Source organism: Azospirillum sp. (assembly GCF_035628975.1).
Lineage (GTDB): Bacteria > Pseudomonadota > Alphaproteobacteria > Azospirillales > Azospirillaceae > Azospirillum.
This window is the reverse complement of record NZ_DASPIS010000005.1, coordinates 1-51,861: the sequence shown is the minus strand read 5'-3', so window position 1 is coordinate 51,861 and position 51,861 is coordinate 1. Positions and strand designations below refer to the sequence as shown.

The 51,861-nt window shown below is 69.1% G+C and carries 50 protein-coding genes; 28 read left to right on the top strand and 22 right to left on the bottom strand.

All coding sequences use genetic code 11. The annotated features are described in order from the left end of the window. From VD964_RS01170 to VD964_RS01155, 4 genes are all read left to right on the top strand, one after another. On the top strand, nucleotides 1–1,316 hold a 1,316-nt coding region (locus tag VD964_RS01170), incomplete at its 5' end, for a DUF4384 domain-containing protein (RefSeq protein ID WP_324864685.1). 8 nt (nucleotides 1,317–1,324) lie between these two features. Then, on the top strand, nucleotides 1,325–2,956 hold the full coding sequence (locus VD964_RS01165) for an alpha/beta fold hydrolase (protein WP_324864683.1): 1,632 nt from the start codon (nucleotides 1,325–1,327) through the stop codon (nucleotides 2,954–2,956). Further along, nucleotides 2,953–3,804, top strand: a complete 852-nt coding sequence (locus VD964_RS01160) for an alpha/beta hydrolase (RefSeq protein ID WP_324864681.1) — start codon at nucleotides 2,953–2,955, stop codon at nucleotides 3,802–3,804. The genes VD964_RS01165 and VD964_RS01160 overlap by 4 nt, the downstream gene beginning before the upstream one ends. Before the next feature lie 128 nt (nucleotides 3,805–3,932). Further along, nucleotides 3,933–4,325, top strand: coding sequence for a hypothetical protein (locus tag VD964_RS01155; protein WP_014249743.1), 393 nt, complete (start codon nucleotides 3,933–3,935; stop codon nucleotides 4,323–4,325). A gap of 24 nt (nucleotides 4,326–4,349) precedes the next feature. Here VD964_RS01155 and VD964_RS01150 read toward each other — a convergent pair whose 3' ends face one another. Further along, complete coding sequence (locus tag VD964_RS01150) at nucleotides 4,350–5,300, bottom strand: LysR family transcriptional regulator (RefSeq protein ID WP_324864678.1); 951 nt, start codon at nucleotides 5,298–5,300, stop codon at nucleotides 4,350–4,352. Nucleotides 5,301–5,442: 142 nt separating this feature from the next. Between VD964_RS01150 and wrbA the strand changes: the two genes are divergently transcribed. From wrbA to VD964_RS01135, 3 genes are read left to right on the top strand one after another with little or no spacing between them, the layout of a single operon-like run. Beyond that, nucleotides 5,443–6,045, top strand: a complete 603-nt coding sequence (gene wrbA, locus VD964_RS01145; RefSeq protein WP_324864676.1) for an NAD(P)H:quinone oxidoreductase — start codon at nucleotides 5,443–5,445, stop codon at nucleotides 6,043–6,045. 33 nt (nucleotides 6,046–6,078) lie between these two features. Then, nucleotides 6,079–7,044: a glutathione S-transferase family protein gene (locus VD964_RS01140; protein WP_324864674.1), complete on the top strand. Its 966-nt coding sequence runs from the start codon at nucleotides 6,079–6,081 to the stop codon at nucleotides 7,042–7,044. A 60-nt stretch (nucleotides 7,045–7,104) separates the two neighbouring features. Beyond that, nucleotides 7,105–7,464 (top strand): hypothetical protein, encoded by a 360-nt coding sequence (locus VD964_RS01135; protein ID WP_324864672.1) that lies wholly within the window; start codon nucleotides 7,105–7,107, stop codon nucleotides 7,462–7,464. A 9-nt stretch (nucleotides 7,465–7,473) separates the two neighbouring features. On the opposite strand, the gene VD964_RS01130 is transcribed toward VD964_RS01135, so the two are convergent. Beyond that, nucleotides 7,474–7,848 carry a hypothetical protein gene (locus tag VD964_RS01130; RefSeq protein WP_149226757.1) on the bottom strand — a complete coding sequence of 125 codons (375 nt, stop codon included), beginning with the start codon at nucleotides 7,846–7,848 and terminating at the stop codon, nucleotides 7,474–7,476. 300 nt (nucleotides 7,849–8,148) lie between these two features. On the opposite strand from VD964_RS01130, the gene VD964_RS01125 reads away from it, so the two are divergent. Next, nucleotides 8,149–10,134, top strand: coding sequence for a PP2C family protein-serine/threonine phosphatase (locus tag VD964_RS01125; RefSeq protein WP_324864669.1), 1,986 nt, complete (start codon nucleotides 8,149–8,151; stop codon nucleotides 10,132–10,134). Between the two features lie 162 nt (nucleotides 10,135–10,296). On the opposite strand, the gene VD964_RS01120 is transcribed toward VD964_RS01125, so the two are convergent. Further along, the gene (locus VD964_RS01120; RefSeq protein ID WP_324864667.1) at nucleotides 10,297–11,418 is read right to left on the bottom strand and encodes a DNA topoisomerase IB; all 1,122 of its coding nucleotides are present in this window, start codon (nucleotides 11,416–11,418) and stop codon (nucleotides 10,297–10,299) included. 116 nt (nucleotides 11,419–11,534) lie between these two features. Here VD964_RS01120 and VD964_RS01115 point away from each other — a divergent pair, with 116 nt between their 5' ends. Then, nucleotides 11,535–11,879: a hypothetical protein gene (locus VD964_RS01115; protein ID WP_324864664.1), complete on the top strand. Its 345-nt coding sequence runs from the start codon at nucleotides 11,535–11,537 to the stop codon at nucleotides 11,877–11,879. Nucleotide 11,880: 1 nt separating this feature from the next. Here the strand turns inward: VD964_RS01115 and hemF are convergent, their stop codons facing one another. Further along, nucleotides 11,881–12,768: an oxygen-dependent coproporphyrinogen oxidase gene (gene hemF / locus VD964_RS01110; protein WP_324864662.1), complete on the bottom strand. Its 888-nt coding sequence runs from the start codon at nucleotides 12,766–12,768 to the stop codon at nucleotides 11,881–11,883. A gap of 118 nt (nucleotides 12,769–12,886) precedes the next feature. Further along, entirely contained in the window at nucleotides 12,887–13,345 is a 459-nt protein-coding gene (locus VD964_RS01105; protein WP_324864689.1) for a tRNA (cytidine(34)-2'-O)-methyltransferase, read from the bottom strand. Nucleotides 13,346–13,616: 271 nt separating this feature from the next. Between VD964_RS01105 and petA the strand changes: the two genes are divergently transcribed. The 4 genes from petA (at nucleotide 13,617) to VD964_RS01085 (ending at nucleotide 16,907) form a co-directional block, all read left to right on the top strand. Then, the gene (petA, locus tag VD964_RS01100; protein ID WP_014249761.1) at nucleotides 13,617–14,186 is read left to right on the top strand and encodes a ubiquinol-cytochrome c reductase iron-sulfur subunit; all 570 of its coding nucleotides are present in this window, start codon (nucleotides 13,617–13,619) and stop codon (nucleotides 14,184–14,186) included. 28 nt (nucleotides 14,187–14,214) lie between these two features. Further along, nucleotides 14,215–15,483 carry a cytochrome b gene (locus VD964_RS01095; RefSeq protein WP_149226745.1) on the top strand — a complete coding sequence of 423 codons (1,269 nt, stop codon included), beginning with the start codon at nucleotides 14,215–14,217 and terminating at the stop codon, nucleotides 15,481–15,483. Further along, on the top strand, nucleotides 15,483–16,244 hold the full coding sequence (locus VD964_RS01090) for a cytochrome c1 (RefSeq protein ID WP_149226743.1): 762 nt from the start codon (nucleotides 15,483–15,485) through the stop codon (nucleotides 16,242–16,244). Before VD964_RS01095 ends, VD964_RS01090 begins: the two co-directional genes overlap by 1 nt. Nucleotides 16,245–16,355: 111 nt before the next feature. Beyond that, nucleotides 16,356–16,907, top strand: coding sequence for a DUF924 family protein (locus VD964_RS01085; RefSeq protein ID WP_324864657.1), 552 nt, complete (start codon nucleotides 16,356–16,358; stop codon nucleotides 16,905–16,907). A 3-nt stretch (nucleotides 16,908–16,910) separates the two neighbouring features. On the opposite strand, the gene VD964_RS01080 is transcribed toward VD964_RS01085, so the two are convergent. Beyond that, on the bottom strand, nucleotides 16,911–17,795 hold the full coding sequence (locus tag VD964_RS01080; protein ID WP_324864655.1) for a response regulator: 885 nt from the start codon (nucleotides 17,793–17,795) through the stop codon (nucleotides 16,911–16,913). Between the two features lie 134 nt (nucleotides 17,796–17,929). Next, nucleotides 17,930–19,390 (bottom strand): helix-turn-helix domain-containing protein, encoded by a 1,461-nt coding sequence (locus VD964_RS01075; protein WP_324864653.1) that lies wholly within the window; start codon nucleotides 19,388–19,390, stop codon nucleotides 17,930–17,932. 232 nt (nucleotides 19,391–19,622) lie between these two features. Between VD964_RS01075 and VD964_RS01070 the strand changes: the two genes are divergently transcribed. The 13 genes from VD964_RS01070 (at nucleotide 19,623) to xdhC (ending at nucleotide 35,937) form a co-directional block, all read left to right on the top strand. Then, entirely contained in the window at nucleotides 19,623–21,155 is a 1,533-nt protein-coding gene (locus tag VD964_RS01070; protein WP_324864651.1) for an acyl-CoA carboxylase subunit beta, read from the top strand. An 11-nt stretch (nucleotides 21,156–21,166) separates the two neighbouring features. Further along, nucleotides 21,167–23,167, top strand: a complete 2,001-nt coding sequence (locus VD964_RS01065; RefSeq protein ID WP_324864649.1) for an acetyl/propionyl/methylcrotonyl-CoA carboxylase subunit alpha — start codon at nucleotides 21,167–21,169, stop codon at nucleotides 23,165–23,167. A 146-nt stretch (nucleotides 23,168–23,313) separates the two neighbouring features. Continuing rightward, a complete protein-coding gene (gene scpA / locus VD964_RS01060; protein WP_324864646.1) occupies nucleotides 23,314–25,467 on the top strand; it encodes a methylmalonyl-CoA mutase in 2,154 nt (717 codons plus the stop codon). Nucleotides 25,468–25,586: 119 nt separating this feature from the next. Beyond that, nucleotides 25,587–25,778, top strand: coding sequence for a type II toxin-antitoxin system CcdA family antitoxin (locus tag VD964_RS01055; RefSeq protein ID WP_324864644.1), 192 nt, complete (start codon nucleotides 25,587–25,589; stop codon nucleotides 25,776–25,778). Next, entirely contained in the window at nucleotides 25,775–26,095 is a 321-nt protein-coding gene (locus VD964_RS01050) for a CcdB family protein (RefSeq protein ID WP_324864642.1), read from the top strand. Before VD964_RS01055 ends, VD964_RS01050 begins: the two co-directional genes overlap by 4 nt. Then, the gene (locus VD964_RS01045; protein ID WP_324864640.1) at nucleotides 26,092–26,784 is read left to right on the top strand and encodes a DUF2161 domain-containing phosphodiesterase; all 693 of its coding nucleotides are present in this window, start codon (nucleotides 26,092–26,094) and stop codon (nucleotides 26,782–26,784) included. Before VD964_RS01050 ends, VD964_RS01045 begins: the two co-directional genes overlap by 4 nt. A gap of 65 nt (nucleotides 26,785–26,849) precedes the next feature. Beyond that, nucleotides 26,850–27,476, top strand: coding sequence for a MarC family protein (locus VD964_RS01040; RefSeq protein ID WP_324864638.1), 627 nt, complete (start codon nucleotides 26,850–26,852; stop codon nucleotides 27,474–27,476). 180 nt (nucleotides 27,477–27,656) lie between these two features. After that, nucleotides 27,657–29,054 carry a cytochrome ubiquinol oxidase subunit I gene (locus tag VD964_RS01035; protein ID WP_324864636.1) on the top strand — a complete coding sequence of 466 codons (1,398 nt, stop codon included), beginning with the start codon at nucleotides 27,657–27,659 and terminating at the stop codon, nucleotides 29,052–29,054. A gap of 5 nt (nucleotides 29,055–29,059) precedes the next feature. Beyond that, on the top strand, nucleotides 29,060–30,079 hold the full coding sequence (gene cydB / locus VD964_RS01030) for a cytochrome d ubiquinol oxidase subunit II (RefSeq protein ID WP_324864634.1): 1,020 nt from the start codon (nucleotides 29,060–29,062) through the stop codon (nucleotides 30,077–30,079). 62 nt (nucleotides 30,080–30,141) lie between these two features. Continuing rightward, complete coding sequence (locus VD964_RS01025) at nucleotides 30,142–30,801, top strand: hypothetical protein (RefSeq protein ID WP_324864632.1); 660 nt, start codon at nucleotides 30,142–30,144, stop codon at nucleotides 30,799–30,801. A gap of 312 nt (nucleotides 30,802–31,113) precedes the next feature. Next, nucleotides 31,114–32,586 (top strand): xanthine dehydrogenase small subunit, encoded by a 1,473-nt coding sequence (gene xdhA, locus VD964_RS01020; RefSeq protein WP_324864630.1) that lies wholly within the window; start codon nucleotides 31,114–31,116, stop codon nucleotides 32,584–32,586. After that, nucleotides 32,579–35,083 carry a xanthine dehydrogenase molybdopterin binding subunit gene (gene xdhB, locus VD964_RS01015; RefSeq protein ID WP_324864628.1) on the top strand — a complete coding sequence of 835 codons (2,505 nt, stop codon included), beginning with the start codon at nucleotides 32,579–32,581 and terminating at the stop codon, nucleotides 35,081–35,083. The genes xdhA and xdhB overlap by 8 nt, the downstream gene beginning before the upstream one ends. Continuing rightward, a complete protein-coding gene (xdhC, locus tag VD964_RS01010; RefSeq protein ID WP_324864626.1) occupies nucleotides 35,080–35,937 on the top strand; it encodes a xanthine dehydrogenase accessory protein XdhC in 858 nt (285 codons plus the stop codon). Before xdhB ends, xdhC begins: the two co-directional genes overlap by 4 nt. A 150-nt stretch (nucleotides 35,938–36,087) precedes the next feature. On the opposite strand, the gene VD964_RS01005 is transcribed toward xdhC, so the two are convergent. The 14 genes from VD964_RS01005 to VD964_RS00940 form a co-directional block, all read right to left on the bottom strand. Next, nucleotides 36,088–36,927: a FoF1 ATP synthase subunit gamma gene (locus VD964_RS01005; protein ID WP_324864624.1), complete on the bottom strand. Its 840-nt coding sequence runs from the start codon at nucleotides 36,925–36,927 to the stop codon at nucleotides 36,088–36,090. Next, nucleotides 36,924–38,453, bottom strand: coding sequence for a F0F1 ATP synthase subunit alpha (locus VD964_RS01000; protein WP_324864622.1), 1,530 nt, complete (start codon nucleotides 38,451–38,453; stop codon nucleotides 36,924–36,926). The genes VD964_RS01005 and VD964_RS01000 overlap by 4 nt, the downstream gene beginning before the upstream one ends. Then, nucleotides 38,416–39,189, bottom strand: a complete 774-nt coding sequence (locus tag VD964_RS00995) for a F0F1 ATP synthase subunit delta (RefSeq protein WP_324864620.1) — start codon at nucleotides 39,187–39,189, stop codon at nucleotides 38,416–38,418. The genes VD964_RS01000 and VD964_RS00995 overlap by 38 nt, the downstream gene beginning before the upstream one ends. Nucleotides 39,190–39,212: 23 nt before the next feature. Beyond that, entirely contained in the window at nucleotides 39,213–39,452 is a 240-nt protein-coding gene (locus tag VD964_RS00990) for a F0F1 ATP synthase subunit C (RefSeq protein ID WP_014249776.1), read from the bottom strand. A gap of 5 nt (nucleotides 39,453–39,457) precedes the next feature. Continuing rightward, complete coding sequence (locus tag VD964_RS00985; protein WP_324864616.1) at nucleotides 39,458–40,132, bottom strand: F0F1 ATP synthase subunit A; 675 nt, start codon at nucleotides 40,130–40,132, stop codon at nucleotides 39,458–39,460. Next, nucleotides 40,129–40,416: an ATP synthase subunit I gene (locus VD964_RS00980; RefSeq protein ID WP_324864614.1), complete on the bottom strand. Its 288-nt coding sequence runs from the start codon at nucleotides 40,414–40,416 to the stop codon at nucleotides 40,129–40,131. Before VD964_RS00980 ends, VD964_RS00985 begins: the two co-directional genes overlap by 4 nt. 4 nt (nucleotides 40,417–40,420) lie before the next feature. Next, complete coding sequence (locus tag VD964_RS00975; RefSeq protein WP_324864612.1) at nucleotides 40,421–40,699, bottom strand: AtpZ/AtpI family protein; 279 nt, start codon at nucleotides 40,697–40,699, stop codon at nucleotides 40,421–40,423. Further along, a complete protein-coding gene (locus VD964_RS00970; protein ID WP_324864610.1) occupies nucleotides 40,696–41,145 on the bottom strand; it encodes a F0F1 ATP synthase subunit epsilon in 450 nt (149 codons plus the stop codon). The genes VD964_RS00975 and VD964_RS00970 overlap by 4 nt, the downstream gene beginning before the upstream one ends. Nucleotides 41,146–41,297: 152 nt before the next feature. Then, nucleotides 41,298–42,770 (bottom strand): F0F1 ATP synthase subunit beta, encoded by a 1,473-nt coding sequence (gene atpD, locus VD964_RS00965; RefSeq protein ID WP_324864608.1) that lies wholly within the window; start codon nucleotides 42,768–42,770, stop codon nucleotides 41,298–41,300. 263 nt (nucleotides 42,771–43,033) lie between these two features. Continuing rightward, nucleotides 43,034–43,909 carry an OmpA/MotB family protein gene (locus tag VD964_RS00960; protein WP_324864606.1) on the bottom strand — a complete coding sequence of 292 codons (876 nt, stop codon included), beginning with the start codon at nucleotides 43,907–43,909 and terminating at the stop codon, nucleotides 43,034–43,036. Beyond that, nucleotides 43,896–44,735, bottom strand: coding sequence for a motility protein A (locus VD964_RS00955; RefSeq protein WP_324864604.1), 840 nt, complete (start codon nucleotides 44,733–44,735; stop codon nucleotides 43,896–43,898). Before VD964_RS00955 ends, VD964_RS00960 begins: the two co-directional genes overlap by 14 nt. A gap of 216 nt (nucleotides 44,736–44,951) precedes the next feature. Beyond that, nucleotides 44,952–46,175: a hypothetical protein gene (locus VD964_RS00950; RefSeq protein WP_324864602.1), complete on the bottom strand. Its 1,224-nt coding sequence runs from the start codon at nucleotides 46,173–46,175 to the stop codon at nucleotides 44,952–44,954. A gap of 99 nt (nucleotides 46,176–46,274) precedes the next feature. Beyond that, the gene (locus tag VD964_RS00945) at nucleotides 46,275–47,771 is read right to left on the bottom strand and encodes an aldehyde dehydrogenase family protein (RefSeq protein WP_324864600.1); all 1,497 of its coding nucleotides are present in this window, start codon (nucleotides 47,769–47,771) and stop codon (nucleotides 46,275–46,277) included. Nucleotides 47,772–47,939: 168 nt separating this feature from the next. Continuing rightward, entirely contained in the window at nucleotides 47,940–49,598 is a 1,659-nt protein-coding gene (locus tag VD964_RS00940) for a thiamine pyrophosphate-binding protein (protein ID WP_324864598.1), read from the bottom strand. 127 nt (nucleotides 49,599–49,725) lie between these two features. Between VD964_RS00940 and gcvA the strand changes: the two genes are divergently transcribed. Further along, a complete protein-coding gene (gcvA, locus tag VD964_RS00935; protein ID WP_324864596.1) occupies nucleotides 49,726–50,625 on the top strand; it encodes a transcriptional regulator GcvA in 900 nt (299 codons plus the stop codon). A gap of 53 nt (nucleotides 50,626–50,678) precedes the next feature. Next, on the top strand, nucleotides 50,679–51,596 hold the full coding sequence (locus VD964_RS00930) for a glycosyltransferase family A protein (RefSeq protein WP_324864594.1): 918 nt from the start codon (nucleotides 50,679–50,681) through the stop codon (nucleotides 51,594–51,596). 96 nt (nucleotides 51,597–51,692) lie between these two features. Here VD964_RS00930 and VD964_RS00925 read toward each other — a convergent pair whose 3' ends face one another. Then, nucleotides 51,693–51,854, bottom strand: a complete 162-nt coding sequence (locus VD964_RS00925; protein WP_324864687.1) for a LuxR C-terminal-related transcriptional regulator — start codon at nucleotides 51,852–51,854, stop codon at nucleotides 51,693–51,695. Between the last annotated feature and the right edge of the window lie 7 nt (nucleotides 51,855–51,861).

Here is a 51,861-nt window from a genome sequence, read left to right as displayed (position 1 = left end):
TGCTGGAGCCGGACCCGCAGAACCGCGCCAAATCGATGACGGAACTGGTCGGCGCGCTGACCCGCCGCCCGGCGGAGATCACGCCCTTCGACGCCACCCCCTTCCCGGCCGCGACCCCGGCGAAGGAGGAGCCGAAGCCGGCGGTGGCCGAGAGGCAGGCGAAGACCACTCAGACGGCGGCCGAGCCGACGAAGAAGGCTCCGGTCGCGCTGATCGCCGGTGGCGTCGGCGGGCTGGTGGCGGCCGGCGTCGCCGGTTTCCTGTTGTTCGGCCAGTCGCAGCCGCCCGCCCAAACGGCGACTCCGGCGCCCGCTCAGGCGCCGGTGAAGGAGGCGTCGGCTCCTGCGGCTCCTACTACGCAGCCCGCCGCGCCACCGGTCCCGACGCCGCCCGCGCCGCCCGCCATGACGACGGCTCCGCTCGGCGCGCCCGCTTCCCCAACGCCTGTGGCGCCCGTGAAGGCCGAAACGCCGGCCCCCGGTCCGGTCAAGCCCGCGGTCGCTCAGGTGCCCGCCGCTCCGCCGCCGCTGCCGGTCACCCCGGCCGTCCAGACCGTCACGCCGCCGGCCCCGACGCCCGCACCGGCCCAGGTCGTGCCGGCCGCCGTTCCGGCCGCTCCGCCGGTGCCGCCGATCACGCCGGCCGAGGCGCGCAAGAGGGTGGAGGCCGCGGCGGCGGGGTTCACCTGCGCCGGCGTCAGGGCGGTTGAGACGGGCAAGGGCCTGCGCATCGCCGGCTATGTCGGCAGCGACGCCGATGCCGGCGCGCTGAAGGCGGCGATCACCGGACTTCCCGGCGGTGTCGACATCGACGCGCGCGTCGCCGTGCGCCCCTGGCCGCTGTGCGAGGCGCTGGGTGCCGCCGGCCTGCCGGCGCGGGCCGAGGCGCAGGGCTCGGACGCGCTGGGGCTGGGATTCAACCGGCCTTCGATGGTCTACCGCCAGGGCGAGAAGCTGGAGGTCACGGTGACCGCCGGCATGTCGGGCTACCTGACGGTCGACTACATCGACATGGAAGGCAACGCGATCCACATGGTGCCGATGCGCCTGCGCCGCGACGACCGCGTCGATGCCGGCCGGCCCGTCACGCTGGGGATCGCCAAGTCGCCCAGCGACCGCGTCTACACCATCGCCCCGCCCTATGGCCCGGCGATGATCCTGGCGCTGGTGACGCGCGAACCGCTGTTCCCCGCGGAGCGTGAGGAGGTGGAGCCTGCCGGCGCCTATCTGGCGACCCTGCGCACGGCCATCGCCAAGGCCGAGGCGAAGGGCAACGTCGTCGTCCAGTCCGCCTTCTTCACCACCGTGGCCGAGTAGATCGACCGATGGACAGCGGCGGTCGGCGTCTCGCCGTCATCGGCGGCGCATTGGCGCTCTGTGCGCTGGCGGGCGGGTTTCTGGGGGTGGGGATCGATTGGCTGAGCGGGCCGTCGTTCAACGGACCTCCGCCGATCGTGATCGCGGAGCCGCCGCCGCCGATTTCCGTCGCAAGCACCGTTCCGGACGCAGTTCCGGGGCCTGCCGTGCGTCCGGCACTCGCGGACGTGTCATGCCCGCCGAATTTGCCGGCCGGGCCGACGCCGCGCTGCCACAGCCTGCGGGTGCCGTCGGATTGGCAGCGGCCGGACAGCCTGCCGCTCGACCTGTTCGTGATGGTGCTGCCGGCGCTGAACGGCGCGCCCGCCGCCGATCCGGCGGTGGTGCTGGCCGGTGGGCCAGGGCAGGGCGGCGGCGACGATCCGCGCGGCACCGCGGCGATGCTGGCGCCGATGCGCGCCAGCCGCGACATCATTCTGGTGGATCAGCGCGGCACCGGCCGGTCGGCTCCGTCCTTGCGCTGCCCCGCGCTGGACCCGCTGCGCTATTGGTTCGGCGGCGTGACGGCGGAGGACGCCGTGGCCTGCCTCGATCCTCTGCGCCGCGCCGGCTACCGGCTGGAGGATTTCGACAGCGGGCAGAGTGCCGCCGACCTGCGGGCGCTGCGCGGCGCGCTGGGGGTGGAGCGCTGGAACGTCGTCGCGACCTCCTATGGCGGGGTGCTGGCGCAGGCGCTGCTGCGCGTCGATGGGGCGGCGGTGCGCAGCCTCGTGCTGAACTCCCCGGCGGCGGTGGATGCGACCTGGCTCGACCTCGATCGCTTGACCGCCATCCGGCAGGCGCACCGCCGGATGGTGGAGGATTGCGCCGCCCAGCCCGATTGCGCCCGCGCCTTCCCGCAACTGGGGCAGGCGGTGGAGCGGCTGTCGGCGGCGCTGGAGCGGCAGCCGTTGGAGATTCGTCTGCGCCATCCCGGCACCGGGCGGGAAAGCGACCTGCGCCTCGGCTGGCCGATGCTGGCGACTGTGCTGGCCCTGCGGCTGGGCAGCGCGGACGGGATGGTGGTGATGCCGGCCCTGCTCGACCGTCTCGACCGCGCCGTTGCGCGGGGCGGTGGCGCGAACCGGCTGGAGGATGCGGCGGCACTGTCGCTGGTCGTGCCGCCGGCCATCTGGGGCGTGCTGGACAACCTCGCCTATGGGCTGAACCTGACGGTGGGATGCCGGGAGAACCGTCCGCGCATCGATGCCGCCGCCGCCCGGCGCGCCGCGGCGGACCTTCGGCCCCATGTGGTCGCCGCGGCGGTGGAGACCGATTACGACGCCGCCTGTCCGGCGCTGACCCTGCCGCCTGTCGATGCATCCTTCTACCGGCCGGTCGAGTCGGACGTGCCGGCGCTGATCCTGACCGGCGCCTACGACACCTTCACCGCACCGGCGCGCGCAGAGGCGATGGGGCGCAGCCTGCACCGGGCGACGCTGATGTCCTTCCGCGGCATCGGCCATGACGTGCTGGGCGTCAGCCCCTGCGGCCGGGCCGCCGCCGCCCGTTTCGTCGAGACGCTGTCCACCGGCGATGCCGGGGCCTGCGTCGAACGGCTGCTGCCGCCGACCTTCGCCACCCGGCTGCCCGAGCGGTGACGCCGGCCGCCTCCCTCTTGCGCGCCTTCCTCGCCGCCGCGCTGCTGTTGCCGGCCGGCTGCGCCGCGGTGCCGCGGGAGCGGGTGGCGGCGGTGGACGAAGCCGCCGGGGCCGCCGGCCTGCTGCCGCGGCGCTTCTCGGCAACGCCCTTCACCGTGGCCGGCTGGCTGCGATCCGGCGAGGCGGGGCCGCTGGTGGTCTATATCGAGGGCGACGGCCATGCCTGGAATAGCCCGACCGAACCGTCGCGCGACCCCACGCCCTTCAACCCGGTGGCTCTGTCGCTGGCACTGACCGACCCGGCGCCGCGGCTGCTCTATCTCGGCCGGCCCTGCCAATATGGCGGGGTGGCGACCGATGCCGCCTGTTCCACCCGCATCTGGACCTCCCACCGCTTTGCCCCTGAGGTGATCGGCGCCCTCGGCCGTGCCCTGGACGAGGCGAAGCGGCAGAGCGGGGCGGATCGGCTGGTGCTGGTCGGCTATTCCGGCGGCGGGGTGGCGGCGGCGCTGCTGGCGGCACGGCGGAGCGACGTGGCGGCGCTGGTGACGGTGGTGGCGCCGCTCGACCTCGCGGCCTGGGCGGCGGCGAAACGGCTGACGCCGCTGACCGGCTCGCTCGACCCGGCGCGGGAAACCGGACGGCTGGCCGTGGTGCCGCAATGGCACATCGCCGGCGACAACGACCGGGTGGTGCCGCCGGATGTCGTGCGCGGCTTCGGGACCCTTGTCGGCGCGCCGGTGCGGGTGGTGCCGGGGATGGAGCATGACGGCGATTGGGCGGCGCTGTGGCCGTCGCTGCGGGCCGCGTTCCCGGTGTCGCTGGGATCGGGACAAGCCGGGTCTTAACGATTTCACCGCCGGCCCCTGCGGGCGTCCATTGCCAGACGCCGGCGCAAACACTATGATTTCAAAGGTGCAACCCGGGTGTCCTCAGGGGCGAGACCCGTACCGCTTGAGACGATCGGAAGACCCGTATGGACGCTCACGACCTTTCCCTGGACGACAACGGCACCATCCAGGCCATCGGCATCCTCGCCGACGTGCTGGACGGGGTGGAGGGGCCGGGCGGTCTCGACACGGTGCTGGTGTCCAAGGCTCTGCGTCAGGTGATCGCCACCAAGTCGCAGCCGGCTTTCGAATTCGCCTCCCGCGCCTTCAACACGCTGGACCCGTCGGTGCGCCGTCAGGTGGCGGAAAGCGCGGACGAGGCGGCGCACCATGCGGTGGAACTGCGCGGCCGGGTCGGCGGCTTCCTGTCGACCGCCGCGAAGAAGCCGGTTCCCCAGGGTCCGGTGGTCGGCCAGCAGCCGAACTTCATCACCGCGCTGAACCTGCGCTCCCGCCGCCGGCCGAACTCGCCATCATAAGGGCGCCGTCTTTAGAAGGCTGCTTCAGCCGGCCTCCTGCGGCCTCATCTCCTGCGGCAGCGTGTCGAGAAGCGCGCAGTCCCAATAGGGGCGCGGGCCGAAGCGCTGGACCAGGAAATCGACGAACACCCGCACCTTCGGCGACAGGTGGCGGTTCTGCGGATAGACCGCGTTGACCGACAGTTCCGTCGGGATGTGCCGGTGCAGCACGCTGACCAGCTCGCCTCGCGTCAGCGCCTGTCCGCACAGGAAGGTCGGCGACATGATGAAGCCGACGCCGGACATTGCCGCCTCGCGCAGGAGGTCGCCGTTGTTGCTGCGGATCGGGCCCGAGACCCGGACGTTGCGCGTCTCGCCGTCCACCGTGAACTGCCAGACGTCGGGTGTCGGCACGTTGGTGTAGATCAGGCAGCTGTGCCGGGCGAGATCGTCCGGCGCTTCCGGCACCCCGTGCTTTTGCAGATAGCCAGGGCTGGCGCACAGCGCGATGCGGGCCGGGGCCAGCCGCCGGGCGATCAGCGAGCTGTCGCGCAGCCGGCCGATGCGGACCGCCAGATCGTACCCCTCATCGACCAGATCGACCGTGCGGTCGTTCAGGTCCATGTCGATCTCGATCGCTGGATAGCGCTCCAGGAATTCCGCCACCGCCGGGGCCAGATGCATGATGCCGAAGCTGACCGGCGCGTTCAGCCGCAGCCGGCCGCGCGGGGCGGCATGCAGGTCGGCGACCGCCTGCTCCGCCTCCTCCAGGTCGGCGAGGATGCGGGTGCAGCGCTCGTAATAGGCCTGGCCCACCTCGGTCAGGCTGAGCTTGCGGGTGGTGCGGTTCAGCAGCCGCGCGCCGAGCCTGTTCTCCAACTCGCCGATGCGGCGGGAGACCACCGACTTCGACAGGTTGAGCCGGTCGGCGGCGGCGGTGAAGCTCTTGGTGTCCACCACCTTGATGAAGGCGAGCATGTCGTCGAGGCGATCCATGGCATTGTTGTACACCCGGAAACAATGAGGTGCCAAGATCCGGCATTACCGGAAGCGCCGCCGCGCCCTATTTCTGGTGTCACCGCCGGGCCGGCACCGGTCGCGGCGGCTCAATTCACCAACCGGACAGGGAGTGGCGACGATGGCGAAGGTTCTGGTCCTCTATTACAGCAGCTGGGGCCATGTGTCGGAGATGGCGCAGGCGGTGGCCGAGGGCGCCCGCTCCGTCACCGGGACCGAGGTGGCGGTGAAGCGCGTGCCCGAACTGGTGCCGGAGGCCGTCCGCCAGTCCGCCCACTACAAGGACGAGAGCGACGTTCCCGTCGCCACGGTGGACGAGCTTGCCCAGTATGACGCCATCGTCATCGGCACGCCGACCCGCTACGGCAACATGGCCTCGCAGATGAAGAACTTCCTCGACCAGACCGGCGGCCTGTGGGCCAAGGGCGCGCTGGTCGGCAAGGTCGGCGCGGCCTTCACCTCCACCGCCACCCAGCATGGCGGGCAGGAGAGCACCATCCTCAGCACCCACACCGTGCTTCTGCACCTGGGCATGGTGATCGTCGGCCTGCCTTACTCCTTCCAGGGCCAGATGGGCGTTTCGGAAGTGATGGGCAACTCGCCCTATGGCGCCAGCACCATCGCCGGCGGCGACGGTTCGCGCCGGCCGAGCGCGGTCGAGCTGGACGGTGCCCGCTATCAGGGCCGCCATGTCGCCGAGATCGCGGCGAAGCTGCACGGTTGACGACAGGTAGACACTGAAAAGGGGGAGGGAGCCGTGGGCCTGCTGATCGACGGACAATGGCAAGACCAGTGGTACGACACCAAGAAGACCGGCGGTGCGTTCGTCCGGACGGAGGCGCAGTTCCGCGACCGGGTGTCGGCCGACGGCTCCACCCCCTATGCGGCGGAGGCCGGGCGCTATCACCTGATGGTGTCGCTGGCCTGCCCCTGGGCGCACCGCACGCTGATCTTCCGCAAGCTGAAGCGGCTGGACGATGTGATCGGCGTCAGCGTGGTCGATCCGCTGATGCTGTCGGAAGGCTGGACCTTCGCGGAGCCGGAACCGGTGACCGGCGCCCGCCGCCTCTACGAGGTGTATTTGCAGGCCAAGCCCGGCTACAGCGGCCGGGTGACCGTTCCGGTCCTGTGGGACAGGAAGACCGGCAGCGTCGTCAACAACGAGTCGGCGGAGATCATCCGCATGCTCAACCGCGAGTTCGACGCCTTCACCGACGTGCGCACCGATTTCTGCCCGCCGGACCTGGTGGAGGAGATCGACCGCGTCAACGCCTTCGTCTATGACGCCGTCAACAACGGCGTCTACAAGGCCGGCTTCGCGACCTCGCAGGACAAGTACGAGGCCGCTTTCGACACCCTCTTCGCGGCGCTGGACGGCATCGACGCCAAGCTGGCGACCCGGCGCTGGCTGGTCGGCAACCGGCTGACCGAGGCCGATTGGCGCCTGTTCACCACGCTGGTGCGCTTCGATGCGGTCTATGTCGGGCATTTCAAGTGCAACAAGCGGCAGATCGCCGACTATCCCCACCTGTCGGGCTATCTGCGCGACCTCTATCAGGTGGCGGGCGTGGCGGAGACGGTGAATTTCGCCCACATCAAGCAGCATTATTACGGCAGCCACGCCACCATCAACCCCACCGGCATCGTGCCGAAAGGGCCGGAACTGGATCTCGACGCCCCGCATGGACGAGGCGATTTGGGACCGGAGCCACTGGAGGCGTGACGGATCGGCTCCCCGGCGGTTGTCAGAAGGAAACGACAACCGCATGAGGGAGTTCGTCCGATGCGTACAGTTATTCTTACGGCTGCTGCCGTCCTGGCCCTTTCGTCGCCGGCCCTGGCCCAGAACGGCCAGTCGCAAGGCGGGTGGGGTGGGGCGCTCGACCAGTTGAACCGCGCCGTCAACCCGAACAGCAATTCGCAGGACCGTACGGCCGAGGATCGCGAGCTGAACCGCGACGGCCGCCGCTACGAAGGATCCTCCGGCAATTCGTCGGGCAACCGCCGCGCCGGAGCCTATGGCGACTATTCCGACCGCGACCTGCGCAACCAGTATGACCGGCTGGGCGAGGAACAGCGCCAGATCCGGCAGAACCGCCGCGCCATCGAGGACGAGATGGAGCGCCGCGGCATCAACCGGTAGGGGAAGCCGTCAGGGCTTGTGGCAGCGGGCCATGTCTTCCGGGTTGCCCATCGCTTCGCACTGGAAGCCGTTGGAGAACTTGAAGCGCAGCGGGCCGGTCTTGCGGACGCTGACCACCGGTTTCTTGCCGGTGTCCTGGAACTCCACCCAGGCGGAGCTGTCGAAGCGCGTCTGCAGCCCGTTGCTGAGCCGCACCCGGCCCTGATTGTCCTTGATCACCTGGATGCCGGTGCTGAACAGCAGGTTCGGCCCGTCCTGCTTCGCCGACAGGCCGTTGGTGCAGTTCACGCCCTCCGGCTTCACGGCCACGCATTCGAATGAGCTGGGCTGGCTGGCGGTGAGGACCATCGCATAGACGGCGACTTCCAGAACGTTGAGCGGCATGGGCGTGCACCGGTTGAGTGGCGGCGGTTGAGGGGTGACGGGTTTGAAAGAGCACAGGACCGCGGCGGGAAACCGTCCGCGGTCCTTCCGTCTTACGGACCATGTGGTTACGAAAGAGATAATGTCGCGCCTGCGGTCGAATCTTGCGCATCCGGCCGCCTCACCCCGCCCGCGGTCGGCGTGACCATGACCGGTGCGGCGGCCCGGCAACTGGACTTGCGTGCCCCGGACCGGTAGAAGCGGTCCCATCGGCCATGGCTTCGGCCATTTGCTTCAGCCAGAGGGGGCGGGCGCAATCCCATGACGTTCCAACAGCGTTTGATCCTGCTGGTCACCGGTCTGGTGCTGCTGGCGGTGGTGGTGGTCACCACGACGATGGCATTCACCACGCGCGCGGTCCTGACCGAGCGGATCGAGGCGGAGGCGCGGCTGACCGCCGGCCTGCTCGCCCGTGGCGCCGCCCAGGCCGGCGATCTGCCGCGGGAGGTCGATGCCATGCTGTCCGAACGGCTGCTGTCGGAAGCGACGCTGACCGCCCATCTGGTGGCGCTGGCGGAAACGGCGAAGCTGGCGCCCAAGGCCATCAACGACCGGCTGAAGCAGATCGCCGAGTCGGGCGGCCCGGACGAGATGTGGATCACCGACAACCGCGGCCGGGCCTATCTGCACAATGTGCCCGGTCCCGATCCGGTCTTCGGCCAGGATGCCAAGGGCGGGCCGCGCCACGGCGCCTACAGCGGCCTGTTGAACCGCTCGCCCGCCTCGCTGGCGTCGGAGCCGGCGATGGAGAGCGGCCGGCTGATGAAGTTCGCCGGCGTGGCCGGCGTCGACCGGCCGCGCATCGTCCAGGTCGGCGCCGACATGCGGCGCCTGGGAGACCTGCTGCGCAAGTCGGGTGCCGAGGGAGCGATCGACGCGCTGATCGCCACCCGCGCGGTGGAGGCGGCCTGGCTGCTCGACCGCGACGGCCGGGTGCTGGCGCGCGGTGCCGTGGTGTCCAACGGATCCGGCGGTCCGCTGTCCGATGCCGACACCGCCGCGGCCAAGGCGGCGGCGACCGCCGGCGACGTGACGACCCGCGTGTCCGGCGACGGGCTGCTGGCGCTGGCACCCATCCGTTATGCATCCGCCAACGCGGCGGCGGCGGCCGGCCTGCCGGCGGTCGCGGCCGTGCGCGTTCCCTACACCGAACCGGGGGCGATGCTGGGCCGGCAGCTGAAGATCGGTGGGCTGGTCGGCGTCTTCGTGCTGGCGCTGGGCGTTTATCTCAGCATGCGCTTCGCCCGCGACCAGATGGCGCCGGTGGAACGGCTGAGCGAGGCGGTCAAGGCGGTGGAGGCCGGGCGCTTCAACCCCTTCACCCTGAACGAGGCGGCGGACCGCGACGACGAGTTCGGCCGGCTGTCCCGCGTCTTCCGCCGCATGGCGATGGAGGCGACGGCCCGCGAGGAGACTCTGGACGCGCAGCTGGTCATGCGCGGGGCGGAGCTTGAGACCAAGAGCGAGAAGCTGGCCGCCGCCGAACAGCTGATCGAGGAGGAGCAGCGCGCCGCCCGCGACGTGCAGGCCAACCTGCTGCCGCGCCAGCTGCCGGTGGGACGCGACAGCCAATTCTTCGGCACGCTGGTGCCGGGCCACGCCGTCAGCGGCGATTTCTACGACGTGGTCGAGTTGGACGACCGCCACAGCCTGCTGGTTACCGCCGGGGTGTCGGGCGGCGGCGTGCCGGCGGCCTTCCTGATGCTGATGGTGCGCGCCGCCATCCGCGAGACCGCCCGCCCCGGTGTCGGCCCCGCCGCCATCCTGACCGGCGCCAACGAGCGGCTGTGCGGCGAAAGCCCCTTCAACGGATTCGCCACGGCCTTCGTCGCCATCTACGACCGGGTGGGCGGCACGCTGGTCCATGCCGCCGCCGGGCATCGCGGCGCCTGCCGCGTCACCGCCGAGGGCGGGGTGGAGTTCCTGTCCGCGGCCGGCGGCCCGGCGCTGGGCATTCGCCGCGGAGCTCCCTACACCGAGGCCACCACGGTGCTGAACCAGGACGAGACGCTGTTCCTGTGCACGGACGGCGTCCTGCAATCCGTCGACGGCCAGCGCGAGCCCTTCGGCGAGGAGAGGCTCGCCGCCGCCCTGGCCCACGGCCGCGGCATGTCGGCCCGCGACCGTGCCGAGATGGTGCTGCGCAACGTCCAGACCCATGCCGCCGAAGGGGTGATCGCCGGGGATCTGGTGTGCCTGGTCATGCGGCGGCTGCTGCCGGTGACGGAGGCGGTCGAGGCGGTTTGAGGGGGGATACTGGCGACGGTGCCCCCTCCCTAACCCTCCCCCGCTTCGCGGGAGAGGGAACTGCCGCTGCCCTCCGCATCACTTCTGCAAGCGTCCTGCCCCCTCTCCCGCGTGAGCGGGCGAGGGATGGGGAGGGGGCGCCAAAGCCCGCCTCTCACCTCCCTACTTCTTCCCCCGCGCACCCTCCCGCGCCCGCGACGCCGTCTCCCGCTCCAGCCTTTCGCGCAGGAAGGCCAGCACGGCGGCCTCCTCGCCGCTCAACCCGGCCAGTTCGTCGCGCAGTTCCGCCTCCACCTCGCGCTTCAGCGATTCCAGCAGGTCGCCTTCCACATAGGCGTCCAGGATCTCGGGATGGACGTAGCTCTTGCGGCAGACGCTGGGGGTGTTGCCGAGGCGGGTGGCGACCTGTTCGATGGCGCGGGTGACGTTGCGCTTGGCGCCGGTCGTGCTGTCGAACGACTCGAACTCCCGCAGCGCCATCGCCGCCAGCACGGTGCCGGCCCAGGTCCGGAAGTCCTTGGCGGTGAAATCGGCCCCGGTCGCCTCGCGCAGATAGGCGTTGACGTCACCCGAGGTCACGGCATGGCGCTGCCCGTCCGAATCCAGATACTGGAACAGCTCGTCGCCGGCCACGTCGCGGCAGGCGGCAACGACGCGGGCGAGCCGGCGGTCGCGCAGCGCGACGTTCCATTCCTTGCCCGACTTGCCCTTGAAGGAGAAGCGGACCTCCGACCCCTCGACCTCGGTGTGGCCGTCGCGCAGCGTGGTCAGGCCGTAGCTCTGGTTCTCGCGGGCGTAGGTCTCGTTGCCGACGCGGATCAGCGTGGTTTCCAGCAGCCGGACCACGGCGGCCAGCACCTTCTCCCGCGACAGGCCGCGCCGGCCGAGATCGGCGGTCACCCGCTCGCGCAACGCGGGCAGCGCCCGGCAGAAATCCAGCATGCGGCCGAACTTGGTGCCCTCGCGCAGTTCGGTCCAGCGGCGGTGGTAGCGGTACTGCTTGCGCCCCTTGGCGTCGCGACCGGTGGCCTGCAGGTGGCCCTCGGGGTCGGGGCAGATCCAGACGTCCCGGTAGGCCGGCGGGATCGCCAGTTTGCGGATGCGCGCCAGCGTGTCCTCCTCCGTCACCTGGGTGCCGTCGGGCCAGAGGAAGCGGAAGCCCTTGCCGTAGCGCCGCCGGCGGATGCCGGGGGTGTCGTCGGAGCTGTAGGTCAGCCCGGCACAGGCGGCTTCCTGTTCGGGCGAGGGGGTGTCCGTATCGGACGGAGGGATGGTGCTGTCCATATGGCCATCAACGGCCGGAACGGACGTTGGTTGCCGCTACCTCCTTCGGAGAGGGTTTCTTCGCAGTTGCAAAAACACTATCCTCGCACCGCCAGATCCAGCATGGAGCCGCGAGCATGGACCGCAAGCCGGACGAGACGACCCTGACCGCCCATCTGCCGAACCTGGAGATCCAGATCCGCCACCGCGAGGCCGGAGAGGATGGGGCGGAGGTGATCGCCATCCAGTTCCGCGCCACCCCGTCCTTCGACGCGGTCGCCGGCCTGCTCGCGCCCGCGCTGATGAACCCGCTGCTGCTGGCTGGTCCCGGCGGCGGGAAGCCGGGCGCCAACCCGTTCGGCGGCAATCCGATGGCGTCCGCCGCCGGCATGGCCGAGATGTGGATGGCGCCGATGCGGCTGTGGGGCGAGATGGTGCGGCAGGCATGGGCGCCCTGGGTTCAGTTGACTCAGCGCCGCTAGGTTACGGCCACTTCACCTCGGGCGGCAGGCTCATCAGGATCGCTTCGGTGTTGCCGCCGGTCTTCAGGCCGAAGGTGGTGCCGCGGTCGTAGAGCAGGTTGAATTCCACATAGCGGCCGCGGCGGATCAGCTGGTGTTCCCGCTGCTCCGCCGTCCAGGGCCGGTTCATGTGCCGGCGCACCAGGGCGGTGTAGCTGTCGAGGAAGGCGGTTCCGACGTCGCGGGTGAAGGCGAAGTCCGCCTCCCAGTCGCCCGAGTCGAGGTTGTCGAAGAAGATGCCGCCGACTCCGCGCGCTTCTCCCCGATGCGGCAGGAAGAAATAGCGGTCGCACCACTCCTTGTAGCGCGGATAATAGTCCGGGTCGTGGCGGTCGCAGGCGGCGCGCAGGCCGGCGTGGAAGTCGGCGGTGTCCTGGTCGTCGGGAATCATCGGCGTCAGGTCGGCCCCGCCGCCGAACCAGCCCTGGGTGGTCACGATGTGGCGCGTGTTCATGTGCGTGGCCGGGACCAGCGGTGAGCGCATGTGCGCCACCAGGCTGATGCCCGCCGCCCAGAACTCGCCGGTCTCGGCCGCACCGGGGATGTTGGCGCGGAATTCCGGGCTGAAGATGCCGTGCACGGTCGAGATGTTGACCCCGACCTTCTCGAACACCCGGCCCTTCATCACCGACATGGTGCCGCCGCCGCCCTCGCCGCCGCCATGGTCGGGGCGGGACCAGCTCTTGCGCTCGAACCGGCCGGGGGGCAGGTCGGCATGGGTGCCGGTCAGCTCGTCCTCCAGCATCTCGAAGGTGGCGCAGATGCGGTCGCGCAGGTCCCGGAACCAGGATGCGGCGCGGGCCTTGCGGTCTTCGATGATGCCGGGTTCGGCGGTGGCTTCGGCGGTCATGGCGTTTCCTGTCCGGCGGTCTGCCGCGTCTCCAGGGCTTCCCGCGTTCAATGCAAAACGCAGGAAGCCCTAGCCTTATGTTTGTCGATCGGATTCACGCTTCAAATCGATGCCGATTTTACGCGATCCGATCTTGTGCGGCGGTCTGCCGCAGGGCTTCACCCAACACCATCGCCGCGCTGACCGCAACGTTCAAGGAGCGGGCGGGCGGCACCATCGGGATCACCAGCCGGGCATCGGCGGCGTCATGCACCTCGTCGGGCACGCCTGCGCTCTCGCGGCCGACCAGGATGCGGTCGCCGGGGGCGAAGCGGAAGTCGGTGTAGGGGATCGCCGCCCGCGTGGTCAGCAGCACCAGCCGCCCGCTCTGCGGCGTCGCACGGTAGGCGGCCCAGGAGCTGTGCCGGACCCAGTCGAGATGGTCCAGGTAATCCATCCCGGCGCGGCGCAGGCGGCGGTCGTCCAGCACGAATCCGCAAGGCTCGATCAGGTCGAGAGCCACCCCCAGCCCGGCTGCGAGTCGCATCAGAGTGCCGGCATTCTGTGGAATGTCGGGTTCGAACAGCACAAGGCGCAACGCGGGCCTTGCCTCGAAGTGTTTGTTTTGCATACAAATAGTCCAGCCCCGACACACGCGACAAATTGTCTCCCGGCCAAGGACTTTTCAAGATGTCGACGCGACGGTATACCGCAGCGCAGAAGCTGGAGATACCCACTCCGGACCGATGCGGCATGCCTGAGGGTTTTTCCTTCGGCGGGCGGGCTTGCCGTGTCATGCATAAAAATGGTCCATCGGTCGTCCGGCGCGGGCAAAGGGCGTCGGGCATGCCTTGAGGAGAAACAGGCTTATGGCTCAGACCACGCATCCGCCCGGGACGGGTGGCCACGCGGCCTCCAGCGGCGAGGGGGGTTCCCGCCGCGATTTTCTGTATCTTGCCACCGGTGCGGTCGGCGTCGTCGGGGCGGCCTCGGCGGCCTGGCCCTTCATCGACAGCCTGAATCCGGCGGCCGACACCCTGGCGCTTGCCTCCATCGACGTTGATCTGGCTCCGGTCGCCGCGGGGCAGGCGATCACGGTCACCTGGCGCGGAAAGCCTGTCTTTGTCCGCCACCGCACTGCCGAGGAGATCGAGGCCGCCAAGCAGGTCAACCTGGGCGACCTGCGCGATCCGGCCGCCGACGATGCCCGCGTGAAGAAGCCGGAATGGCTGATCGTCATCGGCATCTGCACGCATCTGGGTTGTGTGCCGCTCGGGCAGAAGGTCACCGATCCGCGCGGCGAGTATGGCGGGTGGTTCTGCCCCTGCCACGGCTCGCACTACGACACCGCTGGGCGCATCCGCAAGGGCCCGGCCCCCGCCAACCTTGTCCTTCCGACGTACGCCTTCACGGGCGATACCAAGATCCGGCTCGGTTAAGCGGCCCAACGGTTCTGGAGACCCCGAGATGGCTCAGGTTCAAGCCACCAAGTTCAAGAATCCGGTCGTGAACTGGATCGACAGCCGCCTGCCGATCTTCACGATGCTGGATCACGAGTACAACCACTACCCGATGCCGCGGAACGTCAACTATCTGTGGGCGTTCGGTGCCATCGCCGGCATCATGCTGGTGATCATGATCGCCACGGGCCTGTTCCTGGCGATGCAGTACTCGTCCCACACCTCGCTGGCCTTCGATTCGGTCGAGCGCATCATGCGCGACGTGAATTACGGCTGGCTGATCCGCTACGTGCACGCCAACGGCGCGTCGATGTTCTTCATCGCCGTCTACATCCACATGTTCCGCGGCCTCTATTACGGCTCCTACAAGGCCCCGCGCGAAATCCTGTGGATCCTGGGCGTCATCATCTTCCTCGTCATGATGGGCACCGCCTTCATGGGCTACGTGCTGCCCTGGGGCCAGATGAGCTTCTGGGGCGCCACCGTCATCACGAACCTGTTCTCGGCATTCCCGATCGTCGGCGACCCGATCGTGACCCTGCTGTGGGGCGGCTTCTCGGTCGACAACCCGACGCTGAACCGCTTCTTCGCGCTGCACTTCCTGCTGCCCTTCGTGCTGCTGGGTCTGGTGATCCTGCACACCGCGGCGCTGCATGTCTGCGGCTCGAACAACCCGCTCGGCATCGACCCGAAGGGCCCGCAGGACACCGTCCCGTTCAACCCGTACGTCACGGTCAAGGACGGCTTCGCCGTGGTGATCTTCCTGATCATCTACGCGGCGTTCGTGTTCTTCATGCCGAACTACATGGGCCATCCGGACAACTACATCCCGGCCAACCCGCTGGTGACCCCGGCGCACATCGTGCCGGAATGGTACTTCCTGCCCTTCTACGCCATGCTGCGCGCGATCCCGGACAAGCTGGGCGGCGTGCTGGCGATGTTCGGCTCGATCGCGCTGCTGGCCTTCCTGCCGTGGCTCGACCGTTCCAAGGTCCGCAGCTGCAAGTTCCGGCCGATCTACCGCCAGTTCTTCTGGATCCTCGCCCTCGACGCGCTGGTTCTCGGCTATGCCGGCGCCATGCCGGCCGAAGGCGCCTGGCTGATCATCGCCCGTATCGGCACCGCCTACTACTTCTTCCACTTCCTGGTCCTGCTGCCGGTGCTGGGCAAGCTGGAACGGCCGAGTCCGCTCCCCAACAGCATCGCGGAGTCCGTTCTGAAGGGCGGGGGCGGCATCGCCGCCGGCGCCCATGCCAAGCCGATGGAGAAGGCCTGATGCGCGCGTTGAAGACTGCTATCCTCTCGGCGGCGCTGGCTCTCGGCATCGCCGGGGCCGCGCAGGCCGCGGAAGGCGTGCACATCCCCAAGCAGAACTGGCCGCATAGCGGCATTTTCGGGACCATCGACAAGGCGTCGGCCCAGCGTGGCTTCCAGATCTACAAGGAAGTCTGCGCCGCCTGCCATTCCATGCGTCTGGTCCCGATCCGCACCCTGGCCGGCATCGGCTTCAGCGAGGACGAGCTGAAGGCGATCGCCGCCGGCTACGAGGTGCAGGCCGGCCCGAACGATGCGGGCGAGATGTTCATGCGTCCGGCCGTTCCGGCCGACCGCTTCCCGTCGCCCTTCGCCAACGACCAGGCGGCCCGTGCGTCGAACAACGGCGCCCTGCCGCCCGACCTGTCGCTGATGGCGAAGGCCCGCGTCGGCGGCGAGGATTACCTCTACGCCTTCCTGACCGGCTTCGAGGAGCCGCCGGCCGACGTCAAGCTGATGGACGGCATGAACTACAACAAGGTGTTCCCCGGCCATCAGGTCGGCATGCCGAACATCCTGCAGCCGGACGGCGTCACCTTCGCCGACGGCACCAAGGCGACGGTGGAGCAGCAGGCGCACGACGTGGCGACCTTCCTGACCTTCGCCGCGGAACCGCACCTGGATGCCCGCAAGCAGATGGGCGTCAAGGTCATCCTGTTCCTGCTGGTGCTGGCCGGCCTGATGTATGCCACCAAGCGCAAGCTGTGGAGCACGCTGCACTGAGCCCGACGGTTCGGTGAGGCAATTCGGACCTGGACAGGGCGCCCCTTCGGGCGCCCTGTTTCTTTTGGGGAACGGGTCGTCCGGGCGGCAGACTTGGTGCGGAGAAGACGAATGGTGGACAAGCTGATCGACGAGATCGTCGATTTCTGGTTCGACGAGGCGATGAAGCCTTATTGGTTCCGCAGATCGGCAAGCTTCGACCGGGCGGTCGCCGACACGCTCGGCCCCCATCACGAGGCGGCGGCCCGCGGCGACTACGACCATTGGATGGAGGATGTCGACGGCTGCATCGCGCTGTGCGTCCTGCTCGATCAGGTGCCGCGCAACATGTTCCGCGACGATCCGCGCGCCTTCGCCACCGATGCCAAGGCTCGGGGCGTGAGCGACCATGCCGTCGCCAACGGGTTCGACCTGGAATGCACCACGGACGAGCGGATCTTCCTCTACCTGCCCTATGAGCATCACGAGGACCTCGCCAGCCAGGAGCGGTCGGTCGCGCTATTCACCGAGCGGGTGGGCGACGAGACCGCGGTGCGCTACGCCCTGCGCCACCGCGAGATCATCCAGCGTTTCGGCCGCTTCCCCCACCGCAACGCCGTCCTCGGCCGTCCCGGCACGCCGGAGGAGGAGGCGTTCCTGAAGGAGCCAGACTCGTCGTTTTGAGCCTCAAACCGGCTGCGGCGCCAGCCAGCGTTCCAGCGCGCCGAGCAGGTCGGCGCGGCGGACCGGCTTGGTCAGGTAGTCGTTCATGCCGGCGGCGAGGCAGCGGACGCGGTCCTCCGGCTGGGCATTGGCGGTGACGGCGATGATCGGGATGCGGGCGCGCTCGTCGCCCAGCGAGCGGATGGTGGTGGTGGCAGCCACCCCGTCCATGTCCGGCATGGCGACGTCCATCAGCACCGCTTCGGGCGGCACCGGCGCCTGGGCGACGGCCACCACGGCCTCCGCCCCGCCGGTGGCGGTCTCGACCGAAAAACCCGCCTTGGCCAGCAGCCCGGCCACCACCATCCGGTTGGTGGCGCTGTCGTCCACCACCAGCAGCCGGCCGCCGCGCGAGCGGGCCCAATTCATCAGCCGGTCGGCATCGGTGGTGCGGGAGGGCAGGGCGACCGGCATGTCCAGCGTCACCCGCCGCATGCCGTCCACCCCATGGTCCATGCCCATCTGAGCCCCCAGTGCCGCCAGCAGACGGCGGGCGAGTTCGTGGCAGAAGCGATCGCCGCCATGGGGGTCGAAACGGCCGGCCAGTTCCGCCCGCAGGGTCACCCGCTCCTCCCCCACCGGCAGGGCCGACAGGCGGACCTCCAGCCGGCCGGCCCCCGGATCGGCGCTGGCGATGGCGCTAGCCGCCAGTGCGGTGCAGAGCGCGCCGACGGTGCCGGCATCGCCGACCAGCCGCGGCGGCGTGCCGTTCAGCACGCTGACGTCCAGCGCGACATCGCGCGCCTGGGCCAGCGCCGCGGCCGATACCGACAGCATGCGGGCCAGCGCCTCCGGGGCGAAGGCCGTCACCCTCCCGCCGGGGGCGTGATGCAGATTGTCACCGTCCATGACCCGCCATTGGCAAAATGCAACGCAGCTTGCAGAGATCGGGGCCGGACATGCCCATGGGCACAGCTTTTCCGATCTTGCGACCCGTTCTCAGCAAGCGGCGGGCCAACTGGGCTCTCCCCCCAGTGGTCCGGTCAGCGGGGTGGAGCATCCGGAGGGTTGAAGAGGTAGGGGACGAAGCTGCGGTGGTGCTCGTTCACCCGCAACTCGCTGCCGATCGGCGGGAAAGCGCGTTGCTGGCAATCGGTGCGCTCGCACAGGCGGCAGTTGACGCCGATCGGCGCCGCCGCCTTGACGTCGGTGATGTCGATGCCGGCGGCATAGACCAGTTCCGGCGCGTGGCTGGCCTCGCAGCCCAGCCCGACGGCGAACTGGCGCGACGGCTTCAGATAGGCGCCGCCGCGCTTGGTCACGGTGCGGGCGATGCTGATGTAGGTGGTTCGATCGGGCATCTGGGCGAACTGCACCAGGATCTTGCCGGGCTGGGCGAAGGCCTCGTGCACGTTCCACAGCGGGCAGGCGCCGCCGAAACGGGCGAAGTGGAAGCGGGTGGCGGAATGGCGTTTGGTGATGTTGCCGGCCATGTCGACCCGGACGAAATAGAAGGGCAGGCCGCGGGCCCCCGGCCGCTGCAGGGTGGACAGCCGGTGGCAGACCTGCTCGAAACTGGCGGAGAACCGGCTCTGCAGCTGCTCCACATCGTGGCGCAGGGCACGGGCCTGGGCGGCGAAGGCGCGGTAGGGCATGACCAGCGCGCCGGCGAAATAATTGGCGAGGCCGACCCGGCAGATCGACCGGGCATCCTCGCTGGAGAACTTCGCCTGATCCACCAGATCGTCGATCAGGTCGCCGAACTCCAGCAGCGCGATCTGATTCGCCATGTGGAAGGCGCGGCTGGAGCTGGTCAGCAGGGCGGACAGGCGCAGCGTGCCGGTGGAGGCGTCGTAGCTGCGCATGGCGGTCTCTCCCGCCTCGTCGGCGACGATCTTCACCCGCACGTCGTGACGGCGCTTCAGGTAGGCGGCGAGTTCGTTCAGCAGCGCCCCCGAATGGATCTTCTCGGTGTCCCACAGCCGCTCCGCCGCCTCGTCCAGCGGGCCGATGTAGTTGTTGCAGTAGTGAAAATAGTCCCGCACCTCCTCGTACGGGAACTGCGGGCCGGCGAAGCTGTCGCCCTCTTGACTGCTGGGTTCGCGGTTGGACAGGCTGTCGGCCAGCGACTGCACCCGCTCGTGCAGCTTCTGGTAGGCCTGATGCAGGCTGAGCACCCGGCGGGCCAGTTCGGGGCTGGAACCCACCACGCTGCGCAACTCGCCCGATGTCAGCGGCGCCCCAGCGAACAGGGGATCGGCCAGCGCCTCGCGCAGGTCGGAGACCAGCCGGCTGTCCTCATCCTCCAGGAAGGCGGAGAGTTCCAGTTCGAAGGTGGCGGCGATCCGCATCAGGACCGGCAGGGTCAGCGGGCGCTGGTTGTTCTCCAACTGGTTGAGATAGCTGGGGGAAAGCTCCAGCGTCTTGGCCAGCGAAGCTTGGGTCAGGCCGCGCTGTTCGCGCAGGCGGCGCAGCTTGTAGCCAAGGAATAGCTTCTTTTGCATGCGTATAAAATCCCGCCCTATGGACGGCCTTGGAAATCCGCCGTTCTTCGCAATCTTAGCAAGCGCAAAACCGCATTTGCAAAGGGCTTCGCAACTTCGCACGTTTTTGCAAAGAGGCTGTTTGAAGCGCTGCGAAGTTTGTGAATAATCCGCGGCGTTCCGGTGAATGATTGCGTCGCTCGACACCGGAGCGGGGACCGTCACTGCGACGCCAAAGATATGGGAACGCCCGATGCAAGACATTCTGGCCAAGTTGGAGTCCAAGCGCGCCGCGGCGCGGCTGGGCGGCGGTGAGAAGCGCATCGCCGGCCAGCACGCCAAAGGCAAGCTGACCGCGCGCGAGCGGATCGAGCTGTTCCTCGACGAAGGGTCGTTCGAGGAGTTCGACATGTTCGTCGAACATCGCTGCATCGACTTCGGCATGGAAAACCAGAAGGTTCCGGGCGACGGCGTGGTGACCGGCCACGGCACCGTCAACGGCCGCCTCGTCTTCGTCTTCAGCCAGGACTTCACGGTCTTCGGCGGCGCGCTGTCGGAAGCGCATGCCGAGAAGATCTGCAAGATCATGGACCAGGCGCTGAAGGTCGGCGCGCCGGTGATCGGCCTGAACGATTCGGGCGGCGCCCGCATCCAGGAGGGTGTCGCCTCGCTCGGCGGCTATGCCGAGGTGTTCCAGCGCAACGTCGACGCCTCGGGCGTCATCCCGCAGATCTCGCTGATCATGGGGCCGTGCGCCGGCGGCGCGGTGTATTCGCCGGCCATGACCGACTTCATCTTCATGGTGAAGGACAGCTCCTACATGTTCGTCACCGGCCCCGACGTGGTGAAGACCGTCACCCACGAGGTCGTGACCGCCGAAGAGCTGGGCGGCGCCATCACCCACTCCACCAAGTCGGGCGTGGCCGATCTGGCCTTCGAGAACGACGTCGAGGCTCTGCTGCAGCTGCGCCGCTTCGTCGATTTCCTGCCGTCGTCCAACCGCGAGAAGGCGCCGGTCCGCCCCTGCGCCGATCCGCTGGACCGCGAGGACTTCTCGCTCGACACGCTGGTGCCGGAGAACCCGAACAAGCCCTACGACATGAAGGAGCTGATCCTCAAGATCGTAGACGAGGGCGACTTCTTCGAGCTTCAGCCGGACTACGCCAAGAACATCCTCATCGGCTTCGCCCGCATGAACGGCTCCACGGTCGGCATCGTCGCCAACCAGCCGATGGTTCTCGCCGGCTGCCTGGACATCGACAGCTCCAAGAAGGCCGCGCGTTTCGTGCGCTTCTGCGACGCCTTCGAGATTCCGATCCTGACCCTGGTCGACGTCCCCGGCTTCATGCCCGGCACCAGCCAGGAGTATGGCGGCATCATCAAGCACGGCGCCAAGCTGCTGTACGCGTACGCCGAGGCCACCGTGCCGAAGGTGACGGTCATCACCCGCAAGGCGTACGGCGGCGCGTACGACGTGATGTCGTCCAAGCATCTGCGCGGTGACGTGAACTATGCGTGGCCGTCGGCGGAAATCGCGGTGATGGGCGCCAAGGGTGCGGTGGAGATCATCTTCCGCAGCGACATCGGCGACGCCGAGAAGATCGAGGCGCGTACGGAAGAGTACAAGCAGAAGTTCGCCAATCCCTTTGTCGCCGCCTCGCGCGGTTACATCGACGACGTCATCATGCCGCACGGCACCCGCCGCCGCATCACGAAGGCGCTGTCCATGCTCAAGAACAAGCAGCTCCAGAACCCCTGGCGCAAGCACGACAACATTCCGCTGTGAGGGCCGGCAGCATGTTCGAGAAGATCCTCATCGCCAACCGTGGCGAGATCGCCTGCCGCGTCATCCGCACGGCACGCCGCATGGGCATCAAGACCGTCGCGGTCTATTCCGACGCCGACAAGAACGCGCTCCATGTCGAGATGGCCGACGAGGCCGTCCATATCGGCGCCGCCCCGTCGGCCCAGAGCTATCTGCTGGTCGACCGCATCGTCGAGGCCTGCAGGAAGACCGGTGCCCAAGCCGTCCATCCCGGCTACGGCTTCCTGTCGGAGAAGCGCGAATTCCAGGAGGCTTTGGCCGCCGCCGGCATCGCCTTCATCGGTCCGGACGCCCACGCCATCCAGGCCATGGGCGACAAGATCGAGTCCAAGAAGCTGGCGAAGGAAGCCGGCGTCTCCACCGTCCCCGGCTATCTCGGCGTCATCGCCGACGATGAAGAGGCGGTGATGATCGCCCGCGACATCGGCTATCCGGTGATGATCAAGGCCTCGGCCGGCGGCGGCGGCAAGGGCATGCGCGTGGCCTGGAACGACGAGGAGGCGCGCGAGGGCTTCCGCTCGGCCACCAACGAGGCGCGCTCCAGCTTCGCCGACGACCGCGTCTTCGTCGAGAAGTACATCCAGCAGCCGCGCCACATCGAAATCCAGCTTCTGGCCGATGGGCAAGGCACCTGCCTGTACCTGCACGAGCGCGAATGCTCGATCCAACGCCGCCACCAGAAGGTCATCGAAGAGGCCCCGAGCCCCTTCCTCGACGCCGCCACCCGCAAGGCGATGGGCGAGCAGGCGGTGGCTCTGGCCAATGCGGTGCAGTACAAGTCGGCCGGCACGGTCGAGTTCATCGTCGATGCCGAGCGCAACTTCTACTTCCTGGAGATGAACACCCGCCTCCAGGTCGAACACCCGGTCACCGAGCTGATCACCGGCCTGGACCTTGTCGAGCTGATGATCCGCGTCGCCGCCGGGGAAAAGCTGACGATCCGCCAGGAAGACGTGCAGTTGAACGGCTGGGCTGTCGAGGCGCGCGTCTATGCGGAGGATCCCTTCCGCAACTTCCTGCCCTCCACCGGCCGCCTCACCCACTACCGGCCGCCAGCCGCCGACCCGCATGTCCGCGTCGATACCGGCGTGTTCGAGGGCGGCGAGATCTCGATGTACTACGATCCGATGATCGCCAAGCTCTGCACCTGGGGCTCGACGCGCGATGCGGCGATCGCCGGCATGCGCGAGGCGCTGGACCAGTATTACATCCGCGGCGTCAGCCACAACATCCCGTTCCTGGCCTCGCTGATGGCGAACCAGCGCTTTGTCGATGGGCGGCTGACCACCAACTTCATCGCCGAGGAATACCCGACCGGCTTCCACGCCTCCGATCTGCCGCCGGAAGACCCGGCGGTGCTGATCGCGGTCGCCGCGGTGATCCACCGCAGCCTGAACGACCGGGACATCCAGATTTCGGGCAAGATGGCCGGCAACAAGGCCAAGGTGCGCGACGACTGGGTGGTGGTGCTGGACGGCACCCAGCATCCGGTGCACCTGCACCCGGCGGACGGCAGCCCGCAGCGCATCGGCTACACCGTCGACATCGACGGCAAGCACCATACGGTGTGGAGCGACTGGCAACTGGGCGAGCCGCTGTTCCGCGGCACGGTGAACGGCGAGCATGTCTGCGTGCAGATCGACCGCGTCGGCGTCGGCTACCGCCTGCACCACAGCGGGTCGCAGGCCATCGTCAAGGTGCTGACCCCGAAGGCGGCGAAGCTGGACGCGCTGATGCCGGTCAAGGCGCCGCCGGACATGTCGAAGTTCCTGCTGTCGCCGATGCCGGGCCTGCTGGTGTCGCTGGCGGTAACGGAAGGCCAGGAGGTCAAGGCCGGCGAAGTGCTGGCCGTGGTCGAGGCCATGAAGATGGAAAACATTCTGCGCGCCGCGCAGGACGGAACGGTCGCGAAAATCCACGCAGCCCCGGGCAGCAGCCTGGCGGTCGATCAGAAGATCGTGGAATTCGCGTAACCGTATAATAAGAAGAACAGTACCGAGAGGAAGCGTACCCCCTTGCCCCTCTTCCAATGGTTCATGGGACCGTTGGAAGAGGGTGCATCGGGAGGAAACGCACTGCCAACATTACCTGCTACATAAGAAGCCCTCAGGAGGCGTCGATGACCGAGTTCCCGAAGAAGACCCTTGCCGATTGGGACAAGCTGGCCGCCAAGGATCTCGGCGCCGACGGCGATATCGCCAAGCTGACTTGGAAGACCCCGGAGGGGCTGGACGTCAAGGCGCTCTACACCGCTGCCGATCTGGAAGGGCTGGAGCTGGACACGCTGCCCGGCTTCCCGCCCTTCACCCGCGGCCCGCGCGCCACGATGTACGCGGTGAAGCCCTGGACCATCCGGCAATATGCCGGCTTCTCCACCGCGGAGGAGTCGAACGCCTTCTACAAGGCCAACCTCAAGGCCGGCCAGATGGGCCTGTCGGTGGCCTTCGACCTCGCCACCCACCGCGGCTATGACAGCGACCATCCGCGCGTCGTCGGCGACGTCGGCAAGGCCGGCGTGGCGATCGACAGCGTCGAGGACATGAAGGTTCTCTTCGCCGACATCCCGCTCGACAAGATGTCGGTGTCGATGACCATGAACGGCGCGGTACTGCCGATCCTGGCCGGCTACATCGTCGCGGCGGAGGAGCAGGGCGTCAGTCAGGACAAGCTGAGCGGGACCATCCAGAACGACATCCTCAAGGAGTTCATGGTCCGCAACACCTACATCTACCCGCCCGAACCCTCGATGCGGATCATCGCCGACATCATCGAGTACACCTCCCAGCACATGCCGAAGTTCAACTCGATCTCGATCTCCGGCTACCACATGCAGGAGGCCGGGGCGACGGCGGTGCAGGAGCTGGCCTTCACCATCGCCGACGGCCTCGAATATGTCCGCGCCGCGATGTCGAAGGGCCTCCCGGTCGACAAGTTCGCGCCGCGCCTGTCCTTCTTCTTCTCCATCGGCATGAATTTCTTCATGGAGATCGCCAAGCTGCGCGCCGCGCGCCTGCTGTGGTCCTCCCTGATGCAGGAGAAGTTCCAGCCGAAGGACGCGCGCTCGCTGGCGCTGCGCACCCACTGCCAGACCTCGGGCGTCTCGCTCACCGAGCAGGACCCCTACAACAACGTCATCCGCACCACCATCGAGGCGATGGCCGCAGTGCTGGGCGGCACCCAGTCGCTGCACACCAACGCCTTCGACGAGGCGCTGGGACTGCCGACCAAGTTCTCCGCCCGCATCGCCCGCAACACCCAGCTGATCATCGCGGAGGAGGCCGGCGTCACCAAGGTGGTCGATCCGCTCGGCGGCTCCTTCTACATCGAGCATCTGACCCACAGCCTCGCCAACGCCGCGCTGGAGCTGATCGGCCGCGTCGAGGAGATGGGCGGCATGACCAAGGCGGTCGAGAGCGGCATGCCCAAGCTGCTGATCGAGGAGGCCGCCGCCCGCCGCCAGGCCGCCATCGACCGCGGCGAGGAGGTGATCGTCGGCGTCAACAAGTACCGTCCGGAAAACCCCGAGGGGGTGGACGTGCTGGACATCGACAACACCGCCGTCCGCGAGGCGCAGATCGCCCGCCTGAAGCAGATCCGCGCCACCCGCGACGAGGCCAAGTGCCAGGAGGCGCTGGCGGCGCTGACCAAGGCGGCCACCGAGAAGAGCGGCAACCTGCTGGCACTGTCGGTGGAGGCCACCCGCGCCCGCGCCACCGTCGGCGAGATCTCTGACGCGCTGGAGAAGGCCTTCACCCGCCATGTCGCCGTCATCCGCTCGGTGTCGGGCGTCTACGGCTCGGCCTATGAGGGCGACGAGGGCTTCAAGAAGATCCAGGAGGAAGTCGCATCCTTCGCCGCCGAGGAGGGCCGCCGGCCGCGCATCCTGGTGGTGAAGATGGGCCAGGACGGCCACGACCGCGGTGCCAAGGTGATCGCCACCAGCTTCGCCGACATCGGCTTCGACGTGGACATCGGGCCGCTGTTCCAGACCCCGGACGAGGCGGCGCGGCAAGCGGTGGAGAACGACGTCCACGTTATCGGCGTATCGTCCCAGGCCGCCGGCCACAAGACGCTGGTGCCGCAGCTGATCGAGGAACTGCGCCGCCAAGGTGCCGGCGACATCCTCGTCGTGTGCGGCGGCGTGATCCCGCCGCAGGATTACGACTACCTCTACAAGGCGGGCGCCGCGGCGATCTACGGGCCGGGCACCAACATCCCGAAGGCGGCGTCGGACATCCTGGGCATCCTGCGCAAGCAGAAGACGGCGGCGTGATGAGCGGAGGCGGGAAGGGCGAAGGCTCTTCCCGCCCCTGTTTTGGGCGGCCCTGAACTGGACAGGATCGAGCAGCGGCACTATCCTTAGGTCAGTGACGCATGGTCGGGAGCCGTTCGATGTCCAGGATCGATCCAACCAAGAAGAATGAGCATCCCGTTTCCGATACGCTGGAAAACGCATCTTGCGTGTCGTCCATGGATGCCGAAAAGAAGAAATGGATGGAAGACAATCGGGCGGCGTTTGCCGCATACGACGCGTTGGTGGACCGGCTTGGTCTTTTTGGTGAAGAGTACCGGAACTTCGGATGAGATTTCTCGACGTTTGCCTCAATCCGGCGGCGAAGGGAAAGAACAATCACCCCATTCCCTATCTCTTGATCGTTCAGGGTGATTACGTCGGTATCGACAGAACCCGTGTGGTGGTTCCGTTGATCCGGTCGTCCGAAGTTGAAACTCCAATTCCAAAGATCATGCCGTCAATCATGGTCGGCAACGAGCAATTCGTCGTCGCGACGCCGCAGATCATCGCTTTGCCCGTTGCGCAAATCGGCACGGTCGTCGCGTCCGCATCCGATGCCCATTCCGACATCCGCCGCGCCATCGATGTTCTGACAGGCGACTTTTGACCGTCACCGCCGAAACCGACCTCTACGCGCCCGTGAAGGCCTTCCTCGAAGCTCAGGGCTATGACGTGAAGGCGGAGATCCATGGCTGCGATCTCGTCGCCACGCGCGGGGGCGAGCCGCCGGTGATCGTCGAGTTGAAGAAGCGCTTCACGCTCGATCTCGTGCTGCAGGGGGTGGACCGGCTGGCGGTCAGCGACAGAGTCTATCTCGCCGTGCCGCAGCCGGGGCGCAAAGCGACCGGGCCGTCGCCGCTGGACGGCGACGTGAAGAAGCTCTGCCGCCGGCTGGGCCTCGGCCTGCTGATGGTCGATCCGGGGCTGGCGGAGGGGCAGCGCGTCGCCGTGCTGCTCGATCCGGTTCCCTACAGCCCGCGCAAGGACAGGAAGCGCACCCACCGGCTGCTGGGCGAGCATGCCCGCCGGGTCGGCGATCCCAACCGGGGCGGGTCGACCCGCGTCGCCATCGTCACCGCCTATCGCCAGGACGCGTTGCGCATCGCCCGCATGCTGCGCGACGGGCCGTTGACCGTCGCCGCCTTGCGCAAGGCGGGGGCGCCGAAGGATGTCGGGCCGATGCTGCTGCGCAACGTCTATGGCTGGTTCGAGCGGGTGGGGCGCGGCACCTACGGCCTGACCCCGGCGGGTGTGCAGGGGGTGGAGGCGTTCGCCCATGCGCTGGCGGAGGGGTGACACCCCGCACCGCCAAGCCTATGATCGGCGCCACAAAACCATGAACGCACAGGCTGGAGCCGGCTTTGTCGGACTACATCAGCAATCTCGTCGTCTTTTTCGTCGTCGTCGATCCGCCCGGGCTGGTGCCGCTGTTCATCGCGCTGACCCGCGGATTCGAAGACCGCCACAAGCGCATCATCGCGTTGCGCGGCACGGCCATCGCCTTCGTGGTGCTGGTCTTCTTCGCCTATTTCGGCAAGGTGGTGCTGCAGACCCTGTCGATCGAGATGCCGGCCTTCCGCATCGCCGGCGGCGCGCTGCTGTTCTGGATCGCCTTCGAGATGCTGTTCGCCAAACGCTCCGAACGGAAGGAGCGCGACACCGGCGAGGCGATGACCGACGAGGACGCCCACGACATCGCCGTCTTCCCGCTGGCGGTGCCGCTGATCGCCGGACCGGGCGCCATCACCTCCATCCTGCTGCTGATGGACCGCACCGGCGGCACGGTGGCGGGACAGGTCAGCGTGCTGGGGGCGGCGGCGACGGTGATCGGCGGGGTGACGCTGATCCTGCTGGGCGCCGACCGGGTCGGGCGGCTGCTTGGCCGCACGGTGATCCACACGGTTAGCCGGGTCCTGGGCATCGTGCTGGCGGCGCTGGCGGCGCAAACGATCATTTCCGGCATCACCGCGGTCTATCCGCCCCAGTGACCGGCCGGCCCCAACACTCCGTATGCCCCTCCAATCCCTTGTGCTGTCGGGTTTAAGCCTGAAAGACTAGTCCCCTTTCCACGGCAGTCGCTCACTCTACATCGCCTCTTGCCACATCGGCGCCGGGCACCTGCCCGGCGTGTGCGTTTCCACGCGCCCAAACAAAAAGAGGCGGCGGCCATGGAACTCGATCCATTGATCCTGTCGCGGATTCAGTTCGCGTTCACGATCTCCTTCCACATCCTGTTTCCCAGCTTTACGGTGGGACTTGCCTGCTGGATCGCGCTGCTGGAAGCGCTTTGGGTCGGCACCGGCAAGGGCATCTACCGCAGCCTGTCGGAATTCTGGACGCGGATCTTCGCGCTGTCCTTCGGTCTGGGCGTGGTGTCCGGCATCGTCATGTCCTATCAGTTCGGCACCAACTGGAGCCGCTGGTCCGACACGGTGGGCAACGTCCTGGGCCCGCTGATCCAGTACGAGGTGGTGACCGCCTTCTTCCTCGAGGCCGCCTTCCTCGGCATCATGCTGTTCGGGCGTGACCGGGTGCCGCGCGGCATCCACCTGATGGCCGCCTGCCTCGTGGCGCTGGGCACGCTGCTGTCCTCCTTCTGGATCCTGTCGGCCAACAGTTGGATGCACACGCCGGCCGGCTTCGAGATCCGGGACGGCCGCTATTTCGTCACCGACTGGTGGCAGGTGGTGTTCAACCCGTCCTTCCCCTATCGCCTCGCCCATATGGTGACTGCGATGTTCCTGACCACCAGCTTCGTGGTCGCCGGCATCAGCGCCTTCTATCTGCTGACGCGCCGCCATTTCGACCATGCGAAGCTGGGCTTGAGCATGGCGCTGGCGCTGATCACCGTGCTGGCGCCGCTGCAGATCTTCTTAGGGGACGAGCATGGCCTGAACACGCTGGAACACCAGCCGGCCAAGATCGCGGCGATGGAAGGCAATTGGGAGGGCGGCCCGCGCGCGCCGCTGATCCTGTTCGGCATTCCCGACGTGGAGAAGGAAACCAACCACTGGGAGATCGGCATCCCGGCGCTGTCCAGCCTGATCCTGACCCACGACTTCAACGGCAGCGTCCCCGGCCTGAAGCAGTTCCCGGCGGACGAGCGGCCCGACCCGCGCATCATATTCTGGACCTTCCGCCTGATGGTCGCCATCGGCTTCCTGATGCTGACGGTGGCGGTGGTGCATCTGGTGCTGCGCTTCCGCGGCCGGCTGTACAGTAGCGACTGGTTCTTCCGCGTGCTGGTCGGCTGCATGCCGATCGGCTTCATCGCCATCCTGTCCGGCTGGTTCACGACCGAGATCGGGCGCCAGCCATGGGTCGTCTACGGGCACTTGCGCACCGCCGATGCGGTGACGCCGTCGCTGACGACGGAAGCGGCACTGATATCGCTGCTGTCCTTCGTCGTCGCCTACACCATCATCTACGGCGCCGGCACCTATTACCTGATCCGCCTGCTGCGCATCGGCCCGACCCATGTGCATGACGCCAAGCAGCCGCCGGAGGCGCAGAGGCCCAAACGGCCGCTGTCCGCCGCCGACCAGTCCATCGAACCCGCGGAGTGACCCCCATGCAGGAGATTGCGGAAGGAAGCATTCTGACCCTGATCTGGGTCGGGATCGTCGGCTTCGCGGTGTTCATGTATGTGCTGATGGACGGCTTCGACCTCGGCATCGGCATCCTGTATCCGTTCGCACCGACGGAGGAGGACCGCGACACCATGATGAACACGGTGGCGCCGGTCTGGGACTTCAACGAGACCTGGCTGATCCTGGGCGGGGCGGGGCTGTTCGCCGCCTTTCCCATCGCCTATGCCGTGGTTCTGCCGGCGATGTACATTCCGCTGCTGGTCATGCTGATCGCGCTGATCTTCCGCGGGGTGGCGTTCGAATTCCGGTTCAAGGCGCGGGCGGGCCGGCATTGGTGGAACCGCTCCTTCTTCTTCGGGTCGCTGCTGGCGACCTTCGCGCAGGGGGTCATCCTGGGGTCCTTCATCCAGGGCATCCCGGTGGAGGGGCGGCAGTTCGTCGGCGGCATGCTGCACTGGCTCTCCCCCTTCGCCCTGTTCTGCGGGGCAATGCTGGTGGTCGGCTATGCGCTGCTGGGGGCGACGTGGCTGATCTGGCGGACCATCGGGCCGCTGCAGGACTGGTGCTATCGGATGGCGCGGGGGCTGATGCTGGTGGTGCTGGCCGGGGTCGCGGTGGTCAGCCTGTGGACGCCCTTTCTGCTGCCGCAGATCGCCGAGCGCTGGTTCTCCATGCCCAACATGATCTTCCTGTCGCCGGTGCCGATCGTCACGGCGGTGCTGGCCTTCGCCCTGTGGCGGGCCATCGACAACAGCCGGGAGGTGGCGCCCTTCGTGCTGTCGATGGCGCTGTTCGCCCTCTCCTATCTCGGCCTCGCCATCAGCCTGTGGCCGCACCTGATTCCGCCCGGCGTCACCGTGTGGGAGGCGGCCAGCCCGCCGGAGACGCAGGTCTTCCTGCTGGTCGGCATGGCGTTCCTGATCCCGTCGATCCTGGGCTACACCGCCTATTCCTATTGGGTGTTCCGCGGAAAGGTGACGGGCAGCTTCGGTTACCATTGAGCGGAGGAGGCGCCCCGTCCTAAAACAGGCCGGATTTCGAGGCAAGCGAAAGGGTTGGGGCCATGGATATCGACATCAGCTTTGCCGAGGCGATGCTGCGCCGTGGCGCCGGCCTGCTGGAAACCGGACCGGAGGAAGCGGCAAGCGATCCCTTCGCCGTTGTGGCTCGGCTGCTGGCCGCCGCCGCGGCCACCGACGCGCCGCTGGTGGTGCTGAGCGAGGGCGGCAGCCACCCCGCCCTGTTCGACGAGGCCGCCCGCCGTGCCGGGGAGCCGCTGACCGCCCGGCTTGCCGGCCTCGCCGCCACCCGTCAGGGCGAGCGCGCCACGATGTACGAATTCGACGGCACCGGGCCGCTGACCGGCAACCGCATCGTCGCCGCCCTGCTGCGGCCGGAGGATCGGCCCGACCTTCTGCATGTCTACATCGCCGTCGGCCGGCTGCGTGGGGGAGAGGCGCAGATCACCGTGGCGCCGGCCCTTTTGCGGTTCGACGCCGCGGCGTTGGCCCAGACGCTGGGGCTGCTGGGCGATGCGGTGTCGCGCAGCCCGAACGCCGCCACCGCGGCGCTGGCCCACGCCGCCGCCATCCTGCCGATGGAAGGGCATGAGCAGGGCGGCATGCCGGCGGCGCTGCTGGACCTCTACTGGCATGCGTTGACGTTGGCGTCGGTGCGGGCTGATGGGGGATTGGCGACGATGATACCGGAGGGGAGTGCGTGAGGGTTGGCTTCGAATGCCCCCTCCCTAACCCTCCCCCGCTTCGCGGGAGAGGGGACTGCCGCCGCTTTGCATAGAGTTACGCCGCCAAGCGTCCTGCCCCCTCTCCCGCGAAGCTCTCGCACAAAGCTAAGCTTTGTGCTGACGCGACAGGCGGGCCAAAGGCCCGCTGAGAGCGGGGGAGGGATGGGGAGGGGGCAAGCCCCACCTCCTTCGCAAATCATTTGAAACTCTTTCCCGCGCTGCCGATCTGGTGACAGAGTCGACGTCGGTGAAATACTGCGTCACATCGTCACCAGTTCATCGGGAGCAGCCATGCGCCAGCGCCTCCGCTTCTATCTCGGCGACGAGCTTCGGGAGATCGACGCGGTCGATCCGACCCTGACGGTGCTGGACTGGCTGCGGCTGTCGGAACGGCGGGTCGGCACCAAGGAAGGCTGTGCGGAGGGCGATTGCGGCGCCTGCACCGTGGTGGTCGGACGGCTGGACGGCGACACGCTGCGCTACGAGGCGGTGAACGCCTGCATCCGCTTCCTCGCCACGCTGGACGGCTGCCGGCTGCTGACGGTGGAGCATCTGAAGGGACCGGACGGCGCGCTGCACCCGGTTCAGCAGGCGATGGTCGATTGCCACGGCTCGCAATGCGGATTCTGCACGCCGGGCTTCGTCATGTCGCTGCTGGCGCTCTACCTGAACGAGGACCGACCCGACGGGCAGCGGATCGACGACGCGCTGGCCGGCAACCTGTGCCGCTGCACCGGCTATGAGCCGATCGTCCGCGCTGCCCACGCCATGTACGGGATCGGCGACCGGGATGCCGACCGTTTCGCCGACCGGGATGCCATGGCGGGGAAGCTGAAGGCGCTGCGGGACGAGGAGATCCTCAGCGTCGGGGCCGGTGGGCGCCGCTTCCTGGCGCCGGCCACCGTGCCGCAGCTGGCGCAGCTCCTGCTGGACAATCCCGGCGCCACCATCGTGGCCGGGGCGACCGATGTCGGGCTGTGGGTGACCAAGTTCCAACGCGTGCTGGCGACGGTGATCTACACCGGCCGGGTCCGCGACCTGCGGCGAATCGAGGATCGCGGCGACGCGCTGGTGATCGGGGCCGGCGTGACCTACAGCGACGCGGCGGAGCGGATCGCTGCGCTCTATCCCGATTTCGGCGAGCTGATCCGCCGCATCGGGGCGGAGCAGGTGCGCAACATGGGCACCATCGGCGGCAACATCGCCAACGGCTCCCCCATCGGCGACACGCCGCCGGCGCTGATCGCCTGCGGCGCCACGTTGCGCCTGCGCCGCGGCGGAGAGACGCGGGAACTGCCGCTGGAGGATTTCTTCATCGAATACGGCAAGCAGGACCGCCGCGAGGGCGAATTCGTCGAGGCGGTGATCCTGCCCAAGCCGGCGGCGGGCGTGCGCTTCCGTGCCTACAAGATCGCCAAACGCTTCGACCAGGACATCTCCGCCGTCTGCGGCGCCTTCCGCCTGACGCTGGACGGCGAGGGCCGCGTCGCCGACATCCGCATCGCCTTCGGCGGCATGGCCGGCACGCCGAAACGCGCCAGCGGGGCCGAAGCGGTGCTGCTGGGCCGCCATTGGACGGAGGAAACCGTGACCCAGGCGATGGACGCACTGGCCGGCGACTACACGCCGCTAAGCGATTGGCGGGCCAGCGCGGGCTATCGCTCCATGGTGGCCGCGAATTTGCTGATGAAGCTGTATGTCGAGACCAGCGACCCGGCGGCGGATACCCGCCTGGTCGGCGACCGGAGGCTTGCACATGCCTGACGTCACAACCCCAATCGTGCCTGCGGCGCGTATCGAAGGAGCCGTCCATGACCCGCGCCGGCATGAAAGTGCGCATAAGCATGTCAGCGGCGAAGCGGTCTATGTCGACGACATCGCCGAGCCGGCCGGGTTGCTGCATGTCTATCTGGGGCTGAGCAGCCGGGCGCATGCGCGCATCCGCTCCGTCGACCTGTCGCCGGTCAGGCAGGCTCCGGGCGTCGTCGCGGCCTTCACCGCTGGCGACGTGCCGGGGGTGAACGACATCGGCTGCATGGGCAAGCATGACGAGCCACTGTTCGCCTCATCCCTGGTCGAGCATGTCGGCCAGCCGATCTTCGCCGTCGCCGCCGAAACCCGTGATCAGGCCCGCCGCGCCGCCAAACTGGCGGTGATCGAGTATGAGGAACTGCCCGCCGTCCTCACCATCGCCGCCGCCCGCGACGGCGAGCGGACACTCGTCACCCCGCCGATGACGCTGCGGGTCGGCGACGCCGATGCGGCGCTGGCCGAGGCGCCGCATCGGGTGGAGGGGCGGCTCGCCATCGGCGGGCAGGAGCATTTCTATCTGGAAAGCCAGATCGCCATGGCGGTGCCCGGCGAGGACCAGGAGGTGCTGATCCACGTCTCCACCCAGCACCCGACGGAGGTGCAGCACATCGTCGCCCATGTTCTGGACGTGCCGGACGCCGCGGTGACGGTGGAGGTTCGGCGGATGGGCGGCGGTTTCGGCGGCAAGGAGACGCAGTCGAACCTGTTCGCCGCCTGCACCGCGCTGGTCGCCAAGCGCACCGGCCGCGCCGCCAAGCTGCGTCCCGACCGCGACGACGATTTCCAGGTCACCGGCAAGCGCCATGATTTCGAGATCGACTATCGCGTCGGCTTCGACGACAGCGGGCTGATCCAGGGCGTGGACATGCTGTTCGCGGCACGGGCCGGCTATGCCGCCGACCTGTCGGGGCCGGTGACCGACCGTGCGTTGTTCCATGCCGACAACGGCTATTTCTATCCGGCGGCGCGGCTGGAATCGCTGCCGCTGAAGACCAACACGGTATCCAACACGGCATTCCGCGGCTTCGGCGGCCCGCAGGGCATGGTCGCGGCGGAGCGGGTGATCGACGAGATCGCCTTCGCGCTGGGCAAGGACCCGCTGGAGATCCGCAAGCGGAACCTCTACGGCACCGATCCCGAGAGGGACGGCCGCAACCTGACGCCCTATCACCAGACCGTCACCGACAACATCCTGCCGGAGTTGATCGCGCAGCTTGAGGAAAGCAGCGGCTATTGGACGCGCCGGGAGGAGATCCGCGCCTTCAATGCCAAGAGCCGCATCCTGCGCAAGGGGCTGGCGCTGACGCCGGTGAAGTTCGGCATCTCCTTCACCGCCAGCCACTACAATCAGGCCGGCGCGCTGGTCCATGTCTACACCGACGGCAGCATCCAGCTGAACCATGGCGGGATCGAGATGGGGCAGGGGCTCTACACCAAGGTCGCCCAGGTGGTGGCGGAGGAGTTCCAGGTCGACATCTCCACCATCCGCGCGACCGCCACCAGCACCGGCAAGGTGCCCAACACGTCCGCCACCGCGGCGTCGTCGGGCTCCGACCTGAACGGCAAGGCGGCACAGGCGGCGGCCCGCACCATCAGGGAGAGGCTGGTCGCCTTCGCGGCGGAGAAATGGGGTGTGGTGCCCGAGGCGGTGCGGTTCGAGCGCAACCGGGTGCTGGTCGGCGACCAGGACATGAGCTTTGCCGATCTGGTCCGTGCCGCCTATATGGCGCGGGTGCAGCTGTCGGCCACCGGCTTCTACAAGACGCCGAAGATCCATTGGGACCGCGCGGCGGGGCGCGGCACGCCGTTCTACTACTTCGCCTATGGTGCGGCCTGCGCCGAGGTGACGGTGGACACGCTGACCGGCGAGTATGTCGTCGACCGGGTGGACATCCTGCACGACTGCGGCCGATCGCTGAACCCGGCCATCGACAAGGGGCAGATCGAGGGCGGCTTCGTCCAGGGCATGGGCTGGCTGACCATGGAGGAGCTGTGGTGGGATGGGCAGGGCCGCCTGCGCACCCATGCGCCCAGCACCTATAAGATCCCGGCCTGTTCGGACCGTCCGCGCATCTTCAACGTCGCGCTGCTGGAGAATGCGCCGAACCGCGAGGACACCATCTTCCGCTCCAAGGCGGTGGGCGAGCCGCCCTTCATGCTGGGCATGTCGGTGTTCCACGCGCTGTCCGATGCGGTGGCGAGTGTCGCCGGGCACCGGATTTGCCCGAGGCTGGACGCGCCCGCCACGCCGGAGCGGGTGTTGAGCTGCATCGCGGGACTGCGGGAGCGGGTGCGAAATGGCGGCGAATGCCCCCTCCCTAACCCTCCCCCGCCGTTGGCGGTGGAGGGAACTGCCGCCGCCTCGCAAAAGGCCCCCTCTCCCGCTGAAAGCGGGGGAGGGTCGGGGAGGGGGCAAGACACCTTGCCACTCTCCCCCGAACCGGCATGACCTCCCTCTCCACCACCCTCTCCGACTGGCTGTCCCAGGGCGCATCCGCCATCCTCGTCACCGTCGCCGAGGCGCGCGGCTCCACCCCGCGGGAGGAGGGGGCCGGCATGCTGGTGGGGCGGGAGGCCTGCGCCGGCACGGTCGGCGGCGGACGGCTGGAATGGACCGCCATCGCCACCGCGCGGCGGATGCTGGAGGACGGCACTCACCTTGAGACGCTAGACCTTCCGCTGGGGCCGGCGACCGGCCAGTGCTGCGGCGGGCATGTCGTGCTGCGGCTGGAGCGGGCCGACGACGGCACCGTCGCCGCGTTGCAGGAACGGGAGAACCGGGCGCGGGAGGCGCGGCCGACGCTGCTGCTGTTCGGGGCCGGCCATGTCGGACGGGCCATGGCGACAGCCTTCGCGCCGCTGCCGCTGCGCCTGCAGTGGATCGACGGCCGGGCGCAGGAGTTCCCCGAGACGATCCCGGCGGGGGTGGAGCGCATCCTGACCGACAGCCCGCTCGACCCGCTGGCGGGGGCACCGGCCGGGGCGGGCTATCTGGTGCTGACCCACAGCCACGCCCTGGATTTCGAGATTGCCGAGGCGGCGCTGCGCCGGGGCGACGCCGCCTATGTCGGCATGATCGGTTCCGCGACGAAGCGGGCGAAGTTCGAGCGCTGGTTCCGGGCGCGCGGGCGGGACGTGCACGCGCTGGAGGGACTGACCTGCCCCATCGGTGCCGCGCTGACCGGTGACAAGCGGCCGGAGGTGATCGCGGCGCTGGTGGCGGCTGAACTACTGGTGGCGTTTGCTAAACCCGCCCAAATCTCCCTCTCCCCCCCGCTCACGCGCAAACTTCGTTTGCGCTGACGCGACAGGCGGACCTCCGGTCCGCCGACAGCGGGGAGAGGGTCGGGGTGAGGGGGGACCGCTTCGAGGATTTCTTCGGCTGCGCCGAACCCCCTCATCCTAACCTTCTCCCCAGGGGGGAGAAGGGACTGTGGCGGGAGAGGGTGTTTGTCACCCCATCGCCTCGGCTCCCGACACCAGTTCGATCAGTTCATTCGTAACCTGTTCCTGGCGCAGGTGGCGTGCCGTGGCGGTCAGCTCGTCCAGCGTGGTTTCGATGTTGTGGCGGGCCGTCATCATGGTGGAGAGGCGCGCTGCGTTCTCCGCGGCGAAGCTCTCCATCGCGGCATCGGCCAGCAGGGCGAAGATATACTCGTCCACCAGCCGGGCGATCAGGTCGCGCGGCGGCATGTTGATCAGCGGCGGCACCGTCCGGGCGCCGTCTTGCGGCAGGCCGAGCGGCAGCAGGGGGCGGCGCACCAGCTCCGGCGGCGCGCCGGCGTTGGTGCGGCCGTAGAGCAGCTCCACCCGGCCCAGCCGCCCGTCCGCCGCCGCCTGGTAGAGCGCCTCGGCGATGCGCCGGGCGGTGGCGGTGACGGCGTCGGTGTTGGTCGCCATCGCCGTGGCCCAGGCCGGCGGGCGACCGCGTTCCTCCAGCAGGGCGGCGCCGCGCGACCCCGCCACCCACAGCGCGCAGCCCGGCGGTGCAGCCAGCGCCTCATCGACCAGCTTTTCGGTAAAGGCGCCGACGAAGCCGTGTTCCGGCGCGAACAGCACCCACGCGCAATGGCCGTGTCCGTTGACGGGCCATTGCGGCGGCGCATCGTCCAGCAAGGCCGCGGCCTGGGCCAGCGCTCCGGCGATCACCTCGGCATAGGCGCGGGTGCCGGCCAGCGTGCCGAGCGCCTGCTGCAGCCGCATGGCGGCGAGCGAGCGCATGACGTCGGTCACCGCCTCCAGATCCTGCACGCTGGCCCGCCGGGCCTCGACCTCCGCCAGCCGTTCGGTCATGGCGCCGCTCCGGTCAGGCCCGAGACAGCCTGCGCGATCAGGTCGCGCAGCGCCGACTTGGTGGCGTCGTCCAGCGTATCGCCGATCCTGGGCGGGTGGGCGGCGACCAAGCCGGCCAGTGCCGCCTGAAAGCGCGGCATCGCTTCCAGCGGCAGCCGGTCCAGCGTGCCGTCGGCCAGCGCCAGCAGCTGCGCCGCCTGGACCGCCAGCGGGCGGGGCGACAGGTGCCGTTGCGCCAGCAGGGCCCGCATGCGCCGGCCATGCTCCACCGCCTTGCGCGTGCGTTCGTCCACCAGACCGCCGAAGCGGGTGAAGACCTCCAGCTCCAGGAACTGGGCGTAGTCGAGCCGCAACGGTTCGGCCAGCGTGCGCAGGGCGGGCGGCTGCGCCTTGCCGCCGACGCGCGACACGCTGCGGCCGATGTCCACCGCCGGCTTCTGCCCCTCGTAGAACAGCTTGGCGTCGAGGCAGACCTGCCCGTCGGTGATGGAGATCAGGTTGGTCGGGATGTAGGCCGACAGGTTGCCGCCCTGGGTCTCGGCGATGGGCAGCGCGGTCAGCGACCCGCCGCCCTTGGCGGGCGTCAGCTTGGCCGCCCGTTCCAGCAGGCGGCTGTGCAGGTAGAAGACGTCGCCCGGATAGGCCTCGCGCCCCGGCGGACGGCGCAGCAGGAGCGACAATTGGCGGTGGACCGCCGCATGCTTGGTCAGGTCGTCGACGATCACCAGGGCGTGCCGGCCGCTGTCGCGGAAATGCTCGGCCATGGTGAAGCCGGCATAGGGCGCCAGCCATTGCAGGCCGGGGGCGGAATCGGCGGCGGCGATGACGAACAGGGTGCGCGCCGCGGCGCCGCCTTGGCGCACCGCCTCGATCGCCGCGCGCACGCCGGACGCCTTCTGGCCGACGGCGACATAGACGCAGAACACATCCCCGTCGGTCTGGTTGAGGATGGCGTCCACCGCGATGGCGGTCTTGCCGGTGGCGCGGTCGCCGATCAGCAGCTCGCGCTGGCCGCGGCCGAGCGGGAACATCGCGTCGATCACCGCGGTGCCGGTCAGCAGCGGTTCGGACACCGCCGCGCGCTCGGCGATGGTCGGAGCGGGACGCTCCACCGGCTCCCACCCGTCGGCCTCGATGGGCGGACCGTCGTCCAGCGGGTTGCCGAGCGGATCGACCACCCGCCCCATCAGCCGGTCGCCGACCGGCACGCGCAGCACCGTTCCGGTGCCGTGGACGGTGCCGCCGGCCGCGACCTGCGTGGCATCGCCCAGAAGGATGCAGCCAATCCGGTCATCCAGATCCATGGCGAGCCCGGCGACCCCGCCGGGGAACAGCAGCAGCTCGTCCACCCGCACGTCGGGCAGGCCGGCGACATGGGCGATGCCGTCGCCGACCGACTCCACCCGCCCGACCGATTCCAGCCGCGCAGTGGTATCCAGCCCGTCCAGCCGGCGCAGCGCGCCCGGCATCCAGGCGTCGAGCGCGTCCTCAAGCGACGGGGTCGGCATCGGTTCTTGCGGAGTCATGACGGGTCATCTCCTCATTCGCCTCGGCCAGCCTCTGCTTCCAGCTGCGGCGGACGACGCTGTGGGCGAAATGCAGCTCCACACCGGCGATCAGCGACGGATCCTCGGTCAGTTCCAGCGCCACCGGCCGGCCCAATGCCGCCGACAGCCGGTCGCGGGTATGGGCGGCGTCCTCGTCCGGCAGCGGGGCGGCCGCGGCAACGCGTACCGGCACCGCCTCGACCCCATCCGCCAGGGCATGGCGCTGGGCGGCGGGCAGCGCCTCCACCGCCGCACAGGCCTCCTCCAGCAGGGGACGGGTCAGGGCGCGTGCCGGGGCGTCGCGCAGCAGGCGGGTCGCCAACTGGGTGCCGAGAGCGGCGGCGTGGCGCTGCAGGGCGCCCAGCGCCTGCGCCCGTTCCTCCGCCAGCCGGGCACGTGCCTCCTCCAGCGCATGGTCGACCTCGCCCCGCGCCCGGTCGAGCAGGGCGGCGCGTTCGGCCTCCGCCTCGGTGCGGGCGGCGGCGATCAGGCGGTCGCGTTCGGCCGGCAGGGTTGCGCGCTGGTCCTCCAGGGTCCGGCGCGCGGCTTCGGCGGCTTGGCGCGCGGCCTCCGCCTCGCTGCGGACGCGCTCGGTGGCGGCCTGCCGCTCGGCGATCACCGCCAGGACGGGGCGGTAGAGGAAGCGGCGCAGCAGCCAGACCAGGATCAGGAAATTGACCGCCTGGAGCAGGATCGTCCAACCGTCGATGTGCATGACGGGCTCCGGAATTGCCGGGGTCAGGCGAAGGGGTTGGCGAACAGCAGCAGCAGGGCGACGACGAGGCAGTAGATCGCCATCGTCTCGATCATCGCCAGACCGACGAACAGGGTGCGCGACAGGGTGTTGGCGGCTTCCGGCTGGCGGGCGATGGCCTCCATCGCGGCGGCGACGGCGCGTCCCTCCGCCAGGGCCGGCCCGATGGCGCCGACCGAGACGGCCAGCGCGGCGCCGAGGATGCTGATCGAATGGACATCCATGATTGCTATCCCTTTTCTATTGTTCCGACCGCGCCGCCGATGAATACCGCGGCCAGCACGGTGAAGATGTACGCCTGCACGAGACCCAGCAGCAGTTCCAGCGCCATCAGCGGCACCGGCACGAACAGGCCGGCCAGCGACAGCACGATGGCGATGACGAACTCCCCGCTCATCACGTTGCCGAACAGGCGGACCGACAGCGAGAAGGCGCGCGTCAGTTCCGACAGGATGTTCAGCGGAAGCAGCAGCGGGGTGGGGTGGGCGAAGCCCTTCAGGTAGGGCCACAGGCCGCGGCGGCGGATTCCCAGCGCCTGCGACGCCAGCAGCACGACCAGCGCCAGCGCCGCCGCCGTCTCCAGAAAGGCGGTCGGCGCCTTCAGCCCCGGCACCAGCCCGGACAGGTTGGCGACCGCCAGATAGAGGAACAGCGTGCCCAGGAGCGGCAGGAAGGGCGTGGCGTCGGCCTGCATCGTCTCGGCGATCTGCCGGCGCAGGGTCTCCACCACCAGCTCCAGCACGGTCTGGACGCGGCCCGGCCGCTCCACCCGCAGCCGCCGGGTCGCCAGCGCGGCGCCCAGCACCATCGCCGCCATCAGTCCCCAGGTGACGACGACCGGCAAGGTGACCGGGATCGGTCCCAGCAGGAAGACAACCGGCGTCGTCAGGGGGGAATCCGTCATGGCGTTCCCGCCTCCGCCCGCTTTTCGCGCCGGACCACGAGGCTGCGGGCCAGCTGGAATCCGGCCAGCATCGCCAGCAGCGCCTCCGCCCCGCCCCACAGGGCGGCGATGGTGAAGCCGGCGGTGGCGGCGGCCAGCCGGAGCAGATAGAGCGGAACCGCGCGCCGGACCCCGCCGGCCACATAGAGCCGGGCGGTCGCGGCCAGACCGCGGAAGAACACGGTTCCCAACGCCAGCCCCGCCAGCGCCCCGGTCAGAATGGGAAGAAGATAGGGGGCGGTCATCACCTCAGCGCTCCTGCTCGATACGGGTCCAGGCGAGCCATCCGCCGAGCACCACGCCCGCGAACAGCAGCGCCGCCGTCCAGAAAATTCCGCCGCCCGCCCGTTCGTCGAGCCAGCGCCCGGCGAACAGGCCGGCCAGCGTCGGCACGATCACCAGCCAGCCCAGCGCCCCGATCAGGGCGAGGTTGCGGCCCATCGGCCGTTCGCCTTCACGGGTCCAGCGCTCCTGCCGTTCGCGCCGGCGGCGGACGCTGCCGGGAAGCGGATCCTGTCCGTCGCTCATGGCGCCTCCTCCCCGCCGTCGGGAGTGGGGGCGAAGGGGCCGGAGGGCCGTCGGTCGGGGTGCAGATAGGCGAGGATGTGGCGGATCGCGGCCAGATGCATGCGGCGGGCGCCGCTGCGCGCCTCCCCTTCCTCCTCGCGGTTGCGGCGGAAGCGGGCGAGCACGTCGCGTTCCAGGGCGTGCAGGTCGTCGCCGACCACCGCTTCGCGCGTCGCCACGGCGATCCGGGCGCCGTCGCGGATGGTCAGCACCCCGCCGCGCACAGCGCAGTGGCCTTCGCGCCCGTCGGCGGTGCGCCAGCTGATGACGGAGATCGCCAGGGCGGTCAGCAGGTCGGCATGGCCGGGCCAGATGCCGAAGGCGCCGCTGGCGTCTTCCGCCCGGAGGTGGCGGAGGCCGGTGAGTTGGGCGGCGACGGAGGTGGGGGTGGTGACGATGAGGGACAACTCTCGCGCATGCTCGAGTCCCCTCTCCCCCCTGGGGAGAGGGTTAGGGTGAGGGGGATACGTGGCGGGACCTTTGGGAAAACCCCGCAGCGCTTCCCCCTCACCCCGACCCTCTCCCCGGGGGGGAGAGGGGGACATCCGTAGGTCTGCGCTCATGCTCCCCTCCCGGCGCGGTCGCGCTCGCGGACCTGGTCCAGGGTTCCGGTCATGAAGAAGGCGCTTTCGGCCCAGTCGTCGCCTTCGCCGTCCAGGATGGCGCGGCAGCCCTTCAGCGTCTCCTCCAGCGGCACGCTGACGCCGCCATGGCCGGTGAAGGCCTCCGTCACCAGGAAGGGCTGGGTCAGGAAGCGCTGCAGGCGGCGGGCACGGCGCACGGCCAGACGGTCGGCGGTGCTCAGCTCCTCCATGCCCAGCAATGCGATGACGTCCTGCAGTTCGCGGTAATGGGCGATGGTCTTGCGCACATCCTCCGCCAGACGGTAATGCGCCTCCCCCACCACCAGCGGATCGAGCAGGCTGGAGGTCGAACTCAGCGGATCCACGGCCGGATAGAGCCCTTCCGCCGCCATGGCGCGCGACAGCACGATGGAGCTGTCGAGATGGCTGAACAGCTCCGCCACCGCGGGATCGGTGAAGTCGTCGGCCGGGACATAGACCGCCTGGATCGCCGTCACCACTGCGCCGGGGGTGGAGGCGACCCGCTCCTCCAGTTCGGCGATCTCGCTGGCCAGCGTGGGCTGGTAACCGACTCGCGACGGCAGGCGGCCCAGCAGGCCCGACACCTCCGCACCGGCCTGGACGAAGCGGAAGACGTTGTCCATTAGCAGAAGCACGTCCAGCATTTCCTCGTCGCGGAAATGCTCGGCGATGGTCAGCGCGGTCAGGCCGACGCGCCAGCGCGCGCCCGGCGGCTCGTTCATCTGGCCGAAGACGAGCGCGGTGCGGTCGAGCACGCCGGAGCGCTTCATCTCCTCCCACAGCTCCTGCCCCTCGCGGGAGCGCTCGCCGATGCCGGCGAAGACGGAGATGCCGGTGTGGCGCTCCACCATCTTGCGGATCAGCTCCATCACCAGCACGGTCTTGCCGACCCCGGCGCCGCCGAACATCGCGGCCTTGCCGCCGCGGGCCAGCGGGGCCAGCAGGTCGATCACCTTGATGCCGGTCTCCATCAGGTCGCGGCGCGGGCTGCGCCGGGCCAGCGGCGGCGGCGGGCGGTGGATCGGCGCGCGCGGCGTGTCGGGCGGCAGCTCCGGCCCGTCGTCGCGCGCCAGCCCCATGACGTCGATCAGCCGGCCCAGCACCGCCTCGCCGACCGGGGCGGTCAGCGGGCCGCCGGTGGAGCGGACCGGCGTGCCCCGCCGCAGGCCGGAGGTGCCCTGCAGTGCGATGGCGCGCAAGGTGGCGCCGTCGAGATGGCTCTGCACCTCCGCCACCAGCCGCTCGGGACCGTCCCACAGAATTTCCACCGCGTCGAACAGCGGCGGCAGGGCCGTTTCGGGAAAGCGGATGTCGATGACCGACCCGCGGACCGCCACGACCCGGCCCGGAGCCGAGTCGGATTCCGGGGCGGCAGGTGGGGCGGCGGACGGATCGGCGGATGGTCGCGCGGAGGTTTGAACGGACATGGTCACTCCGGCCGGTTGAGTGGGACGGGAACCGTGAAAAATGGTGGCGGTTGCGGCAGTGCCGCGGCAGAGCGACTGCATCGAGGCCCCACCCGACCTTCCCCCGGCTGGCGGGGGAAGGGGCGCCTGGATGCTCCCGTGGAATTCTCCCGTGGGGCGGCGCCGTGGGGGGTGGAGGGCAATGCGTCAACCAGATCGACCACCGGATCCCAGCATAGCCCCCTTCGTTGCGTTGCGGCATTGCGTCAAATCAAACCCTGCCCCTATGGAATCGCCCGGCCGGGCTCCTGCGCCGCCGGGAAGCCATCCGGGAGGCCATCAGCCTGGATGGTGATGGCGACGCGGCGGTTGCGCGCCATCGAGACCGGGTCGGCACCGGTGGAGAGCGGCCGGGTATCGGCGAAGCCCACCGCCGACAGCCGGTCCGGCGGCAGTCCAAGCTCGATCAGCCGCCGCACCACGCTGGCCGCCCGGCCGCCCGACAGCTCCCAGTTGGAGGGGAAGCGGCGGTTGCCGATCGGTGTGGAGTCGCTGTGCCCCTCCACCACGATGTCGCCGCGGGTGGCCGCCAGCGTCGGGGCCAGCCGGCGCAGCAGCCCGTCGCCGCCCGGCGTCAGCTCCGCCTGTCCGGGGGCGAAGAGGATGCCTTCGCCGATGACGATCCCGACCCGGTTCTGCCGCACGTCGACCGCCACGCTGCGCGGAACGCCCAGTCCCGCGAGGGTCTCGCGCCAGCGCTCCGCCACCCGTTCGGGCGCCGTCACCGCGACCTCATCATCGTCCAGGCGCGGCCGCGGGTCGGGCGGCGCGGGATCCGTCGTCGGTACGGGCACCGGCTCGTCGAACAGGGGCGGGAGCGCCTGCGGGGCGTGAAGGGCGATGGCCGGAGTTTCCGGCTGCGGCGTGGTCGGCAGCTGGTCCTTCAGGCTGGTGATCGCCAGCAGCATGACGAACACCGACAGCAGCAGCGTGACGAGGTCGGAGTAGCTGAGCAGCCAGATTTCCTGATCCTCCTCCGCGCCGGCCTGCGGCAGGACGTTGCCGGCTCCTATGCCGGCCGCCCAGGTGGGGGAGGCGAGATCCTCCGCATCGTCCGGCGCGAAACCGCCGTTCTGGGGCCTGTCGTCACGAGGTGCCATGGAGTTCGTCCCCGCGTTCGCGCACGAATTCGGCCAGCGCGTCGGCGATCACCGTCGGCGAGCGGCCGAGCCGCACCAGGATGATGCCCTCCAGCAGCACGTTCAGCATCGCCACCCGCCGGGCGGTGCGCTGTTCCAGCTTGATGGCGATCGGCTTGAAGACGAGGTTGGCCAGCACCACGCCATAGAGCGTCGCCACCAGCGCGACCGACATGTGCTCGCCCACCTGGGCGATGGTGGCGGTGCCCAGCTGCGCCATCATGCCGATCAGCCCGACGAGCGTCGCCAGAAGCCCGAAGGCGGGGGCGAGGCCGGCCAGCGTGCGGAACAGGCGGGACTGCACCGATTCCTGCTCGATCAGCTTCTGAATGCGCCAGTTCATCACATGCAGGATGTCGTTGACCGGCGTGCCGTCGGCGATCAGCTGCAGCCCCAGCCGCAGGAACGGGCTGCCGGCCCTGGTCCCCTGTTCCTCGGCCCGCTGGATCTGGCCGCGCTGGTAGAGCCGGGAGAAGGCCACCAGCTCCGCGATGTCGGCGGCAATGGACTCGTCGTCCCGGAAGATGGTGCGGAGGGCAGCGAGGGCGGCGCGCAGCTCGCTCGCCCGGAAGGCCATCAGGGCGGAAACGGCGATGCCGCCGGCGATGATGACCGCGCCGGTCGGGTTCCACAGCGCTTCCATCCCGTGGCCGAGCCCGATGTAGGACAGCAGGCCGACCGCACCGAGAAGGCCGACGGCCGTCGCATTCAGCAGGCGGGCGGGGCGGGAGGACGCCGCAGAGGGTGCGGGCTTGGTGGCCGCTTGGCCGGGCGTTTGGATGGACATCCGACGCCTTCGTCGTTCATTGGCATTTTAACTATTAGGAACCCGTAATGACCGGCTGTCAATCGGGGGGCGGTGGGTGCTGCGCCGCGAAGAAAGCCCTTCTCCCCTTGCGGGGCGGGATCGGCCAAACGCCAACGGCGTTTTGCCGACCCGCGGGTTGGGGTGAGGGGCTTTCCAAACGATCGGCTCATTGGAAGCGGCAGCGTCCTGCGGCGGTCAGCCGCGTCCGAACAGGCGGCCGAGCAGGCCGGGGGGTGGGGGCTGGGTGGGTTCTGCTGCTTCGGATGGGGCGGGCTCTTCCGGTTCCTCCGCCACGGGGGGCGGCACGCTTTCGCTCGGGTGCCAGGGTGCGGCAGAGGCGGCATCCGCCGCGCGGCCCTGGAACAGGACGACCCCGGATGCGTGGCCGGTTTCCAGCGCCGGCGGCTCGTCGCAGCGCCAGAGGACCAGCCGCCCGGCGCCGAAACGCTCTACGGCGGCGGTCAGCAGTTCGGAGGCTCCGCGAATCCACTGTGTCTTGATGAAAGCCGGCTCCAGCCCGCCGAGATCAAGCCCGGCCAACGCCGCCAGCGGCACATGGTCCAACGCCACCGCGAAGCCGGCGTCGGCCAGCCGTCCGGCCGCCGTGACCACCCGCGCCGGGGCGAGGGAGAGTTCCCAGCAGGGAAGCTCCGCGGTGATCCGGCCGCGCATCTCCGCGGGGATGGCGCGTGCCAGTTCGTCGAAGCCGTCGTCCAGCACGGTGGCGGTGTGCAGGTCGACGGCGAAGGGGCGGGGATCGCGGCTGCGGTCGCGGGCGATATGGCGCAACAGCCCGCGGTCGAGCCGCACCGCCACCTCGTGCCGCAGCCAGGAATCGCTGCGCAGCGACAGGGACAGCCGCGATTCCAATTCTTCCAGCGATATGGCCAGTTCGGTGGTGACCACCGCTGCGCGGGGCTCCGCGAAGGAGCAGACCGGCTGTTCGCGAACGATGCTGTCGATGTCGGCGCCGTGCAGGACCCGCTCCACCTCCAGCAGATGGGCGAGCGCCGCGGTCGGCGCGCGTTCGGCCGCTTCGCGCAGGGCCGCGGTGACATCGTTGGGGAACAGGTCGGCGAACAGGCGCTCGGCTTCCGTCGCCATGTCGTAGTGGGCGGTGCGGAGCGTGCCGAAGCCGTGCGACAACAGGGTGTGTGCCAGCGCCCTGGCTCCGGCGTCGAGCAGCGGAGCGGCTTCGGCCGGGGCGAGGATCAGCAGGCGGGGGCCGGCGAGCCGGAACACCTCGCGCGGCTGGCTGCCCAGCCAGCTTTCCAGATAATGGTCGAGTGTCATGGCGAAACGCGGATCGCCGCCATGCTCGATCCCGCGGAGATCGGCCAGCAGCGCCGCCAGCGGCTCCGGCGACGCCCGCAAGTTTTGCAGGCGTGCCAGAGGCGTATGTCCTGCCGCGTCCGCCATCGCCCCATGCTCCCGACCGTTCATGGCGGAAGTGTCGCGCCGGGCTGTGCCGGTCGCAAGGGGCGATGACGCCGCGGGGTGGTGTGCCTCAGACGCCGATCAGCCCATGATCTCGAACTTGATGCCCTGGGCGAGCGGCAGCGCGGAGGAGTAGTTCACCGTCGCGGTCTGGCGGCGCATGTAGGCCTTCCAGGAATCGGAGCCGGATTCACGGCCGCCGCCGGTCTCCTTCTCGCCGCCGAAGGCGCCGCCGATCTCCGCACCGCTGGGACCGATGTTGACGTTGGCGATGCCGCAGTCGGACCCGGCGGCCGACAGGAAGCGCTCCGTCTCACGGATATCGGTGGAGAAGATGCAGGAGGACAGGCCCTGCGGCACCGCGTTCTGAAGCGCGATGGCCTCCTCCAGCGTGTCGTAGGTCAGGACATAGAGGATCGGCGCGAAGGTCTCGTGCCGGACCACCTCGGTCTGGGCCGGCATCTCGACGATGGCCGGCGTGACGTAGTACGCGTTGGGGAAGCGGTCGGTCAGCGTGCGCTCGCCGCCAGTCACCGTGCCGCCCTCGGCCTTCGCGGCCTCCAGCGCGCGCTGCATCGCCTTGAAGGCGTCGGCGTCGACCAGCGGACCCATCAGCACGCCGGACTCCAGCGGGCTGCCGATGGAAACGGAGGCATAGGCCGCCTTCAGGCGCGGCAGGAGCTGGTCCTTGACCGAGCGGTGGACGATCAGCCGGCGCAGCGTGGTGCAGCGCTGGCCGCAGGTGCCGACGGCGGAGAACAGGATGGCGCGCAGGGCCATGTCGAGGTCGGCCGACGGCGCCACGATCATGGCGTTGTTGCCGCCCAGCTCCAGGATCGAGCGGCCGAAGCGCTCCGCCACCACCTTGGCGACCTCGCGGCCCATGCGGGTGGAGCCGGTGGCCGAGACGATGGGGAAGCCGGGGTGGGCGACCAGCGCCTCGCCGATCTCACGCCCGCCCTGGACGACCTGGGACAGGTTGGCCGGCGCGTCGCCGAAGCGGGCGACGGCGCGGTCGAAGATCACCTGACAGGCGGCGGCGGTCAGCGGGGTCTTCTCCGACGGCTTCCAGACGACCGGGTCGCCGCAGACCAGCGCCAGCGCCGCGTTCCACGACCACACCGCCACCGGGAAGTTGAAGGCGGAGATGACGAGGCAGGGGCCGGCCGGATGCCAGGTCTCGCGCATCGAATGGCCCGGACGCTCCGACGCGATGGTCAGGCCGTAGAGCTGGCGCGACAGGCCGACGGCGAAGTCGCAGATGTCGATCATCTCCTGCACTTCGCCCAGGCCTTCCTGGTAGATCTTGCCGGCTTCCAGCGAAACCAGACGGCCGAGATCCTCCTTGGCGGCGCGCAGCTCCTCGCCCAGCAGGCGGACCAGCTCGCCGCGGCGCGGGGCCGGCACCGAGCGCCACGCCTCGAAGGCGCGGGCGGCGTTGGCGACGATGTCCGACACCTGCGACGGCGCGGTCTCCGCCACCGTGGCGAGCGTGGCGCCGTCCACCGGCGAACGGGCGGTGAGCCCGGCTCCGCTGGAGGTCAGGCCGAAACGGGAGAGGATGTCGCTGTGCTGCACCGGGGTGGCTCCTTGGGTCTGTATAGAACTCCCCCTCTCCCCCTTGGGGAGAGGGACGGGGTGAGGGGGATGCGTCGCGGGACGTTTGCGAAAATCCTGCGGTGCGTCCCCCTCACCCTAACCCTCTCCCCAGGGGGGAGAGGGGACTTGAGTGGTGGGAGGGTTAACTCACTTCCCCTTTCCCGCCGCACGGATCTCCGAAAGGGTCCGGCTTGGGGTCAGGGCTTCGGGGTCGAGCTTGATGTGGATGATCGCCGGCAGGCCGGACGCGCGGGCGCGTTCGAAGGCCGGGGCGAACTGGTCGGTGGTCTCCACCGTTTCGCCATGGCCGCCATAGGCGCGGGCGAAGGCGGCGAAATCCGGATTCTTCAGCATCGTGCCGGACACGCGGCCGGGATACTCGCGCTCCTGGTGCATGCGGATGGTGCCGTACATGCCGTTGTCGACCAGCAGCACGATGACGGCGGCGCCTTCCTGCATGGCGGTGCCGAACTCCAGCCCGGTCATCTGGAAGCAGCCGTCGCCGGCGAAGCACAGAACGTCGCGGGTGCGGTGCTGCAGCTTGGCGGCGATGGCGGCCGGCAGGCCGTAGCCCATCGAGCCGCAGGCGGGCGCCACCTGGGTGCCGAAGCGGCGGAAGCGGTGGAACCGGTGAATCCAGGTGGCGTAGTTGCCGGCGCCGTTGGTGAAGACGGCGTCATGCTCCAGCCGCTCGTCCAGCCAAGCCATGATGCGGCCCATCTGCACATCGCCGGGAATGGCGTCGGGCGGGGTGCTCCAGGCATCGTAAGCGGCATGGGCCGCCTCGGCGCGGGCGGCCCAGGCGGGCTTGGCCGTCGCGGACAGGCCGGCCATCGCATCAAGGAAGGCTGCCGGGGTGGCGACCATGCCTAGGGTCGGGCGGAAGACGCGGCCGATTTCGTCGGCACCGGGATGGATGTGGACGACCGCCTTGCCGGGATCGGGGATGCCCAGGAGATCGTAGCCCTGCGACGGCACCTCGGAGAAGCGGTCGCCCAGCAGGATCAGCAGGTCGCTGTCCCTGACCAGCGCCGCCAGCTTTGGGTTGATGCCCAGCCCGATGTCGCCGGCATAGAGCGGGTGGCAGTGGTCGAACAGCATCTGGCGGCGGAATGTGACCGCCACCGGCAGCGACAGCCGCTCGGCGAAGCCTTGAAGGGCCGCGACCGCCTCCTCCGTCCAGCGGGAACCGCCAACGACCAGAAGCGGCCGTTCCGCCTTGCCCAGCAGATCGCCGAAGGCGGCCAGTTGGGCGGGGGTGGGGGCGCTGTCGACCGGCTCCGCCCGCGGGGCTGCCTTGACGGCCGCGGTTTCGGTCAGCGTGTCTTCCGGCAAGGCGAGCACCACCGGGCCGGGCCGGCCGGACATCGCGGTGTGGAAGGCGCGGGAAATCATCTCCGGCACGCGGTCGGCGCTGTCGATCTCGGCGACCCACTTGCACATGCCGCCGAACAGCTTGCCGTAATCGACCTCCTGGAAGGCGTCGCGGCCGCGCATGCCGCGTTCGATCTGGCCGACCAGCACGACCAGCGGGGTTTCGTCCTGCTGGGCGACATGGATGCCGGAGGCGGCGTTGGTGGCGCCGGGGCCGCGGGTGACGAGACAGACGCCGGGACGGCCTGTCAGCTTCGCCTGCGACTCCGCCATCATCGCCGCGCCGCCTTCGTGGCGGCAGACGACCATCTCGATCGGGCTGTCGTGCAGGGCGTCCAGCACGGCGAGATAGCTCTCGCCCGGCACGCCGAACACCCGCCGCACGCCCTGCGCCTCCAGCGCTTCGACGATCAACTGACCACCGGTCTTCATCGCGATGCCGCCCCGCCCTGCCTATGGGAATATTCCGGATCTCCAGGATACCGACCGTGCCGTGCCGCGCGCCAGGGCGCAAACGACTTTCTTTCCTGCCGTCATGAGCTTTGGTAATGAAGCGGTCATGGATCTGCAGCGCCGCCTCCTCCCCTCCATGAGCATGCTGACCGCCTTCGAAGCGGCGGCCCGCACCGGCAGCTTCACCGCGGCGGCGGCGGAACTGTCGCTGACGCAAGGGGCCGTCAGCCGGCAGGTCAAGGCGCTGGAGGACCAGATCGGCACCGCGCTGTTCACCCGCAAGGGCCAGCGGGTGACGCTGACCCCGACCGGCGCGCTCTATGCCGATCCGATCCGCGACGCGTTGCGCCAGATCGCGGCGGCCACCGTGCGGACCATCGCGGCGCCCAAGGGCGGCGTGCTGAACCTCGCCATCCTGCCGACCTTCGGCACGCGCTGGCTGGTGCCGCGGCTGCCGGCCTTCCAGGCGGCGCACCCGCAGGTGACGATCCACTTCACCACCAAGCTGGCGCCCTTCGACTTCCGCCTCCACGATCTGGATGCCGCCATCCATTACGGGTTCGGCGACTGGCCCGACGCCGTCTGCGACCATCTGTTGGACGAGGAGGTGCTGCCGGTCTGCTCGCCCGCCTTCCTCGCGGCGCATCCGGTGGCGGAGCCGGCGGATCTGCCGTCGCTGCCGCTGCTGCACACCAGCACCCGCGCCGACGCGTGGAATGAATGGCTGTCGGCCCAGGGCCTCGCGCCCCGTCCCGGTGCCGGCATGGTGTTCGAACAGTTCGCCACGACCGCCCAGGCGGCGGAAGCCGGGCTGGGCGTGGCATTGCTGCCGACCTTGCTGGTCCGCGCCGAGCTTGAGGACGGCACCCTGGTTCCGGCCATCGACCGGCCGCATCGCAGCGCACGGGCCTATTACCTCGTCCACCCCCGCGGTAAGGCCAACCACCCGCCCTTCGCCGCCTTCCGGCAGTGGCTTCTGGCGGAGGCGCGCGGATGTGCGGTATGATACGAGCGCTTTTCCACGCATGGTTGGGCTGATTCTGTTTCGAGGATGGTTGAATGGCTCCGCGCGTCTCGGTTCTGCTGCCGGCCTGGAACACGGCGGCGTATGTCGAGGAGGCCGTGGAGTCGATCCTGGCCCAGACTTACGGTGACTTCGAGCTTCTGGTGCTGGACGACGGATCGACCGATGGGACCGCCGACCGGGTGCTTGCCATGAGGGATTCGCGGCTGAAGGTCTTCCGCAACCCCGTGCAGCTCGGCCTGTCGGGCATCCTCAACGTCGGACTGGCGCTGGCGGAGGGGGAGTATGTCGCGCGCATGGACAGCGACGACATTTCGGCACCCGATCGCCTGGCGCTGCAGGTGGCGGTGCTGGACGGCCGACCTGAGGTGACGGTCTGCGGTGCGGATCTGGAGATGTTCGGCGACGCCACCGGGGCGAGCGACGCCGCCGTCGCCGATTGCGATATCAAGGCGCTGTTCCTGGAGGCGGCGCGAAACGTCTTCGACGCCACCTCTCTGTTCCGCCGCGAATTCGTCATGAAGAATCGGATTCGCTGGAACCAAGCCTATGTGTCGGGCGGTGATCTCGCCTTCTGGATCGATTTCATGCGCGCCGGTGCCGTCTTCACCAATGTGAAGAAGCCCCTGCTGCGCTACCGCCGCCACCCGACCGCCTTGTCCAGGAACGTCACCGGCACGGCCTCTGCGGTCTATCGCATCCGCAAGGGGCTGATCGCCGATTTCTATCCCCATCTGACCCAGATGGAGGGGACGGCGCTGGCCAATCTGCTGGCGGGCGCCCCGCCGGGCGGCGGCAGCTTCAGCTTTCCGTCCCTGTGCGAAGCGGTGGCCTCCGCAACCAAGGCGAAACGCTGGACCGAACCTGTCTTCGGTGAATCGCGATCGGTGCTCGACCAGATCGTCGACAACCGGGTGCTGCGATTCCAGCAGGCGATCCTGCGGCAGCCGTAAGCCTCCGTCACCCCGCCGCCACCGCCGCGATGGTGCAGCGGCGGCATGGCGCTGGACGGCAAGGTCGGCGACGCCGAGCCCTGAGGCAGCCGGATCCTACGGGACGGTCCGCTCCAGGAAATATTCCATCTCCTGGATGATGCCGCTCTGGGCGGCCCACAGGGCGGCCTGGGTGCGGTTGCGGACGTTGATGGTCTGCATGATGTGGCGCACGTGCAGCTTGACCAGATCCTCGGTCATCAGCATTTCGCGCGCGATCTCCTTG

Bases quoted from the DNA above. Each gene is read 5' to 3' on its own strand.
- VD964_RS01165 (WP_324864683.1), top strand. From the start codon at position 1,325: ATGGACAGCGGCGGTCGGCGTCTCGCCGTCATCGGCGGCGCATTGGCG.
- VD964_RS01155 (WP_014249743.1), top strand. From the start codon at position 3,933: ATGGACGCTCACGACCTTTCCCTGGACGACAACGGCACCATCCAGGCC.
- VD964_RS01150 (WP_324864678.1), bottom strand. From the start codon at position 5,300: ATGGATCGCCTCGACGACATGCTCGCCTTCATCAAGGTGGTGGACACC.
- wrbA (WP_324864676.1), top strand. From the start codon at position 5,443: ATGGCGAAGGTTCTGGTCCTCTATTACAGCAGCTGGGGCCATGTGTCG.
- VD964_RS01135 (WP_324864672.1), top strand. From the start codon at position 7,105: ATGCGTACAGTTATTCTTACGGCTGCTGCCGTCCTGGCCCTTTCGTCG.
- VD964_RS01130 (WP_149226757.1), bottom strand. From the start codon at position 7,848: ATGCCGCTCAACGTTCTGGAAGTCGCCGTCTATGCGATGGTCCTCACC.
- VD964_RS01125 (WP_324864669.1), top strand. From the start codon at position 8,149: ATGACGTTCCAACAGCGTTTGATCCTGCTGGTCACCGGTCTGGTGCTG.
- VD964_RS01120 (WP_324864667.1), bottom strand. From the start codon at position 11,418: ATGGACAGCACCATCCCTCCGTCCGATACGGACACCCCCTCGCCCGAA.
- VD964_RS01115 (WP_324864664.1), top strand. From the start codon at position 11,535: ATGGACCGCAAGCCGGACGAGACGACCCTGACCGCCCATCTGCCGAAC.
- hemF (WP_324864662.1), bottom strand. From the start codon at position 12,768: ATGACCGCCGAAGCCACCGCCGAACCCGGCATCATCGAAGACCGCAAG.
- petA (WP_014249761.1), top strand. From the start codon at position 13,617: ATGGCTCAGACCACGCATCCGCCCGGGACGGGTGGCCACGCGGCCTCC.
- VD964_RS01095 (WP_149226745.1), top strand. From the start codon at position 14,215: ATGGCTCAGGTTCAAGCCACCAAGTTCAAGAATCCGGTCGTGAACTGG.
- VD964_RS01090 (WP_149226743.1), top strand. From the start codon at position 15,483: ATGCGCGCGTTGAAGACTGCTATCCTCTCGGCGGCGCTGGCTCTCGGC.
- VD964_RS01085 (WP_324864657.1), top strand. From the start codon at position 16,356: ATGGTGGACAAGCTGATCGACGAGATCGTCGATTTCTGGTTCGACGAG.
- VD964_RS01080 (WP_324864655.1), bottom strand. From the start codon at position 17,795: ATGGACGGTGACAATCTGCATCACGCCCCCGGCGGGAGGGTGACGGCC.
- VD964_RS01075 (WP_324864653.1), bottom strand. From the start codon at position 19,390: ATGCAAAAGAAGCTATTCCTTGGCTACAAGCTGCGCCGCCTGCGCGAA.
- VD964_RS01070 (WP_324864651.1), top strand. From the start codon at position 19,623: ATGCAAGACATTCTGGCCAAGTTGGAGTCCAAGCGCGCCGCGGCGCGG.
- VD964_RS01065 (WP_324864649.1), top strand. From the start codon at position 21,167: ATGTTCGAGAAGATCCTCATCGCCAACCGTGGCGAGATCGCCTGCCGC.
- scpA (WP_324864646.1), top strand. From the start codon at position 23,314: ATGACCGAGTTCCCGAAGAAGACCCTTGCCGATTGGGACAAGCTGGCC.
- VD964_RS01055 (WP_324864644.1), top strand. From the start codon at position 25,587: ATGTCCAGGATCGATCCAACCAAGAAGAATGAGCATCCCGTTTCCGAT.
- VD964_RS01050 (WP_324864642.1), top strand. From the start codon at position 25,775: ATGAGATTTCTCGACGTTTGCCTCAATCCGGCGGCGAAGGGAAAGAAC.
- VD964_RS01035 (WP_324864636.1), top strand. From the start codon at position 27,657: ATGGAACTCGATCCATTGATCCTGTCGCGGATTCAGTTCGCGTTCACG.
- cydB (WP_324864634.1), top strand. From the start codon at position 29,060: ATGCAGGAGATTGCGGAAGGAAGCATTCTGACCCTGATCTGGGTCGGG.
- VD964_RS01025 (WP_324864632.1), top strand. From the start codon at position 30,142: ATGGATATCGACATCAGCTTTGCCGAGGCGATGCTGCGCCGTGGCGCC.
- xdhA (WP_324864630.1), top strand. From the start codon at position 31,114: ATGCGCCAGCGCCTCCGCTTCTATCTCGGCGACGAGCTTCGGGAGATC.
- xdhB (WP_324864628.1), top strand. From the start codon at position 32,579: ATGCCTGACGTCACAACCCCAATCGTGCCTGCGGCGCGTATCGAAGGA.
- xdhC (WP_324864626.1), top strand. From the start codon at position 35,080: ATGACCTCCCTCTCCACCACCCTCTCCGACTGGCTGTCCCAGGGCGCA.
- VD964_RS01005 (WP_324864624.1), bottom strand. From the start codon at position 36,927: ATGACCGAACGGCTGGCGGAGGTCGAGGCCCGGCGGGCCAGCGTGCAG.
- VD964_RS01000 (WP_324864622.1), bottom strand. From the start codon at position 38,453: ATGACTCCGCAAGAACCGATGCCGACCCCGTCGCTTGAGGACGCGCTC.
- VD964_RS00995 (WP_324864620.1), bottom strand. From the start codon at position 39,189: ATGCACATCGACGGTTGGACGATCCTGCTCCAGGCGGTCAATTTCCTG.
- VD964_RS00990 (WP_014249776.1), bottom strand. From the start codon at position 39,452: ATGGATGTCCATTCGATCAGCATCCTCGGCGCCGCGCTGGCCGTCTCG.
- VD964_RS00985 (WP_324864616.1), bottom strand. From the start codon at position 40,132: ATGACGGATTCCCCCCTGACGACGCCGGTTGTCTTCCTGCTGGGACCG.
- VD964_RS00980 (WP_324864614.1), bottom strand. From the start codon at position 40,416: ATGACCGCCCCCTATCTTCTTCCCATTCTGACCGGGGCGCTGGCGGGG.
- VD964_RS00975 (WP_324864612.1), bottom strand. From the start codon at position 40,699: ATGAGCGACGGACAGGATCCGCTTCCCGGCAGCGTCCGCCGCCGGCGC.
- atpD (WP_324864608.1), bottom strand. From the start codon at position 42,770: ATGTCCGTTCAAACCTCCGCGCGACCATCCGCCGATCCGTCCGCCGCC.
- VD964_RS00960 (WP_324864606.1), bottom strand. From the start codon at position 43,909: ATGGCACCTCGTGACGACAGGCCCCAGAACGGCGGTTTCGCGCCGGAC.
- VD964_RS00955 (WP_324864604.1), bottom strand. From the start codon at position 44,735: ATGTCCATCCAAACGCCCGGCCAAGCGGCCACCAAGCCCGCACCCTCT.
- VD964_RS00950 (WP_324864602.1), bottom strand. From the start codon at position 46,175: ATGGCGGACGCGGCAGGACATACGCCTCTGGCACGCCTGCAAAACTTG.
- VD964_RS00940 (WP_324864598.1), bottom strand. From the start codon at position 49,598: ATGAAGACCGGTGGTCAGTTGATCGTCGAAGCGCTGGAGGCGCAGGGC.
- gcvA (WP_324864596.1), top strand. From the start codon at position 49,726: ATGGATCTGCAGCGCCGCCTCCTCCCCTCCATGAGCATGCTGACCGCC.
- VD964_RS00930 (WP_324864594.1), top strand. From the start codon at position 50,679: ATGGCTCCGCGCGTCTCGGTTCTGCTGCCGGCCTGGAACACGGCGGCG.